This window comes from Streptomyces sp. NPDC001902 (genome assembly GCF_042891295.1).
Taxonomy (GTDB): domain Bacteria; phylum Actinomycetota; class Actinomycetes; order Streptomycetales; family Streptomycetaceae; genus Actinacidiphila.
Genome location: NZ_JBIATA010000017.1, coordinates 110,504 through 168,174 on the forward strand (window position 1 = coordinate 110,504; position 57,671 = coordinate 168,174).

The following is a 57,671-nucleotide window of genomic DNA, read 5'->3' on the forward strand; positions in this document are numbered from 1 at the left end:
AGGCGCCGTCCGGGGTGAGGGGCAGCGTCCACTGGCCGGTGGCGTCCGCGGGGAGCGCCCAGCCGCCGTCCGCTGCGACGCCGGGGCGCGCCGGCGGGGGCGCGTGCGGGGCGGCGGGGGCGGTCCAGGGCCGCGACGGGTCGGGGGTGGGCACGAAGGCGCCCACCGAGTACTCGCCGGAGTCGTCGGCGGTGGCGTCCTCGCGCACGACGGGGATCGCCCACGTGGTGGCCGCGTCCTCACCGGCGGCCGGGCCGCCGGGCGCCTCCGCGGGGGCGACCGTTATCGGCACGCCGGTCGGCTCGGGCGCGTAGCCGTGGCCCGGGGCGGCGAGCGGGTCGGCTCCGGGCTCGGTCATGGACAGCTGCGCCGCGAAGGACACCTGCATGGTCTGGTCGGCGTCGTACTCGCCGTGGGGCAGGGGCTCCCACACCCCGTGCCCAGGGGTGAATCCCCCGCCGTGCGGCAGGGGTGACCCCGCCTGCGGCTGGTCGGTCATGCGCCCGTCCGGTGTCCTGTCGTCGTACACGTCGTCACTCATGCCAGTGCCCTCCCCAGCGCGCGGCGGGCCAGTGCGGCCACCGTACGCCGCAGCTGGACGGCCGCGGGGGGCAGTTCGGGGGCCGTGGTGCCGTCCGGGGCCGGCAGGGGGTCGGGGATGCAGGCGGCGGCGACGTACTCGCCGAAGGCCGTGAGGGCCTCCGGTGCCAGCGTCCGCTCGCCGTCCCAGTCGATCAGCCCGGCGACCCAGCGTTCGGCCTCGAGCGGCCGCAGCGGCACCGGTGCGACAGCTCCCACCGCGCAGCGTACGCCCCGGCGCGCGGGGTCGAGGACGACGGCGACCGACGCGATCGCGCGGCCGGGCCCGGTGCGGCCGGTGGCCTTGAGGAACGTCTGCGGCGCGTGCAGCAGCGGGACCCGGACGTACGCCAGGACCTCGCCCGGCCGCAGCGGGTCCATGGCGGTGAGCAGGTGGCTGACCGGCAACTCGCGGTTGCCGTCCGGGCCGGCGACGAGGACGGACGCCTCCAGGGCGGCCAGCACGGGCAGCGAGTCGCCGGTGGGGGCGGCGCCGGCGATGTTGCCGCCGAGCGTGCCCGCGTTGCGGATCTGCGGGGGCCCGGCGGCGCGGGCGGCGGCGGCCAGCGCGGGGATGAGCGCGGCGAAGTCCGGGCGGCCCATGCGGGCGTGGGTGAGGCCGGCGCCGAGCAGCGCCGCGCCGTCCGCGTACTGCCAGCCGCGGATCTCGCTGATCCGCCCGAGCCCGACCAGTCCCGCGGGGCGCAGCAGCCCGGAGTTCACGGCCGCCATGAGGTCGGTGCCTCCGGCGACGGGCACGGCTGTGGGCGTGGCGGCCAAGGCCGCCACGGCCTCGTCGAGCGAGGTCGGCAACGCCACATTGCGCGCTGCCTGCCGTGCGTACGTGCTCACGCAGCTGCCCCTTCCCCGGCTGTCCGCGGTGCGGTAGCCGTACGGTACGTGCTGACAGCCCGGACGTGGCAACTCTGGCACATCTTCCGGGGTGATCAACGCGAGGGTCGCAAAGGAGAACCCGCCTTCCGGATGGCACCCCGTCCGGTTTGCGTCTTTCTCCAGGTTGCGACGGGAATGGCCTCCTTCATGCGCCTTGCCGTGATTGGCCAGACCACCTTGCCATTTCCCGCGCCGACCGGCCCCGGGTTGTGGCAGGCCTCACACGATCGGGGGCGGCCCCTCGATCGGGCGTCCGATGACGCCCGGACGCCGCTGCCACGGCAGCGGACCGCCCGGCGGACGGTATTCGACCCCCAGTGCGTCAAGTCGCCCGTAGTGGGTGGCCATTCGCGCGGCGAAGCCCTCGTGGTCGCGGGCGGCGGGCCGGGGCAGCCGGCTCCAGACCGTCTCGGCGAAGGCCGCGAGCCGCGGGAAGGCCATGTAGTCCACCGCGCGGACCGAATCCATCGTCTCCGTCCAGATGTTGGCCTGCGCGCCGATGACGTGGGCGGCCTCCTCGACGGTGAGGCCGTCCGGGACGGGCTCAAAGCGGTAGACGTCCTCCAGGGTGCGGACGTGCGCGATCGGCACCGGCTCGTCCTCGCCGTCCGACTGCCGCCAGTCCAGGTAGACCTGGCTCTCCGGGCACATCACGACGTCGTGCCCGGCCCGGGCCGCCGCGATCCCGCCCGCGTAGCCGCGCCAGGAGGAGACGGCGGCGCCCTCGGCCAGTCCGCCCTCCAGGATCTCGTCCCAGCCGATCAGCCGGCGGCCGCGCGCGCTCAGCCAGGTGTCGAAGTGCCGGACGAACCAGCTCTGCAACTCGTCCTCGTCGCGCAGGCCCAGCTCCTTGATGCGGGCCTGGACGGTGGCGGAGGCGCGCCACTGGTCCTTGGGGCACTCGTCGCCGCCGATGTGGACGAACTCCGAGGGGAAGACCTCCAGGAGCTCGTCCAGCACGTCCTCGTAGAAGCGCACGGTGGCCTCGATGGGCGCCAGCACGTTCGGGTTGATGCCCCAACTGGTCAGCACCGACAGGGCGCCGGTGTCCACGACGTCGGTGTTGCCGAGTTCGGGGTAGGCGGCGATGGCGGCCTGCGAGTGGCCGGGGACGTCGATCTCCGGCACGACCGTCACGTGCCGCCCGGCCGCGTACGCCACGATCTCGCGGAGGTCGTCCTGCGTGTAGTAACCGCCGTGCGGGCGTTCGTCCCACAACGGGGACTCCCGCAGCCCCACCTTGGTCCGGCTGCGCCAGGCACCGACCTCGGTCAGGCGCGGGTGGCGGCGGATCTCCACCCGCCAGCCCTGGTCGTCGGTCAGGTGCAGGTGGAGCACGTTCAGCTTGTGCGCGGCCAGCAGGTCGACGTAGCGCAGGACGACGTCCTTGGGCATGAAGTGCCGTGCCACGTCCAGCAGTACGCCGCGCCACGCGAACCGCGGGGCGTCCTCGACCGTGCAGTGCGGCAGGCGCCAGTCGCGCCCCGGCAGCGGCGCACGGCGGAAGGCGTCGGCCCCGAGCAACTGCCGTACGGTCTGGGCGCCCCAGAACACCCCCGCCGCTCCCCCGCCGGCGATGCGGACGCCGTCCGCGGCGGACACCGTCAGGCGGTGGCCCTCCGCGCCGAGGCACCCGGTCACGTCGGGGTCGAGGCGGAGCGTGATCGTGCCGGGCGTGCCCGCGGGCGGCGGCGGCAGCGGGAGCCCGGTGGCGGCGCCCACCGTGGCGCGCAGCCAGTGCGCGGTCCCTTCCGTACCGGGGCCGGCGTCCAGGGTGGTGCCGGGGCCCAGGTCGACGTGACCGCCGTCGGCGTGCCGGTGCGCCTCGACGGGCGCCGGGATGAGGTCCATGGCGCCCATCCTGCCGCGCCCGCGGCAACTGGAATAGACCAATCGCCGATTTCCGGCCCGCCCCGGCCGGACGCGGTGAGCCGTCAGCCGCGGGCCCGGCGGTCCCGGTTCAGCGCGAGGACGGGGATCAGCACGCCGACGACGCACCACAGGAGGTGGCTCACGGTCACCGCTGACCACAGCGCCGTGGAGCTCGCCTGCGCCACGGAGAGGGCCACGACGGTGCCGATGAGGGCGACGACGGCGGTCAACTGGAGGACGACGTGCCGGCTGGGCAGCAGGTCGCGCTGCAGGAAGGTGTCGCCGTACCACCAGCGCACCGCGCGGGCGGCGCCCAGCAGCACCACCACGGCGCCCGCCGCGACGCCCAGGACGGCCGGAAGCGGCCACGGGGTGCCGTCGGCGGCGCCGGCCGCCGCCAGGCCGGTGGCGGCGATCGGCAGCACGGCCAGGTGGGCCGCCACGGTCAGGGCCACGGCCCGGGCGCGGGCCGGGTCCCCGTTCAACTCGGCGCGGGCCAAAGCACGTACGGTCTGCAGCCGCCCCAGGCCGGTGCTGCCGGAACGACGGGCCTGCAGCAGCCACAGCGCGCCCGCCAGGGCCGCCAGCACGCCCACCCCACCGGCCAGCACCTCCGGTTCGGCGAACAGCACCAGCGCGGCCACCAGCAGCACGGGCACGAGCCGCGGCCACCGGCGCCGCCCGGCCACGTCCGCGGGCGCGGCACCGAGCTCCAGGGCGCGGGCCACGACGGTGCGGCGTTCGGCCTGGGCGGCGGGGCGGACGGAGAGGTCCAGCGCCCGTGCGAGCGCGACCTGGGCCTCGGCCTCGCGGGGCGCGATCAGGACGGCCCGCCGGGCGGCGGCGAGCGCCTCGGGGCCACGGGAGAGCATCCGGCAGGAGTCGGCGACCAGCACCTGGGCGCGCCATTCGCGGGGGTCGGCGGCGACGACCCGCCTCCCGAGCCCGAGGGCGCCGTGCGCGTCGCCGAGCATCAGCAGGACGAGCCCGGCCAGCAGCGGCGGGTCGGGGTCGCCGCGCTCCGCGTGCGCCAGCGCCCAGTCGACGGCCTCCCGGGCCCGGTCGGCCCGTCGCTCGTACGCGAAGACCCTGGCCCGTACGAGGTAGCCGAAGCTGCCGTTGCGGGCGACGAAGGCGTCGTCGACGAGCGAGTGCGCCATCTCGAAGCGCCCCCGCTCGCACAGCCCGAAGACCCGGTCCGCCGTGACGGCGTCGTCCTGCGCCATGTCCCCCCGAACGCGCGAGGTACGGCCGCCGTGCCGCGGCCGTGCCCGCCGGGTGCCGTGGCGGCCGCTACTTGCCGCTCTTGTCCTTGTCCTTGTCCCCGCCACCGGTGGGCATGGATTCGAAGATCTCCTTGCACATCGGGCAGACCGGGTACTTCTTGGGGTCCCGGCCGGGCACCCAGACCTTGCCGCAGAGCGCGACCACCGGCGATCCGGAGAGCGCGCTCTCCATGATCTTGTCCTTCTGAACGTAGTGCGCGAAGCGCTCGTGGTCGCCATCGCCGTTCGACACCTGCGGGGTCGGTTCGACGAGGGTGCCGGTGCCCGCCCCGCGCTCGGGCTCGAGAGTGCTCATGGCACGCAAGCCTAATTCAGAGACGGATCGTCCGGATACGTCGCGACCATCGCGAGTTCGCTGCGCTGCCTGCGCAGCACGGAGCGCCACAGCTGCTCGGGGTCCGGGGAGAAGACGTCCCCCGGTTCGGACTCCACCACGTACCAGGCGCCCTCGACGAGCTCGTCCTCCAGCTGTCCGGGCCCCCATCCGGCGTACCCGGCGAAGATGCGCAGGGAGCCCAGCTCGGCCGCGAGGAGCTCCGGCGGCGCCTCCAGGTCGACCAGGCCGATCGCGCCGTACACCCGGCGCCAGCCGAGCGGCTCCCCGTCCTCGCCGTCCCGCGGCTCCCCGGGCACCACGGCCAGGCCCAGCGCGGAGTCCAGCGAGACCGGCCCTCCCTGGAAGACGACCGGGGGCGCGCCCGCCAGACCGGCCCAGGTCTCCAGGACGTCGCCGACCCCGACGGGCGTGGGGCGGTTGAGGACGACGCCGAGGGACCCCTCCTCGTCGTGGTCGAGGAGGAGCACCACCGCCCGGTCGAAGTTCGGGTCCGCGAGCGCGGGCGTCGCGACGAGCAGTCTGCCGGTGAGCGATGACACTTCGGTCATGGTCAACATGATCCCGCATTCCGCCGCCGCGCGGGGTGGCAACGGCCCCCTTTCCGGACCGGGCCCGGCGCACCGGGCGCGCCGCCGGCGACCCTCCGGAGGCGCGCGACCGCACAGGGTGCTGTAGCGAAGCCATTACATGAGTGGGACCTCACAGGCCTCTCCCCGGCGCCGGAAGGCCGATTACCATTTCCCCTTGGTGCCTGCGGGGACCTAGCTTCCTTTCTGCCCGTCTCCAGGAACGCGAGAGCAATGACCGGCCTTAACGACGTACTGCTCGTCCACGGCGGCACCCCCCTCGAGGGGGAGATCCATGTCCGCGGCGCGAAGAACCTCGTGCCCAAGGCGATGGTGGCCGCGCTGCTGGGCAGCGAACCCAGCCGGCTGCGCAACGTGCCCGACATCCGCGACGTGCGCGTGGTGCGGGGTCTGCTCCAGCTGCACGGGGTGACGGTGCAGGCCGGCGAGGAGCCCGGGGAACTGGTGCTCGACCCGTCCAAGGTGGAGAGCGCGAACGTCGCCGACATCGACGCGCACGCGGGCTCCTCGCGGATCCCGATCCTGTTCTGCGGCCCCCTGCTGCACCGCCTCGGCCACGCCTTCATCCCGGGCCTGGGCGGCTGCGACATCGGCGGCCGGCCGATCGACTTCCACTTCGACGTGCTGCGCAAGTTCGGCGCGGTCATCGAGAAGCGCCCCGAGGGCCAGTACCTGGAGGCCCCGCAGCGGCTGCGCGGCTGCAAGATCGAGCTCCCGTACCCGTCGGTCGGCGCGACCGAGCAGGTGCTGCTGACGGCCGTCCTGGCCGAGGGCGTCACCGAGCTGAGCAACGCCGCGATCGAGCCGGAGATCGAGGACCTCATCTGCGTCCTGCAGAAGATGGGCGCCATCATCACGATGGGCACCAACCGCACCATCCACATCACCGGCGTGGACAAGCTCGGCGGCTACAACCACCGCGCCCTCCCGGACCGCCTGGAGGCCGCCTCCTGGGCCTGCGCGGCCCTGGCCACCGAGGGCAACGTCTACGTCCGCGGCGCCAGCCAGCGCGAGATGATGACCTTCCTCAACGTCTTCCGCAAGGTGGGCGGGGCCTTCGAGGTCGACGACCACGGCATCCGCTTCTGGCACCCCGGCGGCCCGCTGAACGCCATCGCCCTGGAGACCGACGTCCACCCCGGATTCCAGACCGACTGGCAGCAGCCCCTGGTCGTGGCCCTCACGCAGGCCTCGGGCCTGTCCATCGTCCACGAGACGGTGTACGAGTCCCGGCTGGGCTTCACCTCGGCGCTCAACCAGATGGGTGCCCACATCCAGCTCTACCGCGAGTGCCTGGGCGGCACCCCCTGCCGCTTCGGCCAGCGCAACTTCCTGCACTCCGCGGTCGTCAGCGGCCCCACCCGGCTGCAGGGCGCCGACCTGGTCATCCCCGACCTGCGAGGCGGCTTCTCGTACCTCATCGCGGCCCTGGCGGCGCAGGGCACCTCCCGGGTGCACGGCATCGACCTGATCAACCGCGGCTACGAGAACTTCATGGGCAAGCTGGAGAAGCTCGGCGCGAAGGTCGAGCTGCCCGCCGCGGACTGACCCGGCGCCCGGCCCACCGTCCGGAACACACGAAGGGCGGCCTCCCCGCGGGGAGGCCGCCCTTTCGGTTGTCGCGGTAGGCGCGGAACTACTTGCCCTTGGCGGCTTCCTTGAGCTTCGAGCCCGCGGAGACCTTCACGCTGTAGCCGGCCGGGATCTGGATCGGGTCACCGGTCTGCGGGTTGCGCGCGGTGCGCGCGGCGCGGTGGCTGCGCTCGAAGGTGAGGAAGCCGGGGATGGTGACCTTCTCGTCGCCCTTGGCGACGATCTCGCCGACGACCTCGGCGAACGCGGCCAGAACGGCGTCGGCGTCCTTGCGGGTCACCTCGGCGCGCTCGGACAGCGCGGCCACCAGCTCACTGCGGTTCATCTAAGTACTCCTTGCATGGAAACCCCCAACGTCGACCGTCGGGGAAGACGCATTGTGAAGACGCTCATCGCGCTTCTGCGGTGCGGCCCTCACCGCCCAGGTACGCATCCTGCCCCTATTTCTGGGGGAAACGCCAATCCGGCACCCGGGAGAGTCACACAAAAAGCGGGACGTGTGCGGCTCGATGACGCTCCGTCGTTACGGCGTCGCGGTGAGGCCCTGCGACTTGGCGGCCTCACGGACGGCGCCGGCGACGGCGCCCGCGACCTTGTCGTTGAAGACGCTCGGGATGATGTAGTTCGGGTTGAGCTCGTCCTCGGTGACGACGTCCGCGAGGGCGGTCGCCGCCGCGAGCATCATCTCGGTGTTCACCGTGCGGCTCTGGGCGTCCAGCAGGCCGCGGAAGACGCCCGGGAAGACCAGCACGTTGTTGATCTGGTTCGGGAAGTCGCTGCGGCCCGTGGCGACCACCGAGGCGGTCTCCCGGGCGACCGCCGGGTCCACCTCGGGGTCGGGGTTGGCCAGGGCGAAGACGATGGCGCCGTCGGCCATGGCCGCGACGTCCTCGCCGTCCAGGACGTTGGGAGCGGAGACGCCGATGAAGACGTCCGCGCCACGCACGGCCTCCTTCAGGGTCCCGGTGATCTCCTCCGGGTTGGTGTTGTCGGCGATCCAGCGCAGCGCCGTCCCGGGGCCGGCGGCGACCAGGTCCTCCCGGCCGCTGTGCACGACGCCGTGGATGTCCGCCACGACGGCGTGCTTGACGCCCGCCGCGAGCAGCAGCTTGAGGATGGCCGTGCCGGCGGCGCCCGCACCCGACATGACGACGCGTACGTCGCCGACCTGCTTGCCGACCACGCGCAGCGCGTTGGTCAGCGCCGCGAGCACCACGATGGCGGTGCCGTGCTGGTCGTCGTGGAAGACCGGGATGTCCAGGGCCTCGCGCAGCCGGGCCTCGATCTCGAAGCAGCGGGGCGCCGAGATGTCCTCCAGGTTGATGCCGGCGAAGCCGGGGGCGATCGCCTTGACGATCTCCACGATCGCGTCGGTGTCCTGGGTGTCCAGGCAGATCGGCCAGGCGTCGATGCCCGCGAAGCGCTTGAACAGGGCCGCCTTGCCCTCCATGACCGGCAGCGCGGCCTTGGGCCCGATGTTGCCCAGGCCCAGCACGGCCGAGCCGTCGGTGACCACCGCGACGCTGTTGCGCTTGATGGTCAGCCGGCGGGCGTCCTCGGGGTTCTTGGCGATCGCCATGCAGACCCGGGCCACACCCGGGGTGTAGACCATGGAGAGGTCGTCACGGTTGCGGATGGGGTGCTTCGACGCCATCTCGATCTTGCCGCCGAGGTGCATCAGGAACGTGCGGTCGGAGACCTTGCCGATCGCGACGCCCTCGATCTGCGCCAGCTTGGCGACGATCTCGTCCGCGTGGGCCGTCGAGGTGGCCGCGATGGTCACGTCGATCCGCAGCTTCTCGTGGCCGGAAGCGGTCACGTCGAGGCCGTGGACGGCTCCACCGGAGGCTTCCACGGCCGTGGTGAGCTGGCTGACCGCGGATCCGCTCGCGGGTACCTCCAGCCGCACCGTGATTGAGTACGAGACGCTCGGCGCCGTTGCCATGGCCGCTGTTCCTCCGCTGTCGCTGGTTGTGCGCCCTCGATGCTGCCACCTACTGGTGGGTACGCGTAAACCCGGGGGCCCTACAACAGAATGTCGAGTAGCGAGGGGGGTCAACGGAAGCTTGTGTGCTTAATGTTCCCCCACCCGCCACCGGAACGGCGCACACGGACGGAATGACAATCTCGGATCGTTTGTTAGCCTGGGTGAGGCACCGGCTCGATCCAAGCCCCCGGGCCCAACCATAGGCGCTTCGAGCGCCCACTTGCCGCGAGGCGAGCATGGCGGGTCGGTGTCACAGACGTCCGGCGGGGCGGCCCCTCCCAGAGGGGCCGCCCCGCCGTCGTCATGCGGACGGTCAGTCCCGCAGCAGGTCCGGGACGCCGGCGTCGTCCGGCAGGTCGCGGGCGCCGGAGAGCACCGTCAGCCGCTGCGTGGCCCGGGTCAGCGCCACGTACAGCACCCGCAGCCCGGCCGGGGACTCGTCCGCGATCTCCGCGGGCGAGACGACCAGCGTCGCGTCGTACTCCAGCCCCTTGGCCTCCAGGCTGCCCAGCGCCACGACGCGCTCGCCCAGCCCCGCCAGCCAGCCCCGGGCCTCCTCACGGCGGCCCATGGCCACGACCACGCCCACCGTGCCCTCGACCTCGCCCAGCAGCCGCTCCGCCTCCGCGCGCACCGCCTCGCCGGGGCCGCCGTCGGCGGTCACCGCGAACCGGGGCACCAGCCCCGTCGAACGCACCGCGCGCGGCGACTCGCTGCCCGGCATGGCCAGCGCCAGCACCTTCGCCGCCAGGTCCGCGATCTCGGCCGGGTTGCGGTAGTTCACGGTGAGGGTGAAGCGGCGGCGCGGACGCGTCCCCAGGGCCTCGTCACGGGCCAGGGCCGCCTCGTCCGGGTCGGTCCACGAACTCTGCGCGGGGTCGCCGACCACCGTCCAGGTCGCGGCGCGGCCCCGGCGGCCCACCATCCGCCACTGCATCGGGGTGAGGTCCTGCGCCTCGTCGACGATCACGTGCGCGTACTCCGTGCGCTCCGCGTCCAGCCGGTCCTGCCGGCTGCGCCGCCCGGCCGCCATCCGGTCGGCGAAGGTGGTGACCTCCTCCAGACCGGTCAGCTGGTCCAGCGGGTCCGCCTCCCGGGTGCGCACCTTCGGCGGCGGGCCCAGCAGCGCCTCCAGCTCGTCCAGCATCGCGACGTCGTGCACGGACAGCGCCCCGTTGCCCGCGGGGTCCAGCCGCCGCAGCGAGCGCGCCACCCGGCGCACCTCGGGCGGCGTCAGGACCCGCCGCGCCCAGCGCCCCAGCCGCTTCTCGTCGGAGAGCGCCGCCAGCACCCCGCGCGGGGTCAGCACCGGCCACCACGCGGCCAGGAAGTCCACGAACTCCTGCTCGGTGGAGACGTCCTCGTCGAAGCCCTGCCGCTCCTCGGCGGCCAGCTCCGGGTCCTCGAAACGGCGCCCGGCCTTGCGCCACAGCGCGTCCAGCAGCAGACGGCGGGCCCGGGGCCGCAGCAGGTTCACCGGCGCCGTGCCGCTCAGCACGGCGTGCCGGATACCGGACAGCTCCTCGGCGTCCAGCTCCAGCCGCCGCCCGAACGCCACCACCCGCAGCCGGTCCGGGCAGCGACCCTGCCCGGACCCGTGCTCCAGCACGCCCCGGGCCGCCTTGCGCAGCACCCTCAGCATCCGCAGCGAGCCCTTGATCCGGGCGACCGCCGGATCGTCGTACGTGGTCGCCTCGGCACCGTCCACGAGCGAGCCCACGGCGCGGATCGCGACCTGGCCCTCCTCGCCCAGCGAGGGCAGTACGCCCTCGGTGTACGCCACCAGCAGCGGCGTCGGGCTGACCACCAGGATCCCGCCCGCGTACCGGCGCCGGTCCTGGTACAGCAGGTACGCCGCCCGGTGCAGGGCCACGGCCGTCTTCCCCGTGCCGGGCCCGCCGGTCACCTCCGTGACGGAGGCTGCGGGGGCCCTGATCACCACGTCCTGCTCGGCCTGGATGCTGGAGACGATGTCCCGCATCGTGTGGCTGCGCGCCTGGCCCAGCGCGGCCATCAGCGCGCCGTCCCCCACCACCGGCAGCCCCGTCCTCAGCTCCGGGCGCAGCAGGTCGTCCTCGACGCCCAGCACCTTGCGGCCCTTGGAGCGGATGACGCGCCGCCGCACGACCCGGCCGGGCGCGACCGGCGTCGCCCGGTAGAACGGCGCCGCCGCGGGCGCCCGCCAGTCGATCACCAGCGGCGCGTAGTCCGCGTCCAGCACGCCCAGCCGGCCGATGTGCAGGGTCTCGGCGACCTCCGCCGTCCCGTCGGGGCGGATCGCCTCATCGGCGGGCTCCACGGAGGTGTACGCACCGTCCGGGCCCTTCTTGCCGTCCTTGCCCAGCAGCAAGTCGATCCGGCCGAAGAGGAAGTCCTCGAACTCCGCGTTCAGCCGGTTCAGGTGCAGCCCCGCCCGGAACACCTGGGCGTCGCGCTCCGCCAGCGCGCCCGGCGTGCCGACCTGGCCGCGCTTGACGGCGTCGTCCATGAGGAACTCCGCCTCGTGGATCTTCTCCTCGAGCCGGTCGTACACCCGGTCCAGATGCGTCTGCTCGACTGCGATCTCCGTGTCCCGGACCGCTGCCACGCAGGACCCCCTTCTTCCACTTCCGTACGTCACGCGCCGCGTGCGCCGCCCCGGCGTACGGGGCAGCCTGTCACCGTACGCCAACCAGGCGTTTCCCGCCCACTCGGCAAGTGCCCCCCGAAGCGTCCGGGGTACCCCGTGTCGCCCCGTGCGGGTGCGTTGTGGTTGCCGTTGGGGTTTCTCCCCCGCCCTCCCTCCCGATTGCCCGGCACGGTTGGTGCGGGCCTGCGCTCTGTTGGGTTGGGGTCGGTGCCGCGCCGGCGCACGTCCTCAGCGCTCGCGGTTTACGTCCACATCGTTCGGCGCCCGGGTCCGCCGCTCGTCGCTTCCGGGCGCACCCCGCCACACCCCCTCCCGTTGTCGCGGCGCACGACGGCCGGTGGGGGGTGAGTGGGGCACTTGCGGCAACCCCGGACCGGCCTTCTCACCCCATCCGGCCGTCAGTCGCCCACACGACCGAAGGGGGTGTGGCGGGGTGCCCCCATGGGGGTCCCCCCGGCCGAAGGCTGGGGGCGTACCCCGGCGCGGCACCGACCCCACAACGAACGCGCGAGGCGGTCACTGACCGCGCCGGGCAATCGGGAGGGCGGGCGGGGGCAGCCCGCCGCAGGCGCAACGCACCCGCACACAACAACCGGCCGCACCCACGACTCCGGGTCACGCGGAGGCGTACTTGGCGTCCGCCGCCGGATCCAGCGCAAGCCGGTACCCCCGCTTGACCACCGTCTGGATGAGCTTCGGCACCCCCAGCGCCGCCCGCAACCGCGCCATCGCCGTCTCGACGGCGTGCTCGTCGCGCCCCGCCCCCGGCAGCACCCGGAGCAGGTCGGCCCGGGAGACGACCCACCCGGGGCGCCGGGCGAGGGCGCGGAGCAGGGCCATCCCGGCCGGGGGGACGGGGCGCAGCTCGCCGTCGACGACGACCGCGTGGCCGCGGATCTCCAGGCGCCGTCCGGCGACGGGAAGGGGACGCACCCGCCCCGGGAGCTCTGCGGCGAGCAGTTGGACGAGCGGCCCGAGACGGAAGCGTTCGGGCTGGGCGGTGGGCACCTCGTGGGCCTGCAGGGGCAGCGCCGTGACGGGGCCCACGCAGGCCGGGAGGATGTCGTGGCGCAGGGCGTCGAGGAGTTCGCCGCGCAGGCCCCTGCGGTCGGCCCGGTCCAGCAGGGAGGCCGCCGCGGGGGCGCTGGTGAAGGCGACCGCGTCCAGTCCGCGGGCGACGGCCGCGTCGATGAGCCGGTCGACCGGGCCCAGGTCCTCCGGCGGCATCCAGCGGTAGACGGGGACGCCCACGACCTCCGCGCCGGCCGCGCGCAGTGCCTCGCTGAAGCCGGGCACCGGTTCCCCGTGCAGCTGGACGGCGACGCGCCGGCCGTCGACGCCCTCGTCCAGCAGGCGGTCGAGGACCTCCGCCATTGACTCGGACGCCGGCGACCAGGACTCCCTGAGCCCGGCCGCGCGGATCGCGCCGCGCACCTTGGGGCCGCGGGCGAGCAGTTCGACGTGGCGCAGCCGTTCCAGCAGGGGCTCGCCGAGCCCCCAGCCGTCGGCGGCCTCGATCCAGCCGCGGAAGCCGATCGCGGTGGTGGCCACCACGACGTCGGGGCCGCGGTCGAGCAACCCCTTGGTCGCGGCGAGCAGTTCGGTGTCGTCCGGCAGCGGGACGATCCGCAGCGCGGGGGCCCGCATCACGACGGCGCCGCGCCGTTCGAGCAGGGCGCACAGTTCGTCGGCGCGGCGGGCCGCGGTGACGCCGACCGTGAAGCCCGCCAAGGGGAGGACGTCTGGGTGTCGCACTTGCATGGCTCTGCCTCGCTCCGCTGGAGGTACACGTGCAACGGAGGCCGGGACCGTCCCGGGTCCCGGAGTCGTGCGCCCCGTTGCGCGCATGGTTCCAAGCCCCGGTGACGGTCTGGGTTCACCGGCATTTCCCCGTTGTTACGCAGTTCGCCGGGGCTACACCTGCGCGTAGGACAGCCGCGCCTCCGGCTCGGCCCCGGCACCGGGCCCGGCCGCCGGGGCGGGGGCCGGTGCGGGCCTGCGCAGGTATACGGCCCAGGTGACCGCGAAGCAGACCGCGTAGACGGCCAAAAAGGTGACGAAGGCCGGGGTGCCGGTGCCCCGGGTGAGGAAGGACTGCCGGAAGGCGAGGTTGATGCCGAGGCCGCCGAGCGCGCCGACGGCACCGATCAGGCCCATCGCGGCGCCGGACAGCCGGCGTCCGTAGGAGGCCGCGGCTTCGCCGGTCAGGCCCTTGGCGGCGGCCTTGGCGGCGTAGATGCCCGGGATCATCTTGTACGTCGAGCCGTTGCCGAGGCCGGTCAGGATGAACAGGGCGACGAAGGCGCCGGAGAACAGCGCCAGGGACTTCTGCGCCGAGGCGAGGACGATCACGGCGGTGGCGGCGGCCATCGCCAGGAAGTTCCACAGGGTGATCCGCGCGCCGCCGAAGCGGTCCGCGAGCCGTCCGCCGACCGGGCGGACCAGCGAGCCGAGCAGCGGGCCGACGAAGGTGACGGACGCGGCCTGCAGCGGGGTGCGGGCGAACTGGTTCTGCAGGACGAGCCCGAAGGCGAAGCTGTAGCCGATGAAGGACCCGAAGGTGCCGATGTAGAGGAAGGACATGATCCAGGTGTGGCCGTCCTTCACCGCCAGGGCGGCCGCGCCGGTGTCGTTCCGCACGGGCGCGAGGTTGTCCATGTATAGGGCCGCGAGCGTGGCGGCGACCACGATGAGCGGGATGTAGACGGCCAGCAGCAGCCGGGGGTGGCCGGCGCCTGCCGTGCCGATGACCAGCAGGCCGACCAGTTGGACGACCGGCACGCCGATGTTGCCGCCGCCCGCGTTGAGGCCGAGGGCCCAGCCCTTCTTCCGGAGCGGGAAGAAGGAGTTGATGTTGGTCATGGAGGAGGCGAAGTTGCCGCCCCCGACCCCGGTCAGCGCGGCGACGGCGAGGAAGGTGCCGTAGGAGGTGCCGGGCTCCATGACGACGGCGGCGGCGATCGTCGGCAGCAGCAGCATGAGCGCGCTGACGACGGTCCAGTTGCGGCCGCCGAAGCGCGCGACGGCGAAGGTGTACGGGACGCGGACCAGGGCGCCGACCGCCGTGGCCATGGCGACCAGGAAGAACTTCCCGGCGGGGTCGATGCCGTACTCCGGGCCCATGAAGAGCACCATGACCGACCAGAGCGTCCAGACGGAGAAGCCGACGTGCTCGGACAGGACGGAGAAGAGCAGGTTCCGGTGGGCGACGCGCCGGCCGCCGTTCTCCCAGGACCCCTCGTCCTCGGGGTCCCACCGTTCGATCCAGCGGCCGCCCTTGCGTGCGGTGGTGCTCGCGGCAGTCATGACGCCTCCAGGCCCTGATGTCGCTCGTCGGGTGATGCCCACGACGGTAGGAACGGCGCGTTTCCTCCCGATGGCCTGAGGTGACCGCCACGCAACCTTGCTCTCACCCGGTGCGCGGGCCCGGTGTGAGCGCCGGGGGCGCCATCACGCGGGCGTCCGGCTCCGGCAGCCAGGCGCCGTCCGGCACGGTGAGCCAGTCGTCCTCCGCGGCGAGCCGGCGCGCGGCGCAGAGCAGGGCGTCCAGTGCGGGGTGGCGCAGTCCGCGCCGCCACACCATGGAGACGGGGGCGAGCGGTACGGGGCCGGTGAGCGGGCGCAGGACGAAGCCGGGCAGGTCGATGAACTCGGTACTGGCCAGGACGGGCCAGCGGTGCTTGCGCACCAGACGGACGAACTCCTCCGGACCGTCGATGGCGGGGAAGGGCGCGGCGACGGCGATGCCCCGGCCGCGGAACAGGCGCTGGGCCAGGTCCGTCCACTCGGCGGTGTCCGGGTTCCCGGCGGCGGCGTAGAGCGACTCCCCGGCGAGTCGGTCGAGCGGCACCTCGGCGAGCGGGGCCAGCCGGTGGCCGGCGGGGAGCAGCACCGCCATCCGCTCGTAGCGGACCGGCAGGTGCTCCAGCCGGTCCAGCACGGCGGGGGCCAGGCCCGCCGCGCGGCCGAAGGAGACGTCCAGGCGGCCGGCGAGGATCCCGGCGGCGGCGCCGGTGAGCCCGCTGTGGAAGCGCGCGGTGAGCTCGAGTTCGGGCGCGGCGGCGCGGGCGGCGGCCAGCACCCGGTGGCCGGTGCCCACCGGCGCGCCGATGTCGACGAGCAGCGGACGGCCGGTGGGCGCGAAGGCGGCGGCCAGTTCGTCGTGGGCGGCGAGCACGCGCCGGGCGTACGGCAGCAGCCGCTCCCCCTCGGCGGTCAGCCGCACCGAGCGGGTCGTCCGCACGAACAGCTCGGCCCTCAGTTCCCGCTCCAGGCGCCGGACGTCCCGGCTCAGCGCCTGCTGGGCGACGTGGAGGCGGGCGGCGGCCTGGGTGAAGTGCAGTTCCTCCGCGACGGCGGTGAAGGCCCTCAGCAGGCGCGGGTCGATGGCGTGCGGCATCCGCCCATTGAACACGTCCGCGATTGACAACGGGAACGCGTCAATGGGCGCTGATCAGGTGTTGGACCGCACCGGGGGCGCGCCGGGAGGGTGGTCGCATGACCGCGCCCGCCTTCACCGCCCCCTACCGGCGGCTCTTCGCCCTGCCCGGCACCCGGGCCTTCACCACCGGGAACCTCCTGGCCCGGCTCCCGATGGGGATGTTCGGCGTCAGCGCGGTCGTCATGATCGCGGCCGGCTACGGCTCGTACGCGCTGGCCGGGGCGGTCACCGCCACCGGACTCGCCGCGACGGCCGTGGTGGCCCCCTGGACCGCGCGCCTGACCGACCGGCACGGCCAGGCCCGGGTGGCCGTGCCGGCCGCGGGGCTCGCCGCGCTGGGCTCGCTCGCGCTGGTGGTGTGCGTACGGCTGCACGCCCCGGCCTGGACCCTGTTCGCCGCGTACGCCGCCACCGCGACGACGCCGAACACCGGAGGCATGGCGCGGGCGCGCTGGGCGCACCTGTACCGGGACGACGAGCGGGGCCGGCACGTCGCCAACTCCTTCGAGCAGGCGGCGGACGAGGTCTGCTTCATGCTCGGCCCGGTCCTCGCGGCCTTCCTGTGCACCTCGCTGTTCCCCGAGGCCGGCACGCTGACGGGGGCGCTGCTGCTCTTCGGCGGCATCCTGATCTTCGCCGCGCAGCGCGGCACCGAACCGCCGCCGGTGCCGCGGGCCACCGCCGGACCGGGGGCGGGCGCCGGGCGGGCCGCGGTACCGGCCGTACTGCTGACGTTCCTGGCGACGGGGGCCGTCTTCGGCGCCCTGGAGGTCACCACGATCGCCTTCGCCGACGCCCAGGGGCACCGTGGCGCCGCCGGGGCGGTGCTCGCCCTCCAGGCGGCGGGTTCGTGCGCGGCGGGCCTGCTGTACGGGCTGCGCCGGCCCCGTGGCGGCGCGGAGGGCCGCTTCGCCGCGAGCGTCGCCCTGATGGCCGCCCTCATGCTCGGCCCGCTGCCCGCAGCGGCCCTCGGCGGCCTGTGGCTGCTGGCCCCCGCGCTGCTGCTGGCGGGCATGGCCACCGCGCCCACGATGATCAACGGTATGGCCCTGATCCAGCGCCGGGTGCCGCCGGGCCGCCTCAACGAGGGCATGACGCTGGCCGTCACCGCCCTCCTGGGCGGCATCGCGGCGGGCTCCTTCGCCGCGGGGTCGGTCGTGGAGCACCGGGGTGCGGTCCCCGCGTACGCGATACCGGCGGTCGCCGCGGGCACCGCGGCGCTGGTCGCGGCGGCCTTCCTGCGGACGGCCCGGCGCCGGGCCTGACGTACCGGCCGTCAGCCGCCGGCCGCCGCCGTACGTACCGCCCCGCGCCTGCGCGGCCAGGGCCACAGCCGGGCGGGGCGCCGTGCGGCGAGGTCCTCGGCCCAGCCGAAGCACACCAGCAGCAGGCCGATGAGCGGCCAGACGACCGCGAACTGGAACCAGTCGCTCTCCAGCAGCCACGGCACGTGGTACTCCAGCAGGCGGAAGTTCCACAGCTGGTCGATCAGCGGCACGCTGGCGATCAGGGCTACCTCGTGCCAGAGGTAGAACGTCACCGCCCGGGCGTTCAGCAGGGTGACGGGCCCGTCCAGCCGCGCGATCGGCCGCGGCAGCCGGTCCCAGGCCGGGCTCACCCGCAGGAGCAGCGCGACGAAGCCGAGGGACCACAGCGCCTGCGCCAGCGGGATGTCGTTGAGGTCCCAGCCGTCCTCCGTCTGGTGGCCGGACGCCCACCAGGCGCCGGCCGCCATGAGCACCGGCGCGACGAGCGGCACGACGAACGCGGGCAGTCTGCGGGTCAGCCCGTCGTGGTGGGCGAAGCCCAGGATCCAGCAGGAGCCGAAGGTGACGAAGTCCGTGACGACCCCGCCGAGGTCGCCGGGGATCGTCACCCATCCCGTGGTGAGGGCGGCGGTCAGGGCGAGCGGTGCCAGCAGGGTCGCCCACGGCAGGCGGCGGAAGGCCCACAGCATCAGCGGCGAGAGCAGGACGAACCACAGGTAGGCCCGCAGGTACCACAGCGGCCCGGCGGCCTGCACCGCCCAGGTGTTCTCCAGGAACCCGCTCTGCTGCCCCAGCTCCCAGGGGAACGGCGGGGTGCCCAGCGGGAGGATCCACCACAGCAGGCGCAGCCCCCAGCCGAGCGGGCCGTCGCCGTCCGTCGACGGCCGCCAGCCGCCGATCAGCATGGCCGGGAGGAGGAGCGCCGCCAGCACCCACAGGGGCGGCAGCAGGCGCCGTATCCGGGAGCGGATCACGGCGGCGGCGGGCCGCGCCAGGGAGCGGGCCATGAGCGAGCCGGCCAGCGCGAACATCACGCCCATGGACGGGAACGCCAGGGTCAGCCACGCCCAGCCGAAGCAGTGGTAGACCACGACGCGGGCCAGCGCGACGGCGCGCAGCAGGTCGAGGTAGCGGTCGCGGACGACGGACCGGGCCGCGCCGGACCGGCCCGCGGCTCCACCACCGGGGGCCACTGGGGCTCCGGGGGCCCCGGGTGCGTCCGTACGGGGGCCGGCCTGCTGCGGGAGGGCACCACGGTGGGCCCCGGCCTGCGGGATGGTCATGGCGGGGCTCTTTCAGACGGTGGTGAGCGGGGACTCGACGGCGCCGGTGCGGCGGAGCTTCTGCCAGCGCAGCCGGCCGCCGGTCAGCGCGGTGATCCAGGACTGCAGCAGCACCAGGTACATCAGCTGCCGGTAGAGGATCTGCTGCAGCGGCAGCCACAGCAGGTGGCGCGGCGACTCGCGGTCCAGCCGGAAGGCGTAGGCCGCGCAGGCCGCCTGGACGGCGAGCACCCCGAACCACGCCTCCACCGTCCGCAGGGTCGGGCCGAAGACCAGGCCGTAGACGAGGAAGATGTCGATCAGCGGGGCCAGCAGCGGGGCGACCACCATGAACAGCGACACCAGCGGCAGGCCGAGCCGGCCGAAGCGCCCGGAGTGGCCGCGGTCCCTCAGGGCGCCGCGGTGCTTCCAGATCGCCTGCATGGTGCCGTAGCTCCAGCGGTAGCGCTGCGACCACAACTGCCGGACGGTCTCCGGGGCCTCGGTCCAGGCGCGCGCGTCCTCGGCGTACACCACGCGCCAGCCGGCCCGGTGCAGCGCCATGGTGACGTCGGTGTCCTCGGCGAGGGTGTCGTCGCTCATGCCGCCGACGTCGTGCAGCGCCTCGCGGCGGAAGGCCCCGATCGCCCCGGGGATGGTCGGCATGCAGCCGAGCACGTCGTACATGCGGCGGTCGAGGTTGAAGCCCATCACGTACTCGATGTGCTGCCAGGCCCCGATCATCCTGTCGCGGTTGCCGACCTTGGCGTTGCCCGCGACGGCGCCCACCGTGGGGTCGGCGAAGGGCTGCACGAGCTCGCCGACCGTGCCCGGCTCGAAGACGGTGTCGCCGTCCATCATCACGACCAGGTCGCAGGAGGCGTTCGCCAGACCGTTGTTGAGCGCCGCGGGCTTGCCCCCGTTGGGCTGGCGGATCACCCGGACCCCGGGCAGGGCGAGGTCCTCCACGATGTCGGCCGTCCCGTCGGTGGAGCCGTCGTCGACGACGACGATCTCCAGCGGATGCTCGCTGGCCGCCAGGGAGCGCACGGTGTTGGCGATGCACTTGGCCTCGTTGTACGCCGGGACGAGGACGGTGACGGGGCGGGTGACGCGCTCCTCGCCCCACCGGAAGTCGCGCCGCCGCACCCGGCGGGTGTGCACCGCGGACAGCAGCACCATCAGGCCGAAGCGCGCCAGGACCAGCGCGCCCACCACGGCGAGCAGGACGACGAGCACGCTCATGGTGTGCTCGGAGAGCGTGACCGCGAGCACGAAGGCCTTGCCCTCCCACAGCGGCAGGCCGGTGACGGGGGTGTGCGCGCTCGGCGCGCCGAGCGCCTGCGTGAGTGTGGGGAACGTGTACCCCTCCGCCGTCAGTTCGGGCAGCAGGCGGTCCAGCGCGGCCACGGTCTGCGAGCGGTCGCCGCCGGAGTCGTGCATGAGCACGATGGCACCGGCGCCGGCCTTGGCCGGCTTGGCGGACCGGACGATGGCGTCGACGCCGGGACGGGCCCAGTCCTCGGTGTCGGTGTCGATGAACGCGGTGACGTAGCCGCGCTGCCCGAGGTACTGCGCCACCGGCCACGACAGGTCGTCCAGCGCGTCGGCGGTCGAGGAGTACGGCGGGCGGAACAGCGAGGTGTGTATTCCGGCCGCACCGGCCAACGCGAGCTGGTTCTCGGCGAGCTCCCGGTCGATCCGGTCGTGCGACTGGTAGACCAGGTCGGGGTGGTTGAAGGTGTGCAGGCCCACCTCGTGGCCCTCGTCCACCATGCGCCGGACGAGGTCGGGGTGGCGCGAGGCCATCGTCCCGGTCACGAAGAACACGCCGTGGGCGTGGTACTCGGCCAGCTTGTCCAGGATCTTCGGGGTCCACTCCGGGTCCGGACCGTCGTCGAAGGTCAGGACCAGGTTCCTGCGGGGGACGGCGTAGCTGTGCGTCTCGGCGCCCCGGGTGTCGATGACGGGGCCGCCCTCCAGCACGGAGTCCGGCACGTGGGCGGTGGCGACCGGCGGGTGGATGCGGTGGTCCGCGCCGATCTCGCTGTGGACGAAGCCGCGCAGCAGCAGCATGCACACCACGGCGACCAGCAGCAGTGCCGGCAGGGTGAAGCGCATGGGCAGGGTCTTGCGGCCGCGGGCTCCGCGGCGGGGCGGCCCGTCGGTGACGCCGGCGACGGTCATCTGGCACCGCCCCCGCTGAAGCCGGTGGCGCTGGCCGAGGGGTCGGGCGTCTCCCCGTCGTCCGGCGGGGTGCTGCCGGTGGGCGTGTCATCGGGCGTGGGCGTCGCCGGGACCGTCGGAACGGACGTGGCGCTCCACGTGGGGCGGGGGGAGATCGGACGGCGGGTGCTCGTGGGCGTGGTGTCGGCGGACGCGGTGGGCGCGGTGCCGGCCGCCGTGGGCGTCCCGCCGCCGGTGAAGGTGGCGGTGCCGCTCGGGGTACCGCTCGGCGAGGCCGGGGCGGAGGCGGGGGCCGTCGGGTCGGCGGAGACGACGGGTGACGAGTTTTCGTCGTCCTCCCCCGGGATCATCAGCCAGGGGGCCCGGGAGTCGGCGCCTGCCAGGCTGATCGCCAGCACCGAGGCGTAGCCGACGCAGATCGCGCCGAGGATCCAGCCGATCCGGCGCAGCTTGCGGCCGCGCCGTCCGCTGGTGTCGACGAAAACCGGCCGGTCCGGGTCGTCGGGTATGCGTGTCTTCACCGCTGAGAGGCCCTTTCCCCACAGGAGCGCGCCTGGCTCCGCCAGGGGCACGGCTCAGCGGTGGACCGCGACACTGCGGACCACGAACCCCCCTCGGTGGATCACCCCAAGCACTCTGTGAGCGGCGAATGTACATCACTTTCAGCCAATTGTGCGCATCAAGTGAACAAGGCGTGGCGAGCTGCGCCGGCAGGATGATCGTTACCTTTCACAACAATTCATGGCCATGACAAAGCGGGAGGACGGGACGACGACCGGCACCCGGGACCGGCCGGCCCTCGGCGGGCCCCCGGAAACGACGGAAGGCGATGCCTCCCGCGCAGTGCGCGGCAGGCATCGCCTTCCGTTGGGTCAGTGGAGATGGCGGGAATCGAACCCGCGTCCTGTGGTGCAGAATCAGGGCTTCTCCGAGCGCAGTCCGCTGTGCTTTTCTCGGCCCCGGCAGTCACGCGGACAAGCCGCCGACGGGCCCAGCCACTGTTTGGTTTCCCACCGAGCCCCGTGGCCGGACTCAGTGGTTTAGTCCCCTAGCTGATGCCAGGATCCGGGTCGGGAACAGCCCCGGGCTGACACTCCGCGGAGTCTTCGCTAGCTGCTAATTAGGCAGCGAGAGCGAAGGCGGAGGAATCGCGCTTAGAAGTGGCGATTATTGTTTTCGGCATATGGTTTACGAGATCATTGCCGCTTTCTCGGCTCGCTTCCCCTGCTTCGACATCCCCAGTCGAAACCGATCATCCCCATGTTGATTTTTCAAACTGCTCACCGGGCCGTCACGGCCCGGTGGTGCTGACGCCATCGTACGTGACCGACGTACATGGAGGCCAGCGCATTTCCCGGGGGTCACTCGCCCCGCTGCCGGCGGCGCGCCGCCGAGATGGCCCGGTCGGCCTCGCGGCGGTCCTGCTTCTCGCGCAGGGTCTGCCGCTTGTCGTAGTCCTTCTTGCCCTTGGCCAGCGCGATCTCGACCTTCGCCCGGCCGTCCTTGAAGTACAGGGAGAGCGGCACGATCGTGTGACCGGTCTCCTGGGACTTCTGGAAGAGCTTCTCGATCTCCTCCCGGTGCAGCAGCAGCTTGCGCTTGCGCCGCGCCGAGTGGTTCGTCCACGTCCCCTGGGTGTACTCGGGGATGTGCACGTTGTGCAGCCACGCCTCGCCCCCGTCGAGCTGGCCGAAGCCGTCGACCAGGGAAGCGCGTCCCTGGCGCAGCGACTTCACCTCGGTGCCGGTGAGCACCAGGCCCGCCTCGTAGGTGTCGAGGATGTGGTAGTCGTGCCGCGCCTTCTTGTTCTGCGCGATCAGCTTGCGACCCGTTTCCTTTGCCATAGCGCGGCCATTCTCGCACCTCGGCGGGGCCGGGGGGTACCGGTTTGCGCGCCGGTCAGCGGACCGGCGTGCCCAGACCGTCCAGCACCTGGAGGGCCTCGGACTCGGCGTCCGCGCCACCGGTGACCTTCAGGTCGGGCTCCACCCCGCGGCCGTCCACCCGGCGGCCCGCGGGCAGCCGGTAGTGGCCGACGGTGAGCTCGGCGACCGAGCCGTCCGACAGCCGGCTGGGCATCTGCACCGAGCCCTTTCCGAAGGTGCGGGAGCCCACGACGACGGCACGGCCGCGGTCCTGCAGGGCGCCGGCGAGCAGTTCGGCCGCACTCATCGTGCCGCCGTCCACGAGCACGACGAGCGGGGTGTCGGTGTCGCCGGCGTCGGCCGCGTAGAGCGCCTGCTGCCTGCCGTGGACGTCGTACGTGGCGACCAGCCCGCCGTCCAGGAACGCGGAGGCCACACCGACGGCCTCGGTGACCAGGCCGCCGGAGTTGCCGCGCAGGTCCAGGACTATGCCCTTGTGTCCCGGCCTGCCGGCCAGGGCGCCGCGGACCTGCCCGGCGACACCCTTGGTGAAGGCGTCCACCTTGACGACGCTGACGCCGTCGGGGACGTGCCGGACCCGTACGGACTCCGTGGGCAGCAGGGCGCGCCGCGGGGAGACCACCCAGGAGCGCGCGCCGCGCCGCAGGCCCAGGGCCACGGCGGTGCCGGCCGCGTCGGCACCGCGCAACCGGGCGACGACCTCGGTGACGGGACGGCCGGTGACCTCCGTGCCGTCGATGCTCATCAGCCGGTCCCCGGCGAGCACCCCGGCCCGGGCGGCGGGGCTGCCGGACTGGACGCGGTCGATGCCGATGCGGCCGTCCTCGGTGCGTCGCACCCACAGGCCGACGCCCACGTAGCGGCCGTCCAGGGACTGCTGGAAACCCTCGTACTCCTGGGCCGTGTAGAAGGAGGACCAGCGGTCGCCGCTACGGCTGACCAGGGCCTGCGCGGCCTGCGGGCCGACCTTGCCCTCCGCGATCGCCTCGGCGATCTCGTCGGTGTCGGCGACGGTGCCGGCCGGGATGCGGGAGTGCGGCGGCGTCCGCCGCTCCCCGCCGAGGTCCCCGAAGGAACCCGCCGCGGCACCCGTCGCCAGGACCGCGCCGAAGACCAGCGTCAGCGCCGCGGCACGGCGCAGGCGGCGTGGTCTCCCGGGCGGACGTGGGCTCAGCACGTCGGGCAGTCTAGGCGAGAAGCGGGCGCTGTACGGAAGGTCGGCCGTACAGCGCCCTTGGCGCGGATCAGACCTTGAGGTATTTGCGCAGCGCGATCAGGGCCGCCAGCGCGGGCATCAGCATGCCCACCACCAGCACCAGCGGCAGCACCTGCGCCACCTCGCCCCAGCCGAGGAAGTTGATCAGCGGCACCTTGGTCTGCAGCGAAAGGCCGTGGTCGATCAGGAAGTAGCGGCCCACGAGGAGCATCAGACAGGCCAGGCCACCGCCGACCAGACCGGCGAACGCGGCCTCCATGATGAACGGCATCTGGATGTAGAAGCTGGACGCGCCGACCAGCCGCATGATCCCGGTCTCCCGGCGGCGGCTGAAGGCCGACACGCGCACCGTGTTGACGATCAGCATCATCGCCACCGCGAGCATGAACGCCAGCACCACCAGCGCGGCCAGCGTCATGCCGTTGAGCAGCCCGAACAGGTTGTCCAGCAGGGCCTTCTGGTCCTGCACCTCCTGGACGCCGGGACGGCCCTGGAAGGCGCTCGCCACCACCTGGAACTTCGTCGGGTCCTTGAGCTTGACCCGGAACGACTCCTGCATCTGGTCCGGGGTGAGCGAGTCGGCCAGCGGCGAGTCGGAGAACTGCTCCTTGTAGTGCTTGTAGGCGTCCTCCGCGCTCTCGTGGAAGTACTTGTCCACGAGCGGCAGCGCCTTGAGCTGCTTCTCGATGTCCTGCTTCTGCTCCTCGGTGACCGCGCCCTTGGTGCAGTTGGGGTCGGTCTTGGCGTCGTTCTTGTTGCAGAGGAAGATCGACACCTGGACCTTGTCGTACCAGTAGCCCTTCATCGAGTCGACCTGCTCGCGGGCGAGCCACGAGCCGCCGGCGAGCGCGAGCGAGAGGGCCACGGAGACGATGACCGCGAAGGTCATGGTGAGGTTGCGCCGGAGACCGACGCCGATCTCCGAGAGCACGAACTGGGCGCGCATGTTGTCCTTTCAGAAGGCTGCGGTGTGCAGGGCGGGGCCCAGGCTCAGTGCTGGTAGCCGTAGACGCCGCGGGACTGGTCGCGGACCAGTCGCCCCTTCTCGAGCTCGATGACGCGCTTGCGCATCTGGTCGACGATGTTCTGGTCGTGGGTGGCCATCACCACGGTGGTGCCGGTCCGGTTGATGCGGTCCAGCAGCCGCATGATGCCCACGGAGGTCTGCGGGTCGAGGTTTCCCGTGGGCTCGTCCGCGATCAGCAGCATCGGGCGGTTGACGAACGCCCGGGCGATCGCCACGCGCTGCTGCTCACCACCGGACAGCTCGCCCGGCATGCGGTCCTCCTTGCCGCCGAGGCCGACGAGGTCGAGCACCTCGGGGACCGTCTTGCGGATGGTGCCGCGCGGCTTGCCGATCACCTCGAGGGCGAACGCCACGTTCTCCGCGACCGTCTTGTTGGGCAGCAGGCGGAAGTCCTGGAAGACGGTGCCCAACTGGCGCCGCATCTGCGGCACCTTCCAGTTGGACAGCCGCGCGAGGTCCTTGCCGAGGACGTGCACCATGCCGGTGTCCGTCCGCTCCTCGCGCAGGATCAGCCGCAGGAAGGTCGACTTCCCGGAGCCGGAGGAGCCCACCAGGAAGACGAATTCACCCTTCTCGATTTCCAGCGACACGTCCCGAAGTGCAGGACGGTTCTGCCGGGGGTAGGTCTTGGTGACGTTGTCGAATCGGATCACGGTCGCACTCCGGATACAGGGGATCGGAGGCGACCTTACGCGAATGGCCGCGGCCCGCGCAGTCCGCGGTCCGGGATGACGGGTTTATTCATCGACCACGGGGGGACAAAGCAGGCATTGGCCACATGCGTCACTCTTCGGAGTCGCAGGAATCACGCGGGGCGCGCCGAGCGTCCCGGGAACTGGCACAGTGGTCGGGGGGCTCGGGAACGTACCGCCCCTGTCGCGCGTTGTTCATGGAGCGGCCGCCAGGCCGCCTGGGAGGAGGCCACCGCATGACAGTCGACCGACTGGTGTGCGCCAACTGCGCCGGCCCCGTCAGCGAGGGCCGCTGTGCGGTCTGCCGCGCCCACCGCGCCCGCATGCAGCAGGAGAACCCCTTCGCGGCCATCTCCCCGGCGGCACTGATCGCCCTGCTGGTCGCCCTGCTCGCGGTGGCGTGGGTGGTGCACGAGGCCGCCGTGTAGCACGGCGCACACAGACAGCAAGCACGGGGGCCCGCGGCGCATCGGCGCTGCGGGCCCCCGTGGCGTTTGCGGGCCTCCCGCGGACGCGCAGGGGCCCCCCGGTCCGGGCGCGGGCCTTCCCGGCGCCGCGTGGTGGCCCCAGCCGGTCAGGCGCGGCATCGGGCGGAAACCGGCACCGCCCGGACGAAGAGGGTCGCGCCGGCACCCCGGCCGGCTCGCGTCGCCGTGACCCTGGGTGACCGATCCGCTGCCGCCGACGACGGTGCGGGTGGCACCGTCGGCACCCTGGCCGGGCCGTCCGCGCACGCCCCCGTGCGGGCTCGGCTGCCCCGGAACGCGACGACTGCCGCCCGTCGGGCGGCAGTCGTGGAGGTCCGGGGTGCTGACGACGCGTCAGACGCCGGCGCCCTGCTCCTGCTGCTTGCGCCAGCGGATGCCCGCCTCGAGGAAGCCGTCGATGTCGCCGTCGAGGACGCCCTGGGGGTTGCCGACCTCGTACTCCGTCCGCAGGTCCTTGACCATCTGGTACGGGTGGAGGACGTAGGAACGCATCTGGTTGCCCCAGGAGTTGCCGCCGTCGCCCTTGAGGGCGTCCATCTTGGCCTGCTCCTCCTGGCGGCGCCGCTCCAGCAGCTTGGCCTGCAGCACGTTCATCGCGCTGGCCTTGTTCTGGATCTGCGAGCGCTCGTTCTGGCAGGAGACCACGATGCCGGTCGGGATGTGGGTGATCCGGACCGCGGAGTCGGTGGTGTTGACGCCCTGGCCGCCGGGGCCGGAGGCGCGGTAGACGTCGATCCGCAGCTCGGTCTCGTCGATCTCGACGTGGTCGCTCTGCTCGACGACGGGCAGCACCTCGACGCCCGCGAAGGACGTCTGGCGGCGGCCCTGGTTGTCGAAGGGCGAGATGCGCACCAGGCGGTGGGTGCCCTGCTCGACGGAGAGGGTGCCGTAGGCGTAGGGCGCCTTCACCACGAAGGTGGTGGACTTGATGCCGGCCTCTTCCGCGAACGAGGTCTCGTAGATCTCGGTCGCGTAGCCGTGCCGCTCGGACCAGCGCAGGTACATCCGCTGCAGCTGCTCGGCGAAGTCGGCGGCGTCGACACCGCCGGCCTCGGCGCGGATGTTGACCAGCGCCTCACGGGCGTCGTACTCGCCGGACAGGAGGGTGCGGACCTCCATCTCGTCCAGCGCCTTGCGCACCGACTCCAGCTCGGTCTCGGCCTCGGCACGGGTGTCCGCGTCGTCCTCGGCCTCGGCGAGCTCGAAGAGCACCCCCAGGTCGTCGATGCGGCCGCGCAGCGCCTCGGCCTTGCGGACCTCGGCCTGCAGGTGCGACAGCTTGCTGGTGATCTTCTGCGCCGCGTCGGGGTCGTCCCACAGCGACGGGGCCGCCGCCTGCTCCTCGAGCACGGCGATGTCGGCCCTCAGCTTGTCGAGGTCCAGAACGGCCTCGATCGAGGCCATGGTCGACGAGAGGGACTTGAGCTCTTCGGATACATCCAGGACTGCCACGTCCCCCAGCGTACCGGCACGCCGCGCATTGCCGCGCCGGTGAGCCGGGGCGGCCCGGCCCACCGGCCCGGAGGTCCCGCGCCGCTCAGACGGGGACGGGGGCCGACGCGTGGGCGAGCGTGCCGTCGGCGCGGCGCAGGTACAGGGTCAGGGTGTCGTCCGCCGTGGTCAGACCGGGGTGGGAGGGGGTGCTGGCGGACAGCGGCACCGGCGTCCACGTGCCGCCGTCGGAGACGGCGGCGGCCAGGGCCCCGTCGTCGGCGGGGGCGAGGACGAAGAGCCGGCCGCCGGAGACGGCGGGTTCGGGGCGGCCCGTGGCGTCCAGGCCCGTGACGATCTCGGAGGGGCGCCAGGCGCCGTTCACGTACGGCAGGCGCAGCACGGCGCCGTCGGCCTTGCGGACGGCGAAGGCGTCCAGGGTGCCGGACGCGGCCGAGACCAGCCCGGGGGCGGCGGTGACCCGGCCCGCGGTGGGGACCAGCGCCCAGGCGTTCCAGCGGCCGTCGACCCAGGAGGAGGTGACGAGGTCACCGCCCGAGCAGCCGACCAGGTCGATCCGGCCGGGCGCGGAGGACGCGGCGGCGGGGGTCGTGGTGAAACGGGCGGGCTGGTCGACCTGGTACCAGTCGCCCCACGCACCGCCGCTGAGGGTGCGGCGGTAGACCTTGTGGTCGGTGCCGAGTGCGAAGACGTCCAGCTGCCCGGCGCGCGAGGAGACGACCGAGGGGTCGTCGGCGACGCTTATCCCGGTGAGCCGGTGCCAGGTGCCGGAGACCAGGTACCAGACGTTCTTGTCGCTGCCCCGGGTGAACACGTACGTCGTACCGGAGACGGAGATCGCGCGGGGGCCGCCGACGGGGTGGACGTCGCGGTCCGGGAAGTGGGGCAGCGCCGTGTAGCCGGACCAGCGCAGCGCGGCGTCCTCGGCGGTGCCCGCCGGGGTGCTGACCGCGCCCTGCGGGGAGGCGGCGGCGCCGGTGGGGGCGGTCGGGGTGGTCGAGGCCTGCCCGGACGGCTTGTCCTCCCGGCTGTTGGAGCCGCCGTCGTCGTCGGAGCCGGAGGCCGCGATCGCCCAGCCGCCGAGCCCGACGACCAGGGCGGCCGCCGCCGCGGCGCCGATCTTGACGCGGCGGCGCTGGAGCGCGTCGGGGACGGCCCGGTGACGGTGCCGGGCGCGCTGGCCGGGCATCGCGGCGGCCCCGCCGCCGGCCAGCTCCTCCGCGGTGGGCAGCTTGATGCTGGTGTGCGTGTCGCGCGTCGAGTCGGGTGCGGAGCCGCGGACCAGGGGCACGGCACCGCGCGGGCGGCCGGCCGGTGCGTCGTACGGCTCGGCGACGGAACCGGGCTCCCGGTCGTACGCATCCTCGCCGTGGTGGTCGCCGGGCGCGTCCACCTCCAGCGGGGGCAGCCCGGCGAGCGCGGGCAGCAGTTCGCGCAGCCGCGTGCCGACCTCGGCCGCGGTCAGCCGGGAGGCGGGGGCCTTGGCGAGGCACTGGGAGAGCAACTGCCACAGCTCGTCGGGCAGGTCGGGCAGCGGCGCGACGGACTCGGTGACGTGCCGGCGCAGCACCGCGCCCGGGTGACCGCCGCCGAACGGGGTGAAGCCGGCGAGCAGTTCGTACAGGACGGTGGCGAGGGCGTAGATGTCGACGGAGGCACGCGGCGGCAGACCTTCGATGATCTCCGGTGCCAGGTAGTCGGGGGTGCCGATGATGCGGGTGGCCCGGGTGCGGCGCGGGGAGTCGACCAGCCGGGCGATGCCGAAGTCGGTGAGCAGCGCCGGAGGCGCCCCGCCCGGTCCGGGCGGGGCGGCGGAGTCCAGCAGGACGTTCTCCGGCTTGACGTCGCGGTGGACGACGCCCGCGGCGTGGGCCGCGGCCAGGCCGTCCGCGACGTCCGCGGTGATGGACACGGCCGCCTCGGGGGTGAGCCTGCGTTCGCGCTCCAGCCGGGAGCGCAGGTCCGTGCCGCGAACGAGTTCCATGACGAGCGCGAGGTCGGAACCGTCGACCACCAGGTCGCGGATGCCGACGATGTGCGGGTGGTGGAGCGCCAGCAGGGCCGTGCGCTCCTGCACGAAGCGGCCGACGAGGTCCTGGTCGGAGGCGAGGTCCTCGCGCAGCAGCTTGATGGCGACCGGGCCTTCGGGGCCCTCGCCCAGCCACACCGTGCCGGCGGAACCCCGCCCCAGCACCTGGTGCGCGGTGTACCGGCTGCCGATCTTCCGTCCCAAGGCTGCTCCGACTCCTCCGACGTGCCGTCGTGTTGGCGACAAAGCTACGCGGATGCGAGCCGGTTGGGGGAACGTGTCAGGGGTGAGTGCGGCTTCTCCGGGAGAAATCACCCTCCAGAAGTCGACAAATCACCAACATCGGCGAGTCGGAGAGGTGACGCCGTACCGCTCGGCGTTGACGGAACCGGGCCCCGCGCACGCGTGGCGCCACGTCATCCGCCGCCCCGGCCCGCTCAGTTGCCCGCTCGGTTGCCGGCGCCCCCGGCCGGGGGCGCCGCCGCACGCCGCTACTGGTTGCCGCCGGGGACGTCCGGGACGTCCGGGGCGCTGTTGGCGGTGTCGCCGATGGTGGAGACCCAGTTCCACACCTCGCTGATCCAGCCGGTCACGGTGTCCCACAGGCCCTTGCCCGTGTTCAGCCAGTCCTGCAGGGGGGTGAGGTACCAGGCCAGCATGAAGATCACGATCAGCACGACGATCATCGTGAAGCAGCCCTTGAGGCACCCCAGGCCCGGGATCTTCATCGGGTTGGCGCTGCGGGGGCGCGGCTCGCGGCGCGGGGCCGGCTCGGGCGCGGGCGGGCGCTGCGGCTCGTACCGCTGGTGCTGCGGCTGCTCGTAGCGCGGCGCGGGCTGCTGCGGCCGCGGCGCGTACTGCTGCGGCTGCTGGCCGTACTGCTGCGGATGCGGCTGCGGGGCGTAGGCGGGCTGCGAGGGCTGCCGGTACTGAGGGGGCTGCTGCGGCCGCTGCTGGTACGCCTGGGGAGGCTGCTGCGGCTGCTGCGGCTGCTGGGCGGGCTGCCGGCGCGGCCTGCGGCGCAGCGGGTCCTGCTCCGGGTCCAGGTACTGGATCTCGGTCTGCTCGGCGCGCGCACGGGCGCGGTTGAGCTGCGACTCCCACGGATGCGGGCCCTGCGGGACACCGGGGTCCGGCGGCCCGTCCGGCACCGGCGGCATCACGCGGGTGCCGTCGCCGGACGCGGTCGGTGCCGAGCCGCCCGGGATCACCCGGGTCGCGTCGGCGGCGCCCCCCGCCGAGGCGGGCAGGACGCTGGTGGCGGCATTGGGGTCGTACGCGTCGTACGCGCCGACGGGCGACCGGTTCGGCAGCACCTGGGTGGGGTCGGCGGTGCCCGGCGGGACGAGCGGGGTGTCCGGGACGGTGGCCGGGGCCGGGTCCGGCGCGAGCAGCGCGGCGACGCCGAGCGCCGCCTCGGACTGCGCCGGGGAGGAGTGCACGCCCACGCCCGCCGCGACGACGCGCAGGGCGCGCGCCAGGTTCTCCGCGCTCGGCCGCTCGCCGGGCTCCTTGCGCAGGCAGCGCTCTATCACCGTCCACAGCGGTTCGGGCACGGTGGAGGGACGGCGCGGCTCCTCGCTCAGGTGCTGGTGCAGCACTTCGAGCGCGCTCTCGCCGCGGAACGGCGGACGGCCGGTGACCAGTTCGTACAGGAGGATGCCGGCGCCGTAGATGTCCACCGCGGAGGTCTGCGGACGGCCCTGGGCCGACTCCGGCGCTATGTAGGCGGGCGTGCCGACGAACTCGTGGGTGCGGGTGACGCCGGGCGAGTCCGCCAGCCGCGCGATGCCGAAGTCGGTCAGCATCGGGTGCATCTGCTGGGTGCCGTCGGGGCCTGCGACGGTGGCGAGCAGGACGTTGGCGGGCTTGAGGTCGCGGTGCACCACGCCGTCAGCGTGGCTGGCGGCCAGCGCGTCGGCCACGGCGGCGGTCAGCAGGGCGCCGCCGACCGGCGAGAACGGGCCGTTCTCGCGCAGGTAGCGGTAGAGGTCGGGACCCTCGACCAGATCCATCACCAGGGCCAGCAGCTCACCCTCCACGACCAGGTCGCGGACCCGGACGATGTGCGGGTGGCGCAGCCTCAGCAGGACCGACCGCTCCCGGAGGAAGCGCATGACGATGTCGGGATCGCCCGCCAGCTCCTCCTTGAGCACCTTGATCGCCACGGTCTCGCCGGTGTCCCGTACCTGCGACCGCCACACGGTGCCCGTGGCTCCGCGCCCGAGCGGCTCCACCAGTTCGTATTTGCTGCCTACCGGCCGCACGTTCGCGCTCCCTGGATCTTGGCCTGGTCCGTGGCCTGTTTCGCCCACTGTAGTGCCGCCACGTGGGAGCGGGGCTGCGTTCCGGTACGGGGCGGGTGTGGGGTTAGGACGCGGAGTACGGTCGTTTGGTTGCCCTTTCCGCCCAATGCTGACCATTCAAGATCGCAAAGGTGGGCACCGGCGGCGAGCTGTCGGCGGCGGGTGGGAGGATGCGTGTCGCGGAACGCGCATCGCCGAGCCGGCTGGGTCAGCCGGGCGAGGGGAGCCCGCCGGTCCGTTCTTGTACGTGTCGACGTCCCGGGCACGGCGGGGTGGGGTCGGGGGCCCGCACCGCGGTGGATCCGGGCAGAAGGGACCGTGGACGGAGATGCAGATCCGGCTGACCGTTCTCGGGCCGCGCGGCGGCCGCGCGGCGCGCTCCTGCGACGTGCTGGTCACCGCGCCCGCGGGCACTCCCCTGAGTGCCGTGGCCGGAGCCCTCGCGTCCGGCTCGGGCGGCTCCGGCCAGCCCGCGCGGGCCGGCAAGTCCACGCCCCCGCTGTACGCGGGCGCCGAGCGCCTGGACCCGGCCACCGCCGTCCTCGGCGTGCCGCCCCTGCTCGACGGCGCCGTCCTGTCGCTGCACTCCCCCGCCGACGGGCACGACGGCGGCCGCCCCACGGCCGCCGCCCGGCTGCACGTCGTCGGCGGGCCCGACGCGGGCGGCGTCCACCTGCTGCAGGGCGGCCGGATCCGGGTCGGCCGGTCCGCGGACGCGGACGTCCCGCTGGACGACCCCGACGTCTCACGGCTGCACTGTGCCATCACGGTGGACGGCGAGGGCCGGGTCACCGTCGCCGACCTCGGCTCCACCAACGGCACCACCCTCGACGGCGCTCCCGTGGGCGAGCGCGCGGTCCCCTTCCCCGCCGGCACGCTGCTGCGGATCGGCGAGTCGACCCTCCGGCTGGAGCCGGCACCCCCGGGCTCGGCCGTCCCCCCGCCGCCCGCCTCCATCCCCGCCGTCCCCGACGCCGAGGGGCACCTCCAGGTGACCCTCCCCCCGACCTCCTGGCCGGACAGCGGCCCCGTGGCGACCTGGCGTCCCGCCCGTCCCGCCGACGGCACCGGGGAGCGCCCCGCCGCCCGGGACGCGGTGCCCGCCGACGGCCCGACGACCACCGGCGCCGGGAACGTGAGCGTGGACGCCCTCGCCGCTCCCGCGCCCGGACCGGGTCCGGCACAGGGCGCGCCGGGCACCCCGGCCCGGCGGGACACCCCGCAGCGCGGCCTGTCCGAGCAGACCCGCACGGTCGCGCTGCCCCAGGGCCGCCGCGGCGGCGGGAAGGCCGCGGAGGCCGGCAGCCGGATGGCCGGGGCCATAGGGGGCTGGGCCAGGCGCCTGGCGGCCGGGCGCGGCGCCCCGGGCGCCGACGGCCCCGGAGGCGGCGGGACGACGTACGACCAGGCCGACGCCGCCGAGCTGCGCGAGCGCTGGCCCGATCCCGCGGCCGTCCTGCTCACCGCGCTCGGACCGGGCCCGCGGCTGTGGGAGCGCGCCCTCGGCCATCCCGACCTGCTCACGGTCCGGCTCGGCACCGCCGACCTGACCGCCGAGGACGGCTTCCGGACGCTGCCCGCCGTGCCGTTCACCGTCGACCTGCGCGACCCGCACACCCATGTGCTGGGCCTCGCCGGACCGCGCCCGAGGCTGTCCGGGCTGGCCCGGGCGGTGATCGCCCAGCTGTGCGCCCTGCACCCGCCCGGCGTGCTGGAGGTCGTCCTGGTCAACGCCGACCGCTCCCGTCCCGCCGAACAGCGGACCGAGGAGTGGGGGTGGCTGAACTGGCTGCCGCATCTGCGCCCGGCGCACGGCCAGGACTGCCGGTTGCTCACCGCCACGGACCGGGAGCAGGCGGAGGCCCGCGTCTCAGAGGTGGTCCGGCGCATCGAGGAGGGCCCGCTCGGCACGGGCTGGGCGACCGCCTCCCCGGAGGAGGTGGCCGAGGCCGCGGCACGCCGCGAGGGCCCGTACACCCTGCTGGTGGTGGACGGTGACCCGGGCTCGGCCTATCTGCGCGAGGCCGCGGGCCGCATCGCGGCCGCCGGGCCGTCGGTCGGGGTGCACCTGCTGTGCCTGGCCGAGAGCCCGGAGCGGCTGGCCGCCGACTGCGGTGCCGTCGCCGTGCTGGAGGGCGACGTCGCGACGACGCTGCGGATGGAGCCGCACGGGCCGGAGCACATGACCATGGAGGCGGTGTCGGCGGCCTGGGCCGAGCGTTTCGCGCGCGCCCTCGCCCCGCTGCGCGAGGGCGACGCCGCCGCGCCCCGCCGTACGCGCTCCGCGCTCCCGCCCACGGCCCGGCTGCTGGACGAGCTGGACCTGGCGCTCGCCACCCCGGCGAAGATCGCGACCCGCTGGGCCGAGCCCGCCCCCTCCGGCGGTGCCGCCGCGGCGGTCCTGGGCGCCGGCCCGGAGGGCCGGGTCCTGGTCGACCTGGTCGCCGAAGGGCCGCACCTGCTGGTCGGCGGCGCCGCGGGCGCCGGCAAGACCGAACTGCTGCGTTCGGTGGCCGCCGCCCTGTCCGCGGGCGAGCGACCGGACCGGCTGGCCCTGGTCCTCGTCGACGGCGCCGGGTCCGAGCGCGGCGAGGGGCTGCGCACCTGCACCGACCTCCCGCACGTCTCCACCTATCTGTCCGCCTCCGACCCGGTGCGGATGCGCGAGTTCGCGCAGGCCCTCACGGCGGAGCTGAGGCGCCGTGACGAGCTGCTGGACGGGGGCGACTTCGCGCAGTGGCACGAGCGCCGCCGGCTGCCCGCGGTGCCCCGCCAGGTGGAGCCGGGCCACGCCCCGGCCGGCGCCGCCGACCCGCAGGTGCGCGGCGCGGTGCGGGTACGGACCCGTACCACCGAGCCGCTGCCCCGGCTGGTCGTGGTGGTGGACGACTTCGACGTCCTGGTCGCCCCCGCGCTGGGCAGTCCCGGCCGGCCCGCCGCGGGCTCGGTGGTCCGCGCCCTGGAGGGAGTTGCGCGCGACGGCGAGCGTCTCGGCGTCCACCTGGTCGCCGCGACCGGCCGCCCGGAGCGCACCGCGGGCACCGACACCGACGACGCGGCGCGGCTGCGGATCGCGCTGCGCACCGAGGAGCCGGAGTCGGCCGCGCTGCTGGTCGCCGTCGAGGAGCCGGCGACCGTCGACGACGCCCTGCCGGGCCGGGGTTACCTGCGCCGGCCGGACGGAGCGGTCACGGCCTTCCAGGCCGGACGGGTCAGTGGCCGGATCCCGCGTACGGCGACCCTGCGGCCCACGGTGGTCCCGCTGGAATGGGAGCGCATGGGCGATCCGCCGACCCGCCGCCCGGTCCGCGAACTGGGCAACGGCCCCACCGACCTCGCCCTGCTGGCCAGTGCCCTGCAGCGTGCCGCGGAGTCCGCGGCGGCCGATCCGGTGCCGCCGCTGCTCTGAGCCCTCCCGGTCCCCTGCGCCTGCCGCACCGCCGGTCACATGAAGGTCACGATCCAACCGCCGTGCGCTGAGGCGCTATTGCGGCGGTTATCAGACAGGGCGTAGGACTGAACGCGGAACAGCGGATGACGCGGGGACGGGACGCCCGGCGCAGCTGCCACGGCCATGCGGCGGGCTGCCACCGCGGCGCGGGTCCGCGCTGAGGGGATGGGCAGGCAGATGCGGACATCCAGCAGGCGCACGCGACGTACACGCGAAGCGGTCATCGCCGCCGTGGCGACGGCCGCCCTGGCGCTGACGGCCGCCGGGTGCGGCGGAGGCGACGACGACAAGGGCGACCCCGGTGGGGGCCGGAGCAGTTCCGGTGGCAGCGGGAGCGTCTCGCTGCCGGACCTCAAGGGCCAGAAGCTCGAGGTCGCGGCGGTGTGGACCGGGCCGGAGCAGAAGAACTTCCAGAAGGTGCTGGACGAGTTCACCCGGCGCACCGGGGCCGAGGTCGGCTTCGTGCCCACCGGCGACAACGTCTCCACCTTCCTCGGTACGAAGATCGAGGGCGGCCAGCCGCCGGACGTGGCGTTCCTCCCGCAGGTCGGCGTGTTACGGCAGTTCGCGCAGAAGGGCTGGCTGAAGCCGCTCTCCTCCGACGTCCAGGCGCAGCTCGACAAGAACTTCACCACGGGCTGGAAGGACCTGGGCGCGTACGAGGGCAAGCAGTACGGCGTCTACGCCAAGGCCGCCAACAAGTCGCTGGTCTGGTACAACACCGCGGCCTTCGAGAACGCCGGGGTCTCCGAACCTCCGGCCACCTGGGACGACTTCCTCCAGACCGCCGAGACCCTCTTCGAGTCGGGCACTGCCCCGGTATCGGTCGGCGGCGCGGACGGCTGGACCCTCACCGACTGGTTCGAGAACATCTACCTCTCCCAGGCCGGGCCGGAGAAGTACGACCAACTGGCCGAGCACAAGATCAAGTGGACCGACCCCTCGGTGAAGGACGCGCTCACCACCCTCGCCCAGCTCTTCGGCAAGAAGGACCTGATCGCCGGCGGGCAGAGCGGCGCGCTCAAGACCGACTTCCCGAAGTCCGTGACGCAGACCTTCACCGGCAACCCGCCGAAGGCCGGCATGGTCTACGAGGGCGACTTCGTCGGCGCGTTCATCGGCGACAACACCAAGGCGAAGGTGGGCGAGGACGCCAAGGTCTTCCCCTTCCCCGCGGTGGGCTCCGGCAAGGCACCGGTGGTCAGCGGCGGTGACGTCGGCGTGGCGCTGAAGGACACCAAGGGCGCGCAGGCGCTGCTGACCTTCCTCGCCTCCACCGACGCGGCGAAGGTCTGGGCCTCCTCGGGCGGCTTCGTCTCACCGAACAAGTCGCTGGACCTGTCGGCGTACCCGGACGAGGTCTCGCGGTCGATCGCCCAGGGGCTGGTCGCGGCGGGCGACGACTTCCGCTTTGACATGTCCGACCAGGCCCCGGCGGCCTTCGGCGGCACCGCGGGCAAGGGCGAGTGGAAGGACCTGCAGGACTTCCTGAGGAACCCCTCCGACGTCGCCGGCGCGCAGGCCAAGCTGGAAGCGGACGCCGCCAAGGCGTACGCCGGCTAGGCGGCCACGATGGCGACGGCGGCCACGGCGAAGGGGCCGGCCGCTCCCGGCGGCGCTCCCTCCGCCCCGGGCAGGAGCGTCATGGGCACCCGGCGCTGGGTGGCGGGACTGTTCCTGCTGCCCGCGCTGGTGCTGCTGGGCGCGCTGGTGGTGTACCCGATCGGGTACACCACCTGGCGCAGCCTGTTCGACAGGGCCGGCTCGGGTTTCGTCGGCCTGCACAACTACGCCTCGGTCTTCAGCGACGACAGCACCCTGACGGCGCTGCGCAACACCGCGGTCTGGGTGGTCGTGGCGCCGGTGCTGGCCACGGCCCTCGGGCTGGTCTTCGCGGTGCTGACCGAACGGGTGAGCTGGGGCACCGCCTTCAAGCTGGTCGTCTTCATGCCGATGGCGATCTCGATGCTGGCGGCCGGGATCATCTTCCGGCTGGTGTACGAGCAGGACCCGGCGCGCGGCGCGGCCAACGCGGTCGTGGTCGGTGTCCACGACACCTTCGCCGAGTCCTCGGCGTACCCCGGGGCCCGTCCGCGGCCGAACGGCCCGCTGGCGGCCTCGGGAGGGGGCTCGTACACCACGCGGGACGCCGCCGGGCAGGGGACGGCGGTCGGGCTGCCGCTGATCGGCGTCCCCGCGGCGAAGCTGCCCGCGGGCACCGCGGACGCCCGGCAGGCCGCCGCGGGCCCCGGGGTGACCGGCACCGTGTGGCTGGACTTCAAACCGGGCGGCGGCGGCGAGCCCGGGGTGATCGACGCCGGTGAGAAGGCGCTGGAGGGCGTCAAGGTCGAGGCCGTGCGCGACGGACGGGTGGTGGCCTCGGCCACCTCCGGCACGGACGGCACCTTCTCGCTGCCCGCCTCGGCGGCCGGGGCCCAACTGCGGCTGCCGGCGGCGAACTTCGCGGAGCCGTACAACGGTGTCGACTGGCTCGGCCCCACCCTGGTGACGCCCGCCATCATCGGGTCGTACCTGTGGATGTGGGCGGGCTTCGCCATGGTGCTCATCGCGGCGGGCCTGGCGGGGGTGCCGCGGGAGCTGATGGAGGCGGCGCGCATCGACGGCGCCAACGAGTGGCAGGTCTTCCGCAGGATCACCGTGCCGCTGCTGGCGCCGGTGCTGGTCGTGGTCGTCGTGACGCTCATGATCAACGTGATGAAGATCTTCGACCTGGTCTACATCGTCGCGCCCGACACCTCCAAGGACGAGGCCAACGTCCTGGCCCTGCAGCTGTACCTGTCCTCCTTCGGGGCCGGCAACGACCAGGGCGTGGGCAGCGCGATCGGTGTGGTCCTGCTGCTGCTGGTCGTCCCGGTCATGGTCTTCAACATCCGCCGACTGCGCAGGGAGGCCCGACGATGACGACCGTCGCAGGCACAGCGGAACCGGCGGGCCCCGCCGAGGCGCGGGCCACCACGGCCGCCGCCCGGCAGTCCTTCGCCTCGCGGGTGGCGGCCCGTACCGGCGGCGGGGTGCTGCGGGTGTTCCTGGTGCTGGTGGCCCTGTTCTGGCTGATGCCGACCGTGGGGCTGCTGATCTCCTCCTTCCGGGGGCCGGTGGACATCGCCGACTCCGGCTGGTGGAAGGTGTTCACCACGCCCTCGCAGCTGACCGTCACCAACTACCGGGAACTGCTCGGCAACGACGCCGTGACCTCCTCGCTGGTCAACACCACCCTGATCACGGTGCCGGCCACGTTGCTGGTGGTGGTGATCGGGGCGCTGGCGGGCTACGCCTTCGCCTGGATGGAGTTCCCGGGCCGGGACTGGCTGTTCCTCGTGGTGGTGGGGCTGCTGGTGGTGCCGGTGCAGATCGCGCTCATCCCGGTGGCGAAGCTGTTCGGGGAGATCGGGATCTTCGGCGACATCATCGGCGTGGTGCTCTTCCACGTCGGCTTCGGCCTGCCGTTCGCCGTCTTCCTGCTGCGCAACTTCTTCGCGGAGATCCCGCGGGAGCTGCTGGAGGCGGCCCGGCTGGACGGCGCGGGCGAGCTGCGGCTGTTCGCCACCGTGATCATGCCCCTGGGCGGCCCGGCGATCGCCTCGCTCGGCATCTTCCAGTTCCTGTGGGTGTGGAACGACATGCTGGTGGCGCTGATCTTCTCCAACAGCGGCTCGCAGCCCATCACGGTCGCGCTGCAGCAGCAGGTCCGGCAGTTCGGCAACAACATCGACGTCCTGGCACCGGGGGCCTTCGTGTCGATGGTGGTCCCGCTCGTCGTCTTCTTCGCCTTCCAGCGCCAGTTCGTCTCCGGCGTCATGGCGGGCGCCGTGAAGTAGCCCCGCAACCCTCCGCAGGCCAGAGGGGCAACACTCCGTCGTCGGACGGGTCGCCGTACGCGGCGTACGCCCGGGATATAACGGGCATACGCCGCGTAAGCCGACATTACGGATGTGCTGCCTTGCCCCGGTTCAGCGTCATCGTGCCCGCCCACAAGGTGCAGGCCTACCTGCACGAGTGCCTGGAGTCCGTGCTCGGGCAGAGCTTCTCGGACTTCGAGGTGATCGCCGTCGACGACCGCTCCCCGGACGCCAGCGGTGCCATCCTCGACGCCTTCGCGGCCCGCGACCGCAGGGTGACCGTCCTGCACCTGAAGGAGAACGTGGGCCTCGGCCCGGCCCGCAACGCCGGGATGGCCCGCGCCACCGGGGACTACCTGCTCTTCCTCGACAGCGACGACACCCTCGCGCCCGGCTCCCTGCAGGCCGTCGCCGACCGCCTGAAGGAGACCGCCGAGCCGGACGTGCTGGTCTACGACTACGCCCGCACCTACTGGGACGGCCGCGTCGTGCGCAACCAGCGCGCCCCCCTGCTCGCCCAGGACGCACGCCCCGCCGGGCCCCTCGACGACCGGCCCGAGCTGCTGCGGCTGCTGCCGGTCGCCTGGAACAAGGCGTACCGGCGGGAGTTCGTCCAGCGCCGCGACCTCGTCTTCCCGCCCGGCTGGTACGAGGACGTCCCCTGGACCTACCCCCTGCTGCTGTCCGCCCGCAGCATCGCGGTGCTCGACCGGGTCTGCGTGCTCTACCGGCAGCGCCGCCGGGGCAGCATCCTGCGCACCACCAGCAGCCGGCACTTCGACGTCTTCGACCAGTACGACCGGGTCTTCGCCTTCCTCGACCGCAACCCCGCCCTCGACAGCTGGCGGGCCGCCCTCTTCAGCCGGATGACCGACCACCTGCTGGCGGTCTACAACACCCCCGGCCGGCTGCCCCGCTCGGCCCGGGGCGTCTACTTCCAGCGCTGCAGCGTCCACTTCCGCCGCTACCGCCCGCAGGAGCCCGGCTCCCGTCCGCGCGGCGTCCCCGGCGGCACCCGGCGGCTGCTCGTGCGGCTCGGCGCGCGGCAGGTCTTCGACGCCGTGCGCACCGCCAACGCGCTGCGCAGGAGGCTGCGGCGGCTGCTGAAGGACACCGCCCGGGCGGCCCGGGAGGCGGGCCTGCGGCTGCACTACCGGATCCAGCGGCAGCGCCGCCTCGACCCGGACCTCGCCGTCTTCGCGGCCTGCCGCTACGCCGGCTACGGCGGCGACCCCGCCGCCCTGGAGGCCGCCGTGCGCGACCTGGCCCCGCACCTGCGCACCGCGTGGATCACGACCCCGGCGTACGCGGCCACCCTGCCGCGCGGCGTACGCCGGCTCCAGCCCGGCTCGCCCGCGTACTGGACGGCGCTGGCGCGCGCCACCTACCTGGTCAACGACGTCAACTTCCCGCACGCCTACCGCAAGCGGCGCGGCCAGGTGAACCTCCACACCCACCAGGGCACCCCGCTCGGCCGCACGGGCCTGGACGTCCAGGGGCACCCGGCCGCCTCGGCGGGCCGGGACTTCGCCCGGATGCTGGCCCACACCGACCGCTGGGACTTCTGCCTGTCCGCCAACCCGCACTCGACGGTGGTCTGGGAGCGGGCCTACCCCGCCGGCTACACCACCTTGGAGCACGGGCGGCCCGGCAACGACGTCCTGCTGCGCGCCGACGCCGACGACGTGCGGCGGATCCGGGCCCGGCTGGGCATCCCGCCGGAGTCCACCGCGATCCTGTACGCGCCCGCGCACCGCGACTACCGGCGCGGCTTCCACCCGCCCGTCGACCTGGTCCGGCTGGCCCGTGAACTCGGCCCCGGCCACGTGGTCCTGTACCGGGCACCGGACGGCCACGGCGGCTCGGGCACGCTCCCCGAGGGGCTGCCGGACACCGTGCTGGACGTCTCCGCCCACCCGTCGGTCCAGGAGCTGTGCCTGGCGGCCGACGCCCTGGTGACCGACTACTCCCCCCTGATGTTCGACTACGCCGGCCTCGACCGCCCGATCGTGGTCCACGCCGAGGACTGGACGGCCTACCGGGCCGCCCGCGGCACCTACTTCGACATCACCGCCGACGCCCCCGGGCCGGTCGCCCGGAGCGAGGACGAACTCCTGTCCATCCTCACCACGGACACCTGGCGCGGCCCCCGTTCGGCCCAGGCGCGGGCCGCGTTCCGGGCCCACTTCTGCCCGTGGGACGACGGCCACGCCGCCGAGCGGGTCGTGCGGCGGGTCTTCCTCGGCGAGGACGGCGGCCAGCCGGCCGCCCTCCCCCCGGAGCGCCGCGCCCCCGCCCCTGCGGCCCGCCCCTGACGGCTCACGGCGGCGGCGCGGGGGTGCGCTCGTCCGGCTTGAGGACGGGCAGCAGTTCCGGTTCGCCGAGCAGCACCCGCCGTACGGCGCGTTCGGCGGCCCGGCCGTCGTCCCAGGGGCAGAAGCGGGCCCGGAAGGCCGCCCGCAGCTCGGCCGCCTCCGGCGAGGCCCAGGCGCCGGAGCGGAAGGCGGTGGCGATCGCGGCCTCGTCGCGGGCGACCACGCCCGGGGTGTCGCCGGGGCGCCCGGAGACCAGGTCGAAGTAGACCCCGCGGGCGGCCCGGTAGACCTCCCAGTCGGCGGCGTGGACCACGATCGGGCGGTCGAGGCCCGCGTAGTCGAACATCAGCGACGAGTAGTCGGTGAGCAGCGCGTCGGAGGCCAGGCACAGCTCCTCCAGCGGTGTGTGCGCGGAGACGTCCAGCGCCCCCTCCGGCAGCGCCGCCGGGCCGGCCCCGGGGTAGAAGTAGTGCGCGCGGACCAGTACGAGGTACTCCCGCCCCAGCGCCCGGCACAGCCGGGCGAGGTCCAGCTGCGGGACGAACTCCCGCTGGTAGTCGCGGTGCGTGGGGGCGTACAGGATCGCCCTGACCCCGTCCGGGATGCCCAGCCGGGCCCGGATCCGCCGCACGTCGTCGGCGCCCGCCGTGAAGTAGGCGTCGTTGCGGGGGTAGCCGGTCGGCAGCGTCAGGTAGTTGCCGGGGTAGACCCGCTCCCAGACCTCGCTGGAGTGGGGGTTGGCGGACAGGGAGTAGTCCCACTGGTCGGCGTGGTCCAGCAGGCGGCGGAAGCTCATGCCCTTGGCCACCGCCGGGTGGGCGCGCAGGTCCATGCCCATGTGCTTGAGCGGGGTGCCGTGGTGGGTCTGCAGGTAGACCTGGCCGGGGCGCTTGACGACCTCCCCGGTGAAGTTGGCGTTGTTCACCAGGAAGCGGGCGCGGGCCAGCAGCTCCCAGTAGCGGCGGGAGTTCGCCTCCACCCGGTCGACGCCCTCGGGGACCGCGTCCTGCGCACCGCGCCGGACCACCCACACCCCGTGCAGGTGAGGGGCGAGCTCGCGGGCCTTGCGGTAGATCGCGGCGGGGCTGCACAGCACCCCCCGGTTCCAGTACGCCGCGTACACCACCAGGTCGTCGTCGAGCGGGCGGCGGCGTTCCAGGGCGTACCAGCGGCGGTACACCTCGCGGGCGACGGCGTTGCGGTGCGTGCGCAGCCGCCGGGCGGCCCGGGTGCCCAGCTCCGCGGCGCGATGGGCGGCGAAGGTGCCCGGCAGCCCGGCGCGGCGGAAGAAGGCGGCGCGGTCCTGCGGGCGCAGCCGCCCGGGGTCGTCCAGGACGGCCGTGAGCCGCCGGTCCCGCTCGGCGCGCAGCTCCGGCAGGTCGTGCCGGGCCAGCAGCGTGTCGTACCGGTCGGCCAGGACGAGGTGCTGCGGGCCCGGCGTGCTGGAGAAGCTGCCGCGGCGGCGCTCCCGCCACGTGACGCAGACCCGGTCCAGGCAGGCAATGCGCGGGGCGGCGAGCAGCATCTCGTACGCCACCGGGACGTCCTCGTACGGACCGGCGCCGAAGGCGAACCCCGCCCAGTAGTCGCGCCGCACCACCCTGTTCCAGGCGGCGGGGAACACGGTCAGGCACTGCGGGCGCTCGGTGGCCCGGAAGACGGCGTGCCCGGCGAGCGCGGCCGCCTGCAGGAAGTCGCCGTCCCCGCTCTCCGTGCGGTGCTCCCACACGTCGAGCCGGTCGTGGTCGAAGAGCAGCACCTCCGGGTCTCCGGTGGCGCGCAGCCTCGCGTCGAGGGCGGTCAGGGCGCCGGGCGCGAGGAGGTCGTCGGAGTCGAGGAAGAGCAGGTAGTCGCCGCTGGCCCGGGCCGCCCCCACGTTCCGGGCCGGACCGGGCCCTGCGTTGCGGGGCCTCCGCAGCGGGAGCACCCTGGGGTCGGCGGCGGCGACCTCGTCGACGACGGCGGCCGACCCGTCGGGCGAGCAGTCATCGACCGCGATCAGCTCCAGGTCCGCGTACCGCTGCCCGAGCACCGACTCCAGGCACGCACGGACGTAACCCTGGGTCTTCCATACCGGGACGATCACACTGAACCGAGGCATAGCGCCGAGCGTAGGCAGGAGCGGCCCCCGGCGCCCGGTGGATCACCCGAAAGGCGCAGGCGAGGTGACCGAGGACGCGATCACGAGTTGAACCCCTCGCCCCCTGTCGCCCTCGTCCGGAAAGGGCCACGTCACCATGGTGTCGCGCACGCCCCGCCTCACGGTCGTCGTTCCGGTCCACAACGTCGAGAGCTGGCTGCAGGAATGCCTGCGGTCGGTCGCCGCACAGACCTTCGACGCCCTCGACGTGGTCATGGTGGACGACGGCTCCACCGACTCCGGCCCGGAGATCGCCCAGGGCTTCGCCGACCGCGACCCGCGCTTCCGCCTGGTCCGGCAGGACAACGGCGGACTGGGCCACGCCCGCAACACCGGCACCCGCCACGCCGACCCGCGCACCGAGTACCTGTGCTTCCTCGACAGCGACGACATCCTGCCGCCGCACGCCTACGAGCGGCTGGTGGGCCTGCTGGACGGGTCGGGCTCGGACTTCGCGACCGGCAACGTGTGGCGGCTGACCGCCGACGGCCGCAGCCAGGCCTGGCAGCACCGGGACATGACCCGCACCGTCACCGGCACCCACATCACCCGGGACCTGAGCCTGCTGTCCGACCGGGTCGCCTGGAACAAGGTCTTCCGCCGCTCCTTCTGGGAGCGCCACCGCCTGGCCTTCCCCGAGGGCGTGCTCTACGAGGACACCCCGCTCACCATCCCCGCGCACTTCCTCGCCGACGCCGTCGACGTGACGCACGAGCACGTCTACTACTGGCGGATCCGCGAGGGCTCCATCACCCGGCGCCGCACCGACGTCAAGGGCGTGCGCGACCGGATCGCCGCCGTCGACCACGTCAGCCGCTTCCTCGGCGACCCGGCCCGCACGCGCTGGACCTCCTTCAAACGGGCCTACGACCGCTCGGTCCTCACCGACGACCTGCTGTACTTCATCGACGCCCTGCCGATGGCCGGCCCCGAGTACCGGCGGGCCTTCATGGACCGCTGCCGCGACTGGCTCACCCGGGTCGACCCCTCCCTCTTCCTCGAGCTGCCCGCCGGGCTGCGCATCAAGTGGCACCTGATCGTCAAGGACCGCCTCGACGACCTGCTGACGGTGCTCGACCACGAGCAGCGCAACTCCGCCGGCTTCGGCGTCACCGGCCCGCCGCTGCGCAAGCGGGCGGTGCTGCGCGGCGCCGACGGCGGCCGGATCGCCCTGCCGGCCTCGGCGGCCCGGCTGCGGCGCGCGGACTTCCCCGTCCGGGCGCGGGTGCGCGAGGTGGTGCGGGAGAACGGCCGGCTCGTCCTGCGCGGCTACGCCTACCTGCGCAACATCGACGCCGACCGCAAGGGCGCCGCGCACATCACCGCGGTCGCCGTCCACGGCCACGGCCGCCGGGCCAAGGTGGTGCTGCTGCCGGTCAGGATCCGGCAGGAGCCCGCCGCGACCCTCAACTCGCGCCAGGAGGAACACTGCTACGACTGGTCGGGCTTCGAGATCACCATCGACCCGGCGCGGCTGACCACCGGCCGCCGCCAGGGCGAACCACGGGCCGGCCGCTGGCGGCTCGGGGTGGTCGTCGCGGCGAAGGGGGTCATCCGCAAGGCGGCCCTGCGGGCCGCGGACGCGGGATCGGGGGCGTCCCCGCCGTCGTACGCGGCCGGCGGCGGCATGCGGCTCGTGCCGTACTACCGGCAGGGGCGGCTGCAGCTGTCGGTGGAGCCGGAGGCACGGCGGCTGACCGGCCACCGGGCGACCGGCGACGGCACCGCGGTGGAACTGGACTTCACGGGCGCGCCACAGGCGACGGCGGTACGGCTGACGCACTCCGCGACGCCCACCGTGCTGGAGTACCCGCTGGAGCCCGCGGTCCCCGGGGGGACGGACGACGGCGTCCGCCGGGCCCGCGTGCCCCTCGCCGACCTGGCGGCCGCCCGGCCCGCGCTGGACGCCGGGCCCAAGGAGATCCGCGCGGAGGACACCGACAGCTGGGACGTCGCGCTGCTGAACCCCGGGCACGCCGACCCCGTCCACCTCGACGGCGCGCTGCCCGCCGGGCACTACGACCTCGGCACCGACCCCCGGCTCGGCGGGACGCCGCGGCGGCTGCTGGTCGAGGCGAAGGCGTCCGGGAAGCTGGTGCTGCGCGACCGCACCCCGCAGCCGGTGGCCGACGCCATCGGCTGGACCGCCGAGGGCGCCCTGGTCGTGGCCGGCCGCCTCGCGCCCGGCTCCGCCCCCGGCCCGGCCGAACTGGTGCTCCGCCACGGCACGCACCGCGTCGAGCACGCCGTCCCGGTCCAGGCCGACGGCGTACCGGGACGCCGCCCGGGCTTCCCGCCGCCGTCCAGCGCGATCCCGGCGCTGCCGTCCGTGCCTCAGGACGCCGCGGGGCCGGGCCCGTACGAGGGGCGCCGTTTCACCGCCACCGTGCGCCCCGGCACGCTGGAGTCCCTCGCCGGCACCGTCCCGCTGCCCGCCGGCCGCTGGTACCTGCACCTGCGCGACGGCGCCGGCACGGAAGCGCCGGTGCGGGTCGCGCCCGGGGTGTTCGAGGCGCTGCCGATGGCGGCGGAGGCGGGCGGCAAGTCCTTCTCCGTCGACCGGCGCTTCCACGACCGGCTGTTCCTCGACGCCCGGCCCACCGTGCCGGAGCCGCAGCGCGGCCCGTACCGGCAGCGGGCGCTGCGCGAGAGCCACCATCCGCGCACCCGCGGGCTGCCGCGCCGCGAGTCGGTGCTGTACAGCGCCTTCGACGGGCGGGCGTACGGGGACTCGCCGCGCGCCGTCCACGAGGAGCTGCTGCGCCGCCGCGCCGCGGACGGCCTGGAGCACCTGTGGGTGGTCAGGGACGGCCAGGCCCCGCCGCCGGCGACCGCGCGGCCGGTCGTGCTGCACAGCGCCGCCTGGTACGAGGCGCTCGCCCGCAGCCGCTACGTCGTCACCAACACCCACCTGCCGCAGTGGTTCGTGCGCCGCCCGGACCAGACCGTGCTGCAGACCTGGCACGGAACCCCCCTCAAGCGGACCGGCCTGGACCTCGCCGGCACCCTGTGCGCGGACCTGGTGCACCTGCCCCGCCCGCCGCGCGACCCGGGCGCCCAGTGGAGCCTGCTGCTGTCTCCGAACGCGTACAGCACCCCGCTGCTGCGGGCCGCGCTCGGCTACGACGGCCCGGTCGCCGAGACGGGACTGCCCCGCACGGACGTGCTCTTCGCCGACGACCGCGCCAAGGTGGCCGCCGCGCTGCGCGACCGGCTGCGGATCCCCGGGGACCGCACCGTCGTGCTGTACGCGCCGACGCGCCGCGACGACCTGGCGTACGACGCCGAGCACTACCGCATGTCGCCCCACCTGGACCTGGCGGAGGCCGAACGCGCCCTGGGCGCCGACCACGTGCTGCTCTTCCGCTCCCACCCCCTGGTCGCCGACCGCGTCCGCACCCCGCGCTCCGGGTTCGTGCGCGACGTGTCCTGCCACCCGGACGTGGCGGAGCTGCTGCTGGTCGCCGACGTCCTGGTCACCGACTACGCCTCCCCCGCGGCCGACTTCGCCAACACCGGCCGTCCGATGCTCTTCCTCGTCCCCGACCTGGAGCACTTCCGCGACACCCTGCGCGGCTTCTACCCCGACTTCGAGGCCCAGGCCCCGGGCCCGCTGCTGCAGTCCACCGCCGACCTGGCGGGCGCGCTGCGCGACCTCGGCACCGTGGCACGGCACAGCGCCGACGCGTACGCGCACTTCCGCGCGACCTTCTGCCACCTCGACGACGGCGGTGCGGCGGCCCGCGCCGTCGACCGGCTGCTCGAACCCGACCGTCACTGACCCCTGAGGGAACCCAGGATCCACATGCCCCGCTTCTCCGTCATCGTCCCGGTCCACAAGGTGCAGGGCTACCTGCGCGCCTGCCTCGACTCGGTGCTGTCGCAGTCACTGCCCGACCTCGAGGTGATCGCGGTCGACGACCGCTCGCCGGACCACTGCGGCCGCATCCTCGACGAGTACGCGGCCCGCGACTGCCGGGTGATCGCGCTGCACCACGAGGAGAACCTGGGGGTGGGGCGGGCCCGCAACACCGGTGCCGAGCGGGCCACCGGCGACTACCTGCTCTTCCTCGACGGCGACGACACCCTCGCCCCCGGCTCGCTGGAGGCGGTCGCCGAGCGGCTGAAGCAGGACGGCGACCCGGACATCCTCTACTTCGACCACGTGCGCACCTACTGGTGGGAGGCGGCCGAGAAGAGCGTCTTCGGCGACCTGCTCGCCTCGGCCGGCACCGACGTCTTCCGGATCACCGAACGCCCCGAGTTCCTGCGGCTGTTCGCGATGACCTCCAACCGGGTCTACCGCCGCGCCTTCTACCGGGGGCACGGTTTCTCCTTCAGCGACGGCATCTACGAGGACGCCCTCGTCTCGTACGTGACGATGCTCAGCGCCGAACGCATCTCCTGCCTGGCCCGGGCGGTGCTGGAGTACCGGCAGCGGCGCAGCGGCGCCAGCACCCGCAGCCCGGGCCGCAACCACTTCGTCATCCTCGACCAGTACACCCGGCTCTTCGACTTCCTCGACGCGCCCGGCCGCGAACACCTCGCGCCGCTGCGGCCGATGCTGTTCGAGCGGGCCGTCAGCCACATCCTGTTCTGCCTCGGCAACCCCGACCGGATCCCACCGCGGCTGCGCGGCGCGTTCTTCCGGCTCGCGGCCCGCTGGTACGCCCGCCACCTGCCGGAGGGGTTCGTGCCGCCCGCGGACAAGGCCACCGCCTACCGGCGGCTGGCCCGCGGCAGCTGGCTGCTGGCCCGGCTGGGCGACGTACCGCGCGAGGCCCGCAAGGAGCTGACGCGGCGCAGGCGGCGGCTGCGCCGGCAGGTCGCGCAGCGGGCCAAGGCCGCCCTGTACGCCTACCACCTGCGGCGGCCGCTCGACCCCAACCTCGCGGTGTACTCGGCGTACTGGGACCGCGGGGTGTTCTGCAACCCGGCCGCGATCTACCACAAGGCACGGGAGATCGCCCCGGGCGTCCACGGGGTGTGGCTGGTCCGCAAGTCCGACGTCCCGCGGGTGCCCAAGGGCGTGGACTACGTCGTGCCGCGCACCCGGCGCTACTGGCGGCTGATGGCCCGGGCCACGTACCTGATCAGCAACGTCAACTTCCCCAACGACGTCCGCAAGCGGCCCGGCAGCGTCCACCTGCAGACCCACCACGGCACCCCGCTGAAGAAGATGGGCATCGACCAGCAGCGCTACCCCGCCTCCGCCAAGGGCATGAGCTTCCGCCGGCTGCTGGAGCGGGTGGACCGCTGGGACTACAGCGTGTCCTCCAACCCGCACTCCAGCGAGATCTGGGAGCGCGTGTACCCCTCCTCCTGGCAGCACCTGGAGACCGGCTACCCGCGCAACGACGTCTTCCTGACCGCCGGCGCCGCCGAGGTCTCCCACGCCCGCGCGGCCCTGGGCATCGCCCCCGGCCGCACCGCGGTCCTGTACGCGCCGACGACCCGCGACTACCAGCGCAACTTCGTGCCGCGCCTGGACGTGGAACGGGTGTGCCGGGCGCTCGGCGAGGGCTTCGTCCTGCTCACCCGCATCCACTACTTCCACGGCGAGGACGCCCGCCTGAAGGCGCTGCACGAGGAAGGGCTGCTGGTCGACGTCTCCCGGCACCCGTCGGTCGAACAGCTGTGCCTGGCCGCCGACGCCCTGGTCACCGACTACTCGTCGATCATGTTCGACTACGCGCTCCTCGACCGGCCCATCGTCGTCCACGCCGACGACTGGCCGGTCTACCGGGCCAGCCGCGGCGTCTACTTCGACCTGCTGTCCGGAGCCCCCGGCGAGACCCCCGGCGCCGTCTCCACCAGCGACGACGAACTGATCGCGGTCTTCCGCGACGGCGCCTGGAACAGCCCGGAGGCGGCCGGACTGCGGGAGGCGTTCCGCCGCCGCTTCTGCGCCTTCGACGACGGCCGGGCCGCCGAGCGGGTCGTGCGGCGGGTCTTCCTGGGCGAGAGCGAGCCGCTGCCCGTCGTGCCCCTGGAGGCCCGCACCCCCGCGCCCGCTCCCGCGCTCCTGGCCGGCGCCCCGCAGGGACCGCGCTCCGGTCCGCAGGAGGCCGCCGCACGGCCGTGACGACGCCCCGTACGGGCCCCGCCGGGATGCAGCCGCGTCCGTCACGATCAAGCATCGAGGGGAACGAGGTGACGAGCGGACGACGGCCGGGAGGGCTGCGGTGACCGGCGTGCTGACCCAGCGGGACTGGCGGATCCACGCGTACGAGCTGCGGGACGTGCGCAGGCCCTCCCCGTACCTGATCCTCGGCACCCTCTTCTGGGCGGTGGTGGCCTACCGCACCTGGCAGTCGCCGGTCGCCTCCGACTTCGGGCAGCACGCCGCCGCGATCGAGCGGATCGCCACGGACTGGCGGCACCCGGCCAACCCGCTGCTCGACGTGCCGGGCACCGGCAGCCCCTACTTCACCCCGTACACCGTGGTGCTGGGGCTGCTGTCGCACCTGACGGGCGTACCGGGCTGGCAGCTGCTCAAGGGGTGCGGCCCGGTCAACCTGGCGCTGGTCGTCACCGGCATCGGCGCCTTCACCCGCGTGCTCAGCAACCGGCGCTGGGCGCCGGTGCTGGCGCTCGCCGCGTTCGTCCTGCTGTGGGGGCCGCAGCACAAGGAGTGGAGCGGCTTCCTCGGTCTGCAGTCGATGATCCGGGGACTGACCTACCCCAGTGCCTTCGCCGTCGGCGTGACGTTCTGGGTGTGGGCGCTGACCGCGCGGGCGGCCCGCCGCGGCGTGGCCGGGACGTGGCTGCACGCCTGGCTCGGACTGCTCATCGGGACCGTGCTGCTCGTGCACCCCTTCACGGCGATGGGCACCCTCATCGGCGTGGTCGCCATCGTCATCGGCATGCAGCGCATGCCGGTCGCCGCCGGGGTCCTCGGCCGGTGGGCGCTGACCGCGGCGGTCGCCTTCGCCGTCGCCGCCTGGTGGCCGTACTTCAGCCTCTCCGCGCTGCTCGGCGACCCCACCGTGGACGACGTCCACCGGCGGCTGTACGCGGACCTGTGGCAGTGGTACGGGCTGGCCCTGGCCGGGCTGCCGGCGCTGCTGTGCCGGCTGCGGCTGAACCGCTTCGACCCGCTGGTGCTGATGTTCGCCGCGGACTGCGCCGTCGCCGCCTACGGCTGGCTGAGCGGCTCCTACTCCTTCGGGCGGATCTTCGGGCTGCTGCTGGTACCGCTGCAGTTCGCGCTGGCGGTGGAGCTCGCGCAGGCCCCACCGTGGACCGCGCTGCGCACCGTGCTGGCCCCGCTGGCGGCGGTGGCGGCCTGCGCGGGACTGCTGGCGCAGGCGGGCGCGGTCGTACCGGCGCGCTACGTGCCGCCCGCGCTGCACCTGCAGCGGCTGGGCAGCTGGCCCGGCTACCTGTGGGCGCAGGCGCACGTCGCCGTCGGCGACGTCCTCCTGACCGACGGGTACAACCCCAAGCACGTCATGCCCGCCTACGGCGCGTTCCTGGTGTCACCGGCCTGGCCCGACCCGTCGACGACGGCGGCCGACCGCGAGCGCCGCGAGGCCGACGTACGCGCATACCTGGCCCCCGCTACGCCCATGGAGCAGCGCCTTGCCATCGCCCGCCGCTACCACGTGAAGTGGGTGATGACCGAGGCGGACGACCCGCCCCCGCCGGGCGGCGTCCAGGTCGCCCAGGGCCCCCGCACCGGCGAACGGCTGTACCGGGTCGGCTGAGCCCGTCCACGCCGCAGGGGCCGGGGAGCGCGTGCTCCCCGGCCCCTGCCGTCGTACGTGCGCCGTCCAGGCGTCAGCGGCGGGCCCGCAGCAGCGAGCGGATCGTCCGCATCGCCACCGACAGGTTCGCCAGGTCGAAGCTCTCCGAGCCCTGGATCTCGTCGAGCGTCGTCCTCGCCCGCCCGATCAGCGCGCTGTTGGACTCCTCCCACGCCTGGTAGCGCTGCTCCGGGGTGGAGGAGCCGTTGCCGACGGACAGCACGTCCTGGGTGAGGGCCGCGTGCGCCGCGAAGAGGTCCTCGCGGATCGACGCACGGGCCATGGAGTGCCAGCGGTCGGCGCGCGGCAGCTCGATGATCCGGTCGAGCAGCTGCGTGATCTGCAGCCGGTCGGCGAGGTCGTAGTAGACCTCGGCGACCGCCAGCGGGTCCTTGCCGGTCCGGTCGGCGACGTCGACGATGTCGAGCGCCGGGAAGGCAGAGGAGAGCCCGGCGACCCGCGTCGCCAGCTCCTCCGGCACGCCCGCGCCGGTCAGCTCGTCGTGGATCGACTCGTACCACTCCAGGTCGGCGCCGCGCAGCAGCTTCGGCAGCACCGCCCACACCGTGGCGACACCTTCGCGGAAGAAGTCGATCGTCTCCGCGATGGCCAGCGGCTGCGGCCGGTTGTTCAGCAGCCAGCGGGTGCCCCGCTCGACCAGCCGCCGCGAGTGCAGCCGGATCCGGGTCTGGACGTCGGCCGCGACGACCGTGTCCAGCGCCTCCACCTCGTCCCAGATGCCGCCCAGGCCGAAGATGGCACGGGCCGCGGTGTGCGCCCGCACGATCTCCTCGGTGGTGGCCCCGGTCTCCTCCTTGAAGCGGTGCAGGAAGGTGGTGCCGCCGGTGTTGACGGTGTCGTTGACCAGCACCGTCGTCACGATCTCGCGCCGCAGCGCGTGCCCGTCGATCTGCGCCTGGAACCGCTCGTGCAGCGCCTTGGGGAAGTACGCGTCGAGCAGCCGCCGCAGGTAGGGGTCATCGGGCAGGCCGGTGCCGAGCAGCTCCTCCGCCACGGTGATCTTCGTGTAGGCGAGCAGGACGGCCAGCTCCGGCTGGGTCAGGCCGTGGCCGGCGTTCAGCCGCTCCCGGATCTGCCGGTCGGAGGGCAGAAACTCCAGGGCCCGGTCCAGCTTGCCGTCACGGACCAGCCTGCGCAGGTAGCGCTGGTGGGCGTGGAGCAGACTGGCGGACTGGGCCATGCCGTTGGCCAGCGCCACGTTCTGCGCGTAGTTGTTGCGCAGCACCAGGGCGCCGACCTCGTCGGTCATCTGCGCCAGCAGCGAGTTGCGCTGCTTGACCGTCAGGTCGCCGTCGGCGACGACCGCGTTGACCAGGATCTTGATGTTGACCTCGTGGTCGGAGGCGTCCACGCCGGCGCTGTTGTCGATGGCGTCGGTGTTGACCCGCCCGCCGGTCTGGGCGAACTCGATCCGGCCGAGCTGGGTCAGGCCCAGGTTGCCGCCCTCGCCGACGACCTTGACGCGCAGCTCACCGCCGTCCACGCGGATCGCGTCGTTGGCCTTGTCGCCGACGTCCAGGTGGGACTCGGTGGCGGCCTTCACGTAGGTGCCGATGCCGCCGTTCCACAGCAGGTCCACCGGGGCCTTGAGGATCGCCTTCATCAGGTCCGCCGGCGTCATCTTCGCCACCGGCTGCTCGATGCCGAGCGCCTTGCGGATCTGCGGGGTGAGCGCGATCGCCTTGGCGCTGCGCGGGAAGACACCGCCGCCGTGCGAGATCAGCTTGGTGTCGTAGTCCGCCCAGGAGGAACGCGGCAGCTCGAACATCCGGCGGCGCTCGGCGTACGAGGTCGCCGCGTCCGGCACGGGGTCGATGAAGATGTGCCGGTGGTCGAAGGCGGCCACCAGCCGGATGTGCTCGCTGAGCAGCATGCCGTTGCCGAAGACGTCACCGGACATGTCGCCGACGCCGACGACGGTGAAGTCCTCGCTCTGGGTGTCGTGGCCCGTCTCACGGAAGTGCCGCTTGACCGACTCCCAGGCGCCGCGGGCGGTGATGCCCATCTTCTTGTGGTCGTAGCCGACCGAGCCGCCGGAGGCGAAGGCGTCGCCGAGCCAGAAGCCGTACGAGGTGGCGACCTCGTTGGCGATGTCCGAGAACGACGCGGTGCCCTTGTCGGCGGCGACCACCAGGTAGGTGTCGTCGCCGTCGTGGCGGACCACGTCGGCCGGCGGCACGACCTGCCCGCCGACCAGGTTGTCGGTGACGTCGAGCAGACCGGAGATGAAGGTCTTGTAGGAGGTGATGCCCTCCGCCAGCCACGCCTCGCGGTCGGCGGCCGGGTCCGGCAGCTGCTTGGCGACGAAGCCGCCCTTGGCGCCGACCGGCACGATGACGGTGTTCTTCACCATCTGCGCCTTGACCAGGCCGAGGACCTCGGTGCGGAAGTCCTCGCGCCGGTCGGACCAGCGCAGGCCACCGCGGGCGACCTTGCCGAAGCGCAGGTGCACGCCCTCCACGCGCGGGGAGTACACCCAGATCTCGTACGCCGGGCGCGGCGCGGGCAGGTCCGGGATCGCCTGCGGGTCGAACTTCATCGACACGTAGGCGTGCGGCTTGCCGCCGTCGGCGCGCTGGAAGTAGTTGGTGCGCAGCGTCGCCTTGATGAGCGTGAGGAAGGAGCGCAGGATGCGGTCCTCGTCCAGGCTGGCGACCTGTTCCAGGGCGGCGTCCACCTCCTCCAGCAGCGCGTCGGTCAGCTCGCTGCCGGCCCGCTGGTGGTCCGGGGAGAGCCGGGCCTGGAAGAGGTTGACCAGCAGCCGGGTGGTGTGGACGTTGTTGCGGAGGGTGTCCTCCATGTAGTCCTGCGAGAAGGCCGTGCGGGCCTGCCGCAGGTACTTGGCGTACGCCCGCAGCACCATCGCCTGGCGCCAGGTCAGCCCGGCGCGCAGCACCAGGGAGTTGAAGCCGTCGTTCTCGGCCTGCCCGGTCCACGTCGCGGTGAAGGCGTCCTGGAAGCGCTCACGGGCGTCGTCGCCGAGGTCGCCCAGCGACGGGTCGATGCGCAGCCCGAAGTCGTAGATCCAGGCGCGGGTGCCGTCGGCGCGGCGCATCTCGTACGGGCGCTCGTCGATGACCTCGACGCCCAGGCGCTGCAGCACGGGCAGCACCGCGGACAGCGAGACGGGGGCGCCGGTGCGGTAGATCTTGAAGCGGCGCTCGTCGGGGGCGGCGCCGACCGGCTCGTACAGGCTGAGGCAGAAGTCCTCGCCGTTGAGCCGCTCCAGGTGCTGCAGGTCCGCGACGGCCGCGCGGGGCGTGAAGTCGGCACGGTAGCCGTCGGGGAAGGCGTGCGCGTAGCGGCGGGTCAGCTCGGCCGCGCGCTCCTCGCCGCACTCGGAGGTCAGCGCCTCGGCGAAGCCGTCGGCCCAGGAGCGGGCGGCGTCGGCGAGCCGGTTCTCGATCCGCTCGACGTCGCGGTCGGTCAGCTGCGGCAGCGTGGTGCCGGCCGCGACGCGGACCACGAAGTGCAGCCGGGAGAGCACCGACTCGGTGTTCCAGGCGGTGAAGTCCGCGGTGACCCCGTTCAGCTCCTCCTTGAGGATGTCGGTCAGCCGCAGCCGCACGCCCGTGGTGTAGCGGTCCCGGGGCAGGTAGACCAGCGCCGAGAAGTAGCGGCCGTACTCGTCCTGGCGCAGGAACAGCCGCAGCCGGCGGCGTTCCTGCAGGTACAGCACGCTGGTGACGATCTCGCGCAGTTCGTCCGGGCCGGTCTGGAAGAGCTCGTCGCGCGGGTAGGTCTCCAGGATCTGCAGCAGGTCGCGGCCGTCGTGGCTGTCTGGGGAGAACCCGGCGCCGTCCAGCACCTCCTGGACCTTGCGGCGGATGACCGGCACCCGGCGCACCGACTCGGTGTAGGCCGCCGAGGAGAACAGGCCGAGGAAGCGGCGCTCGCCGACGACGTTGCCGTCGGCGTCGAACTTCTTCACCCCGATGTAGTCGAGGTAGGACGGGCGGTGCACGGTGGAGCGGCTGTTGGCCTTGGTGAGGATCAGCAGCTTGTGCTCGCGGGCCTTCTTACGGGCGTCCGCGGGCAGCCGGTTGAAGGACGGCGAGACCGCCTGGCCGCTCTCGGACTCCTCCACGCGGTGCTGCGGGTCGGAGCGCAGGATGCCCAGGCCGGTGCCGGGGACGGCGGTGAGCACGTCCTCCTCGCCCTCCGGGGTGGTCTCCGTGGTCAGCGCGTACTCGCGGTAGCCGAGGAAGGTGAAGTGGTCCTCGGACAGCCAGCGCAGCAGCTCCCAGGCCTCGCCGACCTCCTGCTCGGGCAGCGCTGGCGGGGTCGCGGCCAGCTCGTCGGCGATGCGCAGCGCGGCGTCGCGCATCTTCCGCCAGTCCTCGACGGTCTCGCGGACGTCGGACAGGACGCGGCGCAGGTCCGTGGTGATCTGCTTCAGATCCTCGCGGTCGGTCTCACGGTCGATCTCCACGTGGATCCAGGACTCGGTCAGCACGTCGTGCGGCACACCGGCGCCGTCGCCGGGCGCGGCGTCCAGCACCTCCAGCAGCTTCCCGGTCACGTCACGGCGCACCAGCATCTGCGGGTGGACGACGACGTGGATCGCACGGTCCTGCCGGGACAGCTCGTTGGTGACGGAGTCGACCAGGAACGGCATGTCGTCGGTGACCACCTCGACGACCGTGTGGCTGCACGTCCAGCCGTTCTCCTCCACCGAGGGGGTGTGCACGCGGACGTTGGCCGTCCCCTGCGGGCGCAGCTCGGCAAGACGGTGGTGGGACACGGCGGCGCCGAAGACGTCCACCGGGTCGCGGTCGAGCAGGTCCTCCGGGGCGCTGTGCAGGTAGTAGCGCTGGAGGAAGGCTTCCAGCGCCTCCTTCTCGAGGCCCTGGCCAGGTTGTCCCCCCGCCGGGCTGTTCTCAGCTACCCGGGCCGCCCGTGCGAGCAGCTCGGCCTTTGCTTCGTCCAGCTTGGTCTGCATGTCCTCATGCTCCTGTCGCGCGCCATTGCGTGACGTAGGTGATGGTGATCGGTGGATCAGCGCTGATCACGCTGTAAGGCTATCGCTACGTCCGGGGGGGCTGTCAGGGGCTCTTTGTGTACAAAACCACGAACCAATCTTTGACGAACTGGACAGTCCGGCCGGGCGGGTGCAGGTTGAGGAGGGGAACGTCGCGGAGACGTATCGAGACGTTCACACGACGGCGCGCCGGACGGCAGCACGAGACCACGGGGCGGGACGGCAGCACGCAGCGGACGGACAGCAGAGCAGACGGACAGCAGACGGCGAGAGGCGGGACACCCAGCCATGGCCACCAAGATCCTGATCGTGACCGGCGACGCGGCGGAATCGCTGGAAGTCATGTACCCGTACCAACGGCTCCTCGAGGAGGGGTACGAGGTGCACATCGCGGCCCCCAGCCGCAAGAAGCTCAGGTTCGTCGTCCACGACTTCGAGGAGGGCTTCGACACCTACACCGAGAAGCCCGGGTACACCTGGCCGGCCGACCTGTCCTTCGCGGACGTCGACCCCGGCGCGTACGCGGCCGTGGTCGTCCCCGGCGGACGCGCCCCGGAGTACCTGCGCAACGACCCGGAGCTGCGCAAGGTCCTCAAGGCCTTCTTCGACGCCGACAAGCCCGTCGCACAGATCTGCCACGGCCCCCTGCTGACGGCCGCCGTCGGCGCCCTCAGCGGGCGCCGCGTCACCGCCTACCCGGCGCTGGAGATGGACATGGAGGCGGCCGGGGCGAGCTTCCAGGACTCCGAGGCCGTCGTCGACGGCGTCGTGGTCTCCTCGCGCGCCTGGCCGGACCACCCGGCGTGGATGCGCGAGTTCCTCACGGTGCTGCGCTCCAAGGCGCCGGTGACCTGACGGACGGCCGCCCGGGTCCCGGCGGGGATCCGGGCGCGGGCCGGGGCTGGGCTGGGCTGGGGCTCAGTGAAGGCGCAGGCGCCGGCTCAGGCTCAGGCGACGAGCGCCTCGGCGGTCTCCACCGCCTGCTCCAGGCTGTCCACGACGGGCACCCCCGCGGTCTCCAGGCTGGCCCGGCTGTGCGAGCCGCCCGTGTAGAGCACCGCCATGGCCCCGACGTGCTTGGCGGCCACCGCGTCGTCGACGGCGTCGCCGATCACCACGATGCGGTCCGCCGCTATG

The 57,671-nt window shown here is 73.6% G+C and carries 37 protein-coding genes, 1 other RNA gene and 1 pseudogene (2 of these 39 running past the window's edge); 12 read left to right on the plus strand and 27 right to left on the minus strand.

Annotated features, from left to right (window positions below; translation table 11 throughout):
* The 6 genes from ACFYYN_RS26120 to ACFYYN_RS26145 all read right to left on the minus strand — a co-directional run.
* Positions 1–541: the 5' portion of a (2Fe-2S)-binding protein gene (locus tag ACFYYN_RS26120; RefSeq protein WP_500547717.1), read on the minus strand. 785 nt of this gene lie to the left of the window's left edge; the window shows 541 of its 1,326 coding nt (coding positions 1–541); the start codon lies at positions 539–541; the stop codon falls past the left edge of the window.
* Positions 538–1,431 (minus strand): FAD binding domain-containing protein, encoded by an 894-nt coding sequence (locus ACFYYN_RS26125; RefSeq protein ID WP_499512111.1) that lies wholly within the window; start codon positions 1,429–1,431, stop codon positions 538–540. The genes ACFYYN_RS26120 and ACFYYN_RS26125 overlap by 4 nt, the downstream gene beginning before the upstream one ends.
* Before the next feature lie 261 nt (positions 1,432–1,692).
* Positions 1,693–3,324 carry a beta-N-acetylhexosaminidase gene (locus ACFYYN_RS26130; protein ID WP_500547718.1) on the minus strand — a complete coding sequence of 544 codons (1,632 nt, stop codon included), beginning with the start codon at positions 3,322–3,324 and terminating at the stop codon, positions 1,693–1,695.
* An 83-nt stretch (positions 3,325–3,407) separates the two neighbouring features.
* Entirely contained in the window at positions 3,408–4,571 is a 1,164-nt protein-coding gene (locus ACFYYN_RS26135) for a hypothetical protein (protein WP_500547719.1), read from the minus strand.
* A 67-nt stretch (positions 4,572–4,638) separates the two neighbouring features.
* A complete protein-coding gene (locus ACFYYN_RS26140; protein WP_499512114.1) occupies positions 4,639–4,926 on the minus strand; it encodes a DUF3039 domain-containing protein in 288 nt (95 codons plus the stop codon).
* 11 nt (positions 4,927–4,937) lie between these two features.
* Positions 4,938–5,516 carry a YqgE/AlgH family protein gene (locus ACFYYN_RS26145; protein ID WP_499512115.1) on the minus strand — a complete coding sequence of 193 codons (579 nt, stop codon included), beginning with the start codon at positions 5,514–5,516 and terminating at the stop codon, positions 4,938–4,940.
* Positions 5,517–5,768: 252 nt separating this feature from the next.
* Between ACFYYN_RS26145 and murA the strand changes: the two genes are divergently transcribed.
* Positions 5,769–7,103 (plus strand): UDP-N-acetylglucosamine 1-carboxyvinyltransferase, encoded by a 1,335-nt coding sequence (gene murA, locus ACFYYN_RS26150; RefSeq protein WP_499512116.1) that lies wholly within the window; start codon positions 5,769–5,771, stop codon positions 7,101–7,103.
* Positions 7,104–7,191: 88 nt separating this feature from the next.
* Here murA and ACFYYN_RS26155 read toward each other — a convergent pair whose 3' ends face one another.
* The 6 genes from ACFYYN_RS26155 to ACFYYN_RS26180 all read right to left on the minus strand — a co-directional run bounded on the left by ACFYYN_RS26155 (position 7,192) and on the right by ACFYYN_RS26180 (position 16,163).
* Positions 7,192–7,473: an HU family DNA-binding protein gene (locus tag ACFYYN_RS26155; RefSeq protein WP_018564081.1), complete on the minus strand. Its 282-nt coding sequence runs from the start codon at positions 7,471–7,473 to the stop codon at positions 7,192–7,194.
* Between the two features lie 198 nt (positions 7,474–7,671).
* On the minus strand, positions 7,672–9,093 hold the full coding sequence (locus ACFYYN_RS26160) for an NAD-dependent malic enzyme (RefSeq protein WP_500330082.1): 1,422 nt from the start codon (positions 9,091–9,093) through the stop codon (positions 7,672–7,674).
* Positions 9,094–9,448: 355 nt separating this feature from the next.
* The gene (locus ACFYYN_RS26165) at positions 9,449–11,722 is read right to left on the minus strand and encodes a UvrD-helicase domain-containing protein (RefSeq protein WP_500547720.1); all 2,274 of its coding nucleotides are present in this window, start codon (positions 11,720–11,722) and stop codon (positions 9,449–9,451) included.
* A gap of 657 nt (positions 11,723–12,379) precedes the next feature.
* On the minus strand, positions 12,380–13,525 hold the full coding sequence (locus ACFYYN_RS26170; RefSeq protein WP_500330085.1) for a uroporphyrinogen-III synthase: 1,146 nt from the start codon (positions 13,523–13,525) through the stop codon (positions 12,380–12,382).
* A 153-nt stretch (positions 13,526–13,678) separates the two neighbouring features.
* The gene (locus ACFYYN_RS26175) at positions 13,679–15,070 is read right to left on the minus strand and encodes a nitrate/nitrite transporter (protein ID WP_500330086.1); all 1,392 of its coding nucleotides are present in this window, start codon (positions 15,068–15,070) and stop codon (positions 13,679–13,681) included.
* A gap of 103 nt (positions 15,071–15,173) precedes the next feature.
* Positions 15,174–16,163, minus strand: a complete 990-nt coding sequence (locus ACFYYN_RS26180) for a LysR family transcriptional regulator (protein WP_500547721.1) — start codon at positions 16,161–16,163, stop codon at positions 15,174–15,176.
* Positions 16,164–16,261: 98 nt separating this feature from the next.
* On the opposite strand from ACFYYN_RS26180, the gene ACFYYN_RS26185 reads away from it, so the two are divergent.
* The gene (locus tag ACFYYN_RS26185; protein WP_500547722.1) at positions 16,262–17,470 is read left to right on the plus strand and encodes an MFS transporter; all 1,209 of its coding nucleotides are present in this window, start codon (positions 16,262–16,264) and stop codon (positions 17,468–17,470) included.
* A gap of 11 nt (positions 17,471–17,481) precedes the next feature.
* On the opposite strand, the gene ACFYYN_RS26190 is transcribed toward ACFYYN_RS26185, so the two are convergent.
* The 8 genes from ACFYYN_RS26190 to ftsE form a co-directional block, all read right to left on the minus strand.
* Positions 17,482–18,756 carry an acyltransferase family protein gene (locus ACFYYN_RS26190; RefSeq protein ID WP_500547723.1) on the minus strand — a complete coding sequence of 425 codons (1,275 nt, stop codon included), beginning with the start codon at positions 18,754–18,756 and terminating at the stop codon, positions 17,482–17,484.
* A 12-nt stretch (positions 18,757–18,768) separates the two neighbouring features.
* A complete protein-coding gene (locus ACFYYN_RS26195; protein WP_500547751.1) occupies positions 18,769–20,856 on the minus strand; it encodes a bifunctional polysaccharide deacetylase/glycosyltransferase family 2 protein in 2,088 nt (695 codons plus the stop codon).
* A 62-nt stretch (positions 20,857–20,918) separates the two neighbouring features.
* Positions 20,919–21,443 carry a hypothetical protein gene (locus tag ACFYYN_RS26200; RefSeq protein WP_500547724.1) on the minus strand — a complete coding sequence of 175 codons (525 nt, stop codon included), beginning with the start codon at positions 21,441–21,443 and terminating at the stop codon, positions 20,919–20,921.
* 352 nt (positions 21,444–21,795) lie between these two features.
* Positions 21,796–22,182: a transfer-messenger RNA gene (gene ssrA, locus ACFYYN_RS26205) on the minus strand.
* A gap of 101 nt (positions 22,183–22,283) precedes the next feature.
* The gene (gene smpB / locus ACFYYN_RS26210) at positions 22,284–22,766 is read right to left on the minus strand and encodes an SsrA-binding protein SmpB (protein ID WP_500547725.1); all 483 of its coding nucleotides are present in this window, start codon (positions 22,764–22,766) and stop codon (positions 22,284–22,286) included.
* A gap of 55 nt (positions 22,767–22,821) precedes the next feature.
* Positions 22,822–23,985, minus strand: a complete 1,164-nt coding sequence (locus tag ACFYYN_RS26215; protein WP_500547726.1) for a S41 family peptidase — start codon at positions 23,983–23,985, stop codon at positions 22,822–22,824.
* 67 nt (positions 23,986–24,052) lie between these two features.
* Positions 24,053–24,970, minus strand: coding sequence for a permease-like cell division protein FtsX (gene ftsX / locus ACFYYN_RS26220; protein ID WP_499512125.1), 918 nt, complete (start codon positions 24,968–24,970; stop codon positions 24,053–24,055).
* 44 nt (positions 24,971–25,014) lie between these two features.
* On the minus strand, positions 25,015–25,704 hold the full coding sequence (ftsE, locus tag ACFYYN_RS26225; protein WP_018564091.1) for a cell division ATP-binding protein FtsE: 690 nt from the start codon (positions 25,702–25,704) through the stop codon (positions 25,015–25,017).
* Positions 25,705–25,979: 275 nt separating this feature from the next.
* Here ftsE and ACFYYN_RS26230 point away from each other — a divergent pair, with 275 nt between their 5' ends.
* Positions 25,980–26,171, plus strand: coding sequence for a hypothetical protein (locus tag ACFYYN_RS26230; RefSeq protein ID WP_326575680.1), 192 nt, complete (start codon positions 25,980–25,982; stop codon positions 26,169–26,171).
* A 393-nt stretch (positions 26,172–26,564) separates the two neighbouring features.
* Here the strand turns inward: ACFYYN_RS26230 and prfB are convergent, their stop codons facing one another.
* From prfB to ACFYYN_RS26250, 4 genes and pseudogenes are all read right to left on the minus strand, one after another.
* Complete coding sequence (gene prfB / locus ACFYYN_RS26235) at positions 26,565–27,683, minus strand: peptide chain release factor 2 (RefSeq protein WP_500330092.1); 1,119 nt, start codon at positions 27,681–27,683, stop codon at positions 26,565–26,567.
* 85 nt (positions 27,684–27,768) lie between these two features.
* Positions 27,769–28,872 carry a DUF8189 domain-containing protein gene (locus ACFYYN_RS26240; RefSeq protein ID WP_500547752.1) on the minus strand — a complete coding sequence of 368 codons (1,104 nt, stop codon included), beginning with the start codon at positions 28,870–28,872 and terminating at the stop codon, positions 27,769–27,771.
* Positions 28,873–28,880: 8 nt separating this feature from the next.
* Positions 28,881–29,916 (minus strand): annotated as a pseudogene (locus ACFYYN_RS26245) (serine/threonine-protein kinase); the annotation flags it as partial.
* Between the two features lie 287 nt (positions 29,917–30,203).
* Positions 30,204–31,979, minus strand: coding sequence for a serine/threonine-protein kinase (locus tag ACFYYN_RS26250; protein ID WP_500547727.1), 1,776 nt, complete (start codon positions 31,977–31,979; stop codon positions 30,204–30,206).
* Between the two features lie 367 nt (positions 31,980–32,346).
* Between ACFYYN_RS26250 and ACFYYN_RS26255 the strand changes: the two genes are divergently transcribed.
* From ACFYYN_RS26255 to ACFYYN_RS26275, 5 genes are all read left to right on the plus strand, one after another.
* Positions 32,347–35,427, plus strand: coding sequence for an FtsK/SpoIIIE domain-containing protein (locus ACFYYN_RS26255; RefSeq protein WP_500547728.1), 3,081 nt, complete (start codon positions 32,347–32,349; stop codon positions 35,425–35,427).
* A 219-nt stretch (positions 35,428–35,646) separates the two neighbouring features.
* Positions 35,647–37,032 (plus strand): ABC transporter substrate-binding protein, encoded by a 1,386-nt coding sequence (locus ACFYYN_RS26260; RefSeq protein WP_500330095.1) that lies wholly within the window; start codon positions 35,647–35,649, stop codon positions 37,030–37,032.
* 81 nt (positions 37,033–37,113) lie between these two features.
* The gene (locus ACFYYN_RS26265) at positions 37,114–38,391 is read left to right on the plus strand and encodes a carbohydrate ABC transporter permease (protein WP_500330096.1); all 1,278 of its coding nucleotides are present in this window, start codon (positions 37,114–37,116) and stop codon (positions 38,389–38,391) included.
* A complete protein-coding gene (locus ACFYYN_RS26270) occupies positions 38,388–39,308 on the plus strand; it encodes a carbohydrate ABC transporter permease (RefSeq protein ID WP_500547729.1) in 921 nt (306 codons plus the stop codon). Before ACFYYN_RS26265 ends, ACFYYN_RS26270 begins: the two co-directional genes overlap by 4 nt.
* 122 nt (positions 39,309–39,430) lie before the next feature.
* Positions 39,431–41,644 carry a bifunctional glycosyltransferase/CDP-glycerol:glycerophosphate glycerophosphotransferase gene (locus ACFYYN_RS26275; RefSeq protein WP_500547730.1) on the plus strand — a complete coding sequence of 738 codons (2,214 nt, stop codon included), beginning with the start codon at positions 39,431–39,433 and terminating at the stop codon, positions 41,642–41,644.
* Positions 41,645–41,648: 4 nt separating this feature from the next.
* Here ACFYYN_RS26275 and ACFYYN_RS26280 read toward each other — a convergent pair whose 3' ends face one another.
* Positions 41,649–43,745 carry a bifunctional glycosyltransferase/CDP-glycerol:glycerophosphate glycerophosphotransferase gene (locus tag ACFYYN_RS26280; RefSeq protein WP_500547731.1) on the minus strand — a complete coding sequence of 699 codons (2,097 nt, stop codon included), beginning with the start codon at positions 43,743–43,745 and terminating at the stop codon, positions 41,649–41,651.
* Positions 43,746–43,881: 136 nt separating this feature from the next.
* Between ACFYYN_RS26280 and ACFYYN_RS26285 the strand changes: the two genes are divergently transcribed.
* The 3 genes from ACFYYN_RS26285 to ACFYYN_RS26295 all read left to right on the plus strand — a co-directional run bounded on the left by ACFYYN_RS26285 (position 43,882) and on the right by ACFYYN_RS26295 (position 51,493).
* Complete coding sequence (locus ACFYYN_RS26285) at positions 43,882–47,565, plus strand: bifunctional glycosyltransferase/CDP-glycerol:glycerophosphate glycerophosphotransferase (protein ID WP_500547732.1); 3,684 nt, start codon at positions 43,882–43,884, stop codon at positions 47,563–47,565.
* Positions 47,566–47,589: 24 nt separating this feature from the next.
* The gene (locus ACFYYN_RS26290) at positions 47,590–49,869 is read left to right on the plus strand and encodes a bifunctional glycosyltransferase/CDP-glycerol:glycerophosphate glycerophosphotransferase (protein ID WP_500547733.1); all 2,280 of its coding nucleotides are present in this window, start codon (positions 47,590–47,592) and stop codon (positions 49,867–49,869) included.
* 100 nt (positions 49,870–49,969) lie between these two features.
* The gene (locus ACFYYN_RS26295; RefSeq protein WP_500330108.1) at positions 49,970–51,493 is read left to right on the plus strand and encodes a hypothetical protein; all 1,524 of its coding nucleotides are present in this window, start codon (positions 49,970–49,972) and stop codon (positions 51,491–51,493) included.
* Between the two features lie 73 nt (positions 51,494–51,566).
* On the opposite strand, the gene ACFYYN_RS26300 is transcribed toward ACFYYN_RS26295, so the two are convergent.
* Positions 51,567–56,495 (minus strand): NAD-glutamate dehydrogenase, encoded by a 4,929-nt coding sequence (locus tag ACFYYN_RS26300; RefSeq protein WP_500547734.1) that lies wholly within the window; start codon positions 56,493–56,495, stop codon positions 51,567–51,569.
* 327 nt (positions 56,496–56,822) lie between these two features.
* Between ACFYYN_RS26300 and ACFYYN_RS26305 the strand changes: the two genes are divergently transcribed.
* Positions 56,823–57,389: a DJ-1/PfpI family protein gene (locus tag ACFYYN_RS26305; RefSeq protein ID WP_499512138.1), complete on the plus strand. Its 567-nt coding sequence runs from the start codon at positions 56,823–56,825 to the stop codon at positions 57,387–57,389.
* A 92-nt stretch (positions 57,390–57,481) separates the two neighbouring features.
* On the opposite strand, the gene ACFYYN_RS26310 is transcribed toward ACFYYN_RS26305, so the two are convergent.
* Positions 57,482–57,671 carry the end of an HAD family hydrolase gene (locus ACFYYN_RS26310; protein ID WP_499512139.1) on the minus strand. The gene runs 464 nt beyond the window's last position, so the window shows 190 of its 654 coding nt (coding positions 465–654); the start codon falls outside the window, past its right edge — the gene reads right to left on this strand; its stop codon occupies positions 57,482–57,484.

Bases quoted from the DNA above. Each gene is read 5' to 3' on its own strand.
- ACFYYN_RS26130 (WP_500547718.1), bottom strand. From the start codon at position 3,324: ATGGACCTCATCCCGGCGCCCGTCGAGGCGCACCGGCACGCCGACGGC.
- ACFYYN_RS26135 (WP_500547719.1), bottom strand. From the start codon at position 4,571: ATGGCGCAGGACGACGCCGTCACGGCGGACCGGGTCTTCGGGCTGTGC.
- ACFYYN_RS26140 (WP_499512114.1), bottom strand. From the start codon at position 4,926: ATGAGCACTCTCGAGCCCGAGCGCGGGGCGGGCACCGGCACCCTCGTC.
- ACFYYN_RS26145 (WP_499512115.1), bottom strand. From the start codon at position 5,516: ATGACCGAAGTGTCATCGCTCACCGGCAGACTGCTCGTCGCGACGCCC.
- murA (WP_499512116.1), top strand. From the start codon at position 5,769: ATGACCGGCCTTAACGACGTACTGCTCGTCCACGGCGGCACCCCCCTC.
- ACFYYN_RS26155 (WP_018564081.1), bottom strand. From the start codon at position 7,473: ATGAACCGCAGTGAGCTGGTGGCCGCGCTGTCCGAGCGCGCCGAGGTG.
- ACFYYN_RS26160 (WP_500330082.1), bottom strand. From the start codon at position 9,093: ATGGCAACGGCGCCGAGCGTCTCGTACTCAATCACGGTGCGGCTGGAG.
- ACFYYN_RS26170 (WP_500330085.1), bottom strand. From the start codon at position 13,525: ATGCAAGTGCGACACCCAGACGTCCTCCCCTTGGCGGGCTTCACGGTC.
- ACFYYN_RS26175 (WP_500330086.1), bottom strand. From the start codon at position 15,070: ATGACTGCCGCGAGCACCACCGCACGCAAGGGCGGCCGCTGGATCGAA.
- ACFYYN_RS26180 (WP_500547721.1), bottom strand. From the start codon at position 16,163: ATGCCGCACGCCATCGACCCGCGCCTGCTGAGGGCCTTCACCGCCGTC.
- ACFYYN_RS26185 (WP_500547722.1), top strand. From the start codon at position 16,262: ATGACCGCGCCCGCCTTCACCGCCCCCTACCGGCGGCTCTTCGCCCTG.
- ACFYYN_RS26190 (WP_500547723.1), bottom strand. From the start codon at position 18,756: ATGACCATCCCGCAGGCCGGGGCCCACCGTGGTGCCCTCCCGCAGCAG.
- ACFYYN_RS26195 (WP_500547751.1), bottom strand. From the start codon at position 20,856: ATGCGCTTCACCCTGCCGGCACTGCTGCTGGTCGCCGTGGTGTGCATG.
- smpB (WP_500547725.1), bottom strand. From the start codon at position 22,766: ATGGCAAAGGAAACGGGTCGCAAGCTGATCGCGCAGAACAAGAAGGCG.
- ftsX (WP_499512125.1), bottom strand. From the start codon at position 24,970: ATGCGCGCCCAGTTCGTGCTCTCGGAGATCGGCGTCGGTCTCCGGCGC.
- ACFYYN_RS26230 (WP_326575680.1), top strand. From the start codon at position 25,980: ATGACAGTCGACCGACTGGTGTGCGCCAACTGCGCCGGCCCCGTCAGC.
- ACFYYN_RS26240 (WP_500547752.1), bottom strand. From the start codon at position 28,872: ATGCCCGGCCAGCGCGCCCGGCACCGTCACCGGGCCGTCCCCGACGCG.
- ACFYYN_RS26255 (WP_500547728.1), top strand. From the start codon at position 32,347: ATGCAGATCCGGCTGACCGTTCTCGGGCCGCGCGGCGGCCGCGCGGCG.
- ACFYYN_RS26260 (WP_500330095.1), top strand. From the start codon at position 35,647: ATGCGGACATCCAGCAGGCGCACGCGACGTACACGCGAAGCGGTCATC.
- ACFYYN_RS26265 (WP_500330096.1), top strand. From the start codon at position 37,114: ATGGGCACCCGGCGCTGGGTGGCGGGACTGTTCCTGCTGCCCGCGCTG.
- ACFYYN_RS26270 (WP_500547729.1), top strand. From the start codon at position 38,388: ATGACGACCGTCGCAGGCACAGCGGAACCGGCGGGCCCCGCCGAGGCG.
- ACFYYN_RS26280 (WP_500547731.1), bottom strand. From the start codon at position 43,745: ATGCCTCGGTTCAGTGTGATCGTCCCGGTATGGAAGACCCAGGGTTAC.
- ACFYYN_RS26285 (WP_500547732.1), top strand. From the start codon at position 43,882: ATGGTGTCGCGCACGCCCCGCCTCACGGTCGTCGTTCCGGTCCACAAC.
- ACFYYN_RS26290 (WP_500547733.1), top strand. From the start codon at position 47,590: ATGCCCCGCTTCTCCGTCATCGTCCCGGTCCACAAGGTGCAGGGCTAC.
- ACFYYN_RS26300 (WP_500547734.1), bottom strand. From the start codon at position 56,495: ATGCAGACCAAGCTGGACGAAGCAAAGGCCGAGCTGCTCGCACGGGCG.
- ACFYYN_RS26305 (WP_499512138.1), top strand. From the start codon at position 56,823: ATGGCCACCAAGATCCTGATCGTGACCGGCGACGCGGCGGAATCGCTG.